This window comes from Lachnoclostridium phytofermentans (genome assembly GCF_000733755.1).
In the GTDB taxonomy this organism is placed as follows: Bacteria; Bacillota; Clostridia; order Lachnospirales; family Lachnospiraceae; genus Lachnoclostridium; species Lachnoclostridium phytofermentans_A.
In genome coordinates this window covers 461,374-519,044 of the sequence record NZ_JPOF01000002.1, presented here as the reverse complement: position 1 = coordinate 519,044, position 57,671 = coordinate 461,374, and the positions used below count along the sequence as shown (strand labels likewise).

General features: G+C 35.9%; 44 protein-coding genes and 1 riboswitch (2 of these 45 only partly in view). Of the genes, 36 read left to right on the top strand and 8 right to left on the bottom strand.

What is annotated here, in order from left to right:
* The 23 genes from rimP to CC92_RS0104795 all read left to right on the top strand — a co-directional run.
* Positions 1-234: the 3' end of a ribosome maturation factor RimP gene (gene rimP, locus CC92_RS0104905; RefSeq protein WP_029504119.1), read on the top strand. 234 nt of this gene lie to the left of the window's left edge; 234 of the gene's 468 nt are visible here — the last part of the coding sequence; its start codon lies beyond the left edge, outside the window; the stop codon is at positions 232-234.
* Between the two features lie 22 nt (positions 235-256).
* Positions 257-1,321 carry a transcription termination factor NusA gene (gene nusA, locus CC92_RS0104900; protein ID WP_029504120.1) on the top strand — a complete coding sequence of 355 codons (1,065 nt, stop codon included), beginning with the start codon at positions 257-259 and terminating at the stop codon, positions 1,319-1,321.
* Positions 1,322-1,347: 26 nt separating this feature from the next.
* On the top strand, positions 1,348-1,623 hold the full coding sequence (gene rnpM, locus CC92_RS0104895) for an RNase P modulator RnpM (RefSeq protein ID WP_029504121.1): 276 nt from the start codon (positions 1,348-1,350) through the stop codon (positions 1,621-1,623).
* Positions 1,616-1,963, top strand: a complete 348-nt coding sequence (locus CC92_RS0104890) for a L7Ae/L30e/S12e/Gadd45 family ribosomal protein (protein ID WP_081841925.1) — start codon at positions 1,616-1,618, stop codon at positions 1,961-1,963. The genes rnpM and CC92_RS0104890 overlap by 8 nt, the downstream gene beginning before the upstream one ends.
* Positions 1,964-2,007: 44 nt before the next feature.
* Positions 2,008-5,337: a translation initiation factor IF-2 gene (gene infB / locus CC92_RS0104885; protein ID WP_029504123.1), complete on the top strand. Its 3,330-nt coding sequence runs from the start codon at positions 2,008-2,010 to the stop codon at positions 5,335-5,337.
* 81 nt (positions 5,338-5,418) lie between these two features.
* Positions 5,419-5,847, top strand: coding sequence for a 30S ribosome-binding factor RbfA (rbfA, locus tag CC92_RS0104880; protein ID WP_029504124.1), 429 nt, complete (start codon positions 5,419-5,421; stop codon positions 5,845-5,847).
* 14 nt (positions 5,848-5,861) lie between these two features.
* Positions 5,862-6,836: a DHH family phosphoesterase gene (locus CC92_RS0104875; protein ID WP_029504125.1), complete on the top strand. Its 975-nt coding sequence runs from the start codon at positions 5,862-5,864 to the stop codon at positions 6,834-6,836.
* Between the two features lie 52 nt (positions 6,837-6,888).
* Positions 6,889-7,815, top strand: coding sequence for a tRNA pseudouridine(55) synthase TruB (gene truB / locus CC92_RS0104870; RefSeq protein ID WP_029504126.1), 927 nt, complete (start codon positions 6,889-6,891; stop codon positions 7,813-7,815).
* Positions 7,816-7,841: 26 nt separating this feature from the next.
* Entirely contained in the window at positions 7,842-8,774 is a 933-nt protein-coding gene (locus CC92_RS0104865; RefSeq protein WP_029504127.1) for a bifunctional riboflavin kinase/FAD synthetase, read from the top strand.
* Positions 8,775-8,869: 95 nt separating this feature from the next.
* Positions 8,870-10,294: a PLP-dependent aminotransferase family protein gene (locus tag CC92_RS0104860; protein WP_081841926.1), complete on the top strand. Its 1,425-nt coding sequence runs from the start codon at positions 8,870-8,872 to the stop codon at positions 10,292-10,294.
* Between the two features lie 229 nt (positions 10,295-10,523).
* Entirely contained in the window at positions 10,524-12,215 is a 1,692-nt protein-coding gene (locus CC92_RS0104855) for a Na/Pi cotransporter family protein (protein WP_029504129.1), read from the top strand.
* Positions 12,216-12,344: 129 nt separating this feature from the next.
* Entirely contained in the window at positions 12,345-12,611 is a 267-nt protein-coding gene (rpsO, locus tag CC92_RS0104850) for a 30S ribosomal protein S15 (RefSeq protein WP_029504130.1), read from the top strand.
* A 146-nt stretch (positions 12,612-12,757) separates the two neighbouring features.
* Positions 12,758-14,119 (top strand): MATE family efflux transporter, encoded by a 1,362-nt coding sequence (locus CC92_RS0104845; protein ID WP_029504132.1) that lies wholly within the window; start codon positions 12,758-12,760, stop codon positions 14,117-14,119.
* Positions 14,120-14,231: 112 nt separating this feature from the next.
* A riboswitch (THF riboswitch) is annotated at positions 14,232-14,329 on the top strand.
* Between the two features lie 169 nt (positions 14,330-14,498).
* On the top strand, positions 14,499-15,062 hold the full coding sequence (locus CC92_RS0104840; protein WP_156037020.1) for a folate family ECF transporter S component: 564 nt from the start codon (positions 14,499-14,501) through the stop codon (positions 15,060-15,062).
* 320 nt (positions 15,063-15,382) lie between these two features.
* The gene (locus CC92_RS0104835) at positions 15,383-16,657 is read left to right on the top strand and encodes a bifunctional folylpolyglutamate synthase/dihydrofolate synthase (RefSeq protein WP_029504135.1); all 1,275 of its coding nucleotides are present in this window, start codon (positions 15,383-15,385) and stop codon (positions 16,655-16,657) included.
* Between the two features lie 398 nt (positions 16,658-17,055).
* The gene (locus tag CC92_RS0104830; protein ID WP_029504136.1) at positions 17,056-19,149 is read left to right on the top strand and encodes a polyribonucleotide nucleotidyltransferase; all 2,094 of its coding nucleotides are present in this window, start codon (positions 17,056-17,058) and stop codon (positions 19,147-19,149) included.
* A 302-nt stretch (positions 19,150-19,451) separates the two neighbouring features.
* A complete protein-coding gene (locus CC92_RS0104825; RefSeq protein WP_197035779.1) occupies positions 19,452-19,637 on the top strand; it encodes a hypothetical protein in 186 nt (61 codons plus the stop codon).
* 249 nt (positions 19,638-19,886) lie between these two features.
* Positions 19,887-20,762 carry a PTS sugar transporter subunit IIA gene (locus CC92_RS0104820; RefSeq protein ID WP_029504138.1) on the top strand — a complete coding sequence of 292 codons (876 nt, stop codon included), beginning with the start codon at positions 19,887-19,889 and terminating at the stop codon, positions 20,760-20,762.
* Positions 20,763-20,935: 173 nt separating this feature from the next.
* Positions 20,936-22,306 carry a M16 family metallopeptidase gene (locus CC92_RS0104815; protein WP_051650834.1) on the top strand — a complete coding sequence of 457 codons (1,371 nt, stop codon included), beginning with the start codon at positions 20,936-20,938 and terminating at the stop codon, positions 22,304-22,306.
* 178 nt (positions 22,307-22,484) lie between these two features.
* Positions 22,485-23,762 (top strand): O-acetylhomoserine aminocarboxypropyltransferase/cysteine synthase family protein, encoded by a 1,278-nt coding sequence (locus CC92_RS0104810; protein ID WP_029504141.1) that lies wholly within the window; start codon positions 22,485-22,487, stop codon positions 23,760-23,762.
* Positions 23,763-24,324: 562 nt separating this feature from the next.
* Entirely contained in the window at positions 24,325-25,032 is a 708-nt protein-coding gene (locus CC92_RS0104805; protein WP_242841395.1) for a ClpP family protease, read from the top strand.
* A gap of 282 nt (positions 25,033-25,314) precedes the next feature.
* Positions 25,315-26,139 carry an undecaprenyl-diphosphate phosphatase gene (locus CC92_RS0104800; protein ID WP_029504143.1) on the top strand — a complete coding sequence of 275 codons (825 nt, stop codon included), beginning with the start codon at positions 25,315-25,317 and terminating at the stop codon, positions 26,137-26,139.
* Positions 26,140-26,321: 182 nt separating this feature from the next.
* Positions 26,322-29,162, top strand: coding sequence for a DNA translocase FtsK (locus CC92_RS0104795; RefSeq protein WP_029504145.1), 2,841 nt, complete (start codon positions 26,322-26,324; stop codon positions 29,160-29,162).
* 430 nt (positions 29,163-29,592) lie between these two features.
* Here CC92_RS0104795 and CC92_RS0104790 read toward each other — a convergent pair whose 3' ends face one another.
* Positions 29,593-30,891, bottom strand: a complete 1,299-nt coding sequence (locus tag CC92_RS0104790) for a hypothetical protein (RefSeq protein ID WP_029504146.1) — start codon at positions 30,889-30,891, stop codon at positions 29,593-29,595.
* Positions 30,892-31,267: 376 nt separating this feature from the next.
* On the opposite strand from CC92_RS0104790, the gene CC92_RS0104785 reads away from it, so the two are divergent.
* The 5 genes from CC92_RS0104785 to CC92_RS0104765 all read left to right on the top strand — a co-directional run bounded on the left by CC92_RS0104785 (position 31,268) and on the right by CC92_RS0104765 (position 38,716).
* On the top strand, positions 31,268-32,164 hold the full coding sequence (locus CC92_RS0104785; RefSeq protein WP_029504147.1) for an ATP-grasp domain-containing protein: 897 nt from the start codon (positions 31,268-31,270) through the stop codon (positions 32,162-32,164).
* Complete coding sequence (locus CC92_RS0104780) at positions 32,161-33,024, top strand: ATP-grasp domain-containing protein (RefSeq protein WP_029504148.1); 864 nt, start codon at positions 32,161-32,163, stop codon at positions 33,022-33,024. The genes CC92_RS0104785 and CC92_RS0104780 overlap by 4 nt, the downstream gene beginning before the upstream one ends.
* Before the next feature lie 273 nt (positions 33,025-33,297).
* Positions 33,298-34,887: a tetratricopeptide repeat-containing diguanylate cyclase gene (locus tag CC92_RS21435; RefSeq protein ID WP_029504149.1), complete on the top strand. Its 1,590-nt coding sequence runs from the start codon at positions 33,298-33,300 to the stop codon at positions 34,885-34,887.
* A 16-nt stretch (positions 34,888-34,903) separates the two neighbouring features.
* Positions 34,904-36,514 carry a tetratricopeptide repeat-containing diguanylate cyclase gene (locus CC92_RS21430; protein WP_029505435.1) on the top strand — a complete coding sequence of 537 codons (1,611 nt, stop codon included), beginning with the start codon at positions 34,904-34,906 and terminating at the stop codon, positions 36,512-36,514.
* 531 nt (positions 36,515-37,045) lie between these two features.
* Complete coding sequence (locus CC92_RS0104765) at positions 37,046-38,716, top strand: formate--tetrahydrofolate ligase (protein WP_029504153.1); 1,671 nt, start codon at positions 37,046-37,048, stop codon at positions 38,714-38,716.
* 165 nt (positions 38,717-38,881) lie between these two features.
* Here the strand turns inward: CC92_RS0104765 and CC92_RS0104760 are convergent, their stop codons facing one another.
* Both CC92_RS0104760 and pyrB read right to left on the bottom strand, forming a co-directional pair.
* Positions 38,882-39,304, bottom strand: coding sequence for an aspartate carbamoyltransferase regulatory subunit (locus CC92_RS0104760; RefSeq protein WP_029504154.1), 423 nt, complete (start codon positions 39,302-39,304; stop codon positions 38,882-38,884).
* A gap of 70 nt (positions 39,305-39,374) precedes the next feature.
* Positions 39,375-40,298: an aspartate carbamoyltransferase gene (gene pyrB / locus CC92_RS0104755; protein ID WP_029504155.1), complete on the bottom strand. Its 924-nt coding sequence runs from the start codon at positions 40,296-40,298 to the stop codon at positions 39,375-39,377.
* Between the two features lie 248 nt (positions 40,299-40,546).
* On the opposite strand from pyrB, the gene CC92_RS0104750 reads away from it, so the two are divergent.
* Complete coding sequence (locus tag CC92_RS0104750; RefSeq protein WP_031420186.1) at positions 40,547-41,341, top strand: hypothetical protein; 795 nt, start codon at positions 40,547-40,549, stop codon at positions 41,339-41,341.
* Positions 41,342-41,475: 134 nt separating this feature from the next.
* Here the strand turns inward: CC92_RS0104750 and uxaC are convergent, their stop codons facing one another.
* From uxaC to CC92_RS23595, 3 genes are all read right to left on the bottom strand, one after another.
* A complete protein-coding gene (gene uxaC / locus CC92_RS0104745) occupies positions 41,476-42,876 on the bottom strand; it encodes a glucuronate isomerase (RefSeq protein ID WP_029504157.1) in 1,401 nt (466 codons plus the stop codon).
* A gap of 69 nt (positions 42,877-42,945) precedes the next feature.
* Positions 42,946-43,947 carry a LacI family DNA-binding transcriptional regulator gene (locus CC92_RS0104740; protein ID WP_029504158.1) on the bottom strand — a complete coding sequence of 334 codons (1,002 nt, stop codon included), beginning with the start codon at positions 43,945-43,947 and terminating at the stop codon, positions 42,946-42,948.
* Positions 43,948-44,405: 458 nt separating this feature from the next.
* Positions 44,406-44,477 (bottom strand): hypothetical protein, encoded by a 72-nt coding sequence (locus tag CC92_RS23595; protein WP_420323181.1) that lies wholly within the window; start codon positions 44,475-44,477, stop codon positions 44,406-44,408.
* Here CC92_RS23595 and CC92_RS0104735 point away from each other — a divergent pair.
* From CC92_RS0104735 to CC92_RS0104710, 6 genes are all read left to right on the top strand, one after another.
* Positions 44,470-45,927 (top strand): tagaturonate reductase, encoded by a 1,458-nt coding sequence (locus tag CC92_RS0104735; RefSeq protein WP_029504159.1) that lies wholly within the window; start codon positions 44,470-44,472, stop codon positions 45,925-45,927. The genes CC92_RS23595 and CC92_RS0104735 overlap by 8 nt on opposite strands.
* Positions 45,928-45,989: 62 nt before the next feature.
* Positions 45,990-47,471 carry a UxaA family hydrolase gene (locus CC92_RS0104730; protein ID WP_029504160.1) on the top strand — a complete coding sequence of 494 codons (1,482 nt, stop codon included), beginning with the start codon at positions 45,990-45,992 and terminating at the stop codon, positions 47,469-47,471.
* Between the two features lie 255 nt (positions 47,472-47,726).
* Entirely contained in the window at positions 47,727-48,758 is a 1,032-nt protein-coding gene (locus CC92_RS0104725; RefSeq protein ID WP_029504162.1) for a sugar kinase, read from the top strand.
* A gap of 344 nt (positions 48,759-49,102) precedes the next feature.
* Entirely contained in the window at positions 49,103-49,933 is an 831-nt protein-coding gene (gene kduI / locus CC92_RS0104720; RefSeq protein ID WP_029504163.1) for a 5-dehydro-4-deoxy-D-glucuronate isomerase, read from the top strand.
* Positions 49,934-50,152: 219 nt separating this feature from the next.
* Positions 50,153-51,040 carry a glycoside hydrolase family 88 protein gene (locus CC92_RS0104715; protein WP_029504165.1) on the top strand — a complete coding sequence of 296 codons (888 nt, stop codon included), beginning with the start codon at positions 50,153-50,155 and terminating at the stop codon, positions 51,038-51,040.
* Positions 51,041-51,171: 131 nt separating this feature from the next.
* Positions 51,172-52,728, top strand: coding sequence for a glycoside hydrolase family 28 protein (locus tag CC92_RS0104710; RefSeq protein ID WP_029504166.1), 1,557 nt, complete (start codon positions 51,172-51,174; stop codon positions 52,726-52,728).
* A gap of 234 nt (positions 52,729-52,962) precedes the next feature.
* Here CC92_RS0104710 and CC92_RS0104705 read toward each other — a convergent pair whose 3' ends face one another.
* Positions 52,963-53,682: a rhamnogalacturonan acetylesterase gene (locus CC92_RS0104705; RefSeq protein WP_029504168.1), complete on the bottom strand. Its 720-nt coding sequence runs from the start codon at positions 53,680-53,682 to the stop codon at positions 52,963-52,965.
* Positions 53,683-53,776: 94 nt separating this feature from the next.
* Complete coding sequence (locus tag CC92_RS0104700; RefSeq protein WP_029504169.1) at positions 53,777-56,068, bottom strand: helix-turn-helix domain-containing protein; 2,292 nt, start codon at positions 56,066-56,068, stop codon at positions 53,777-53,779.
* Between the two features lie 450 nt (positions 56,069-56,518).
* On the opposite strand from CC92_RS0104700, the gene CC92_RS0104695 reads away from it, so the two are divergent.
* On the top strand, positions 56,519-57,671 hold the 5' portion of the coding sequence (locus CC92_RS0104695; protein WP_029504170.1) for an extracellular solute-binding protein. Its footprint extends 452 nt past the window's final position; only the first 1,153 of its 1,605 coding nucleotides appear in the window; the start codon lies at positions 56,519-56,521; its stop codon lies beyond the right edge, outside the window.

Here is a 57,671-nt window from a genome sequence, read left to right as displayed (position 1 = left end):
GAGGTAAGTTCACCAGGACTTGGAAGACAACTTAAAAAAGACAAGGATTTTAAACGCAGCCTTGGTGAAGAAGTTGAAATAAAGCTATATAAGGCAATTAATAAGCAAAAAGATTTTGAGGGTACTTTAACGGATTTTGATCAGGAGAAGCTGATACTAAAGCAGGCAGATGGAACTACTATGGAGTTTGCGCGAGCAGACATCGCTATGGTAAGATTAGCGCTTGACTTTTAATTTAAAGGAGGAATCGTAGAACATGGAAGGGAACAAGGAACTAATTGAAGCTTTGAACCAAATTGAAAAAGAAAAGGACATCAGCAAAGAAGTCTTATTAGAGGCGATGGAGAATTCTTTAGTAGCAGCGTGCAAAAATCATTTTGGAAAAGCTGATAATATTAAGGTTTATATTGACCGTAAGACAGGAGCTGTCAGTGTTTTTGCAGAGCGAGTTGTAGTAGAACAGGTGCAGGATCCAGTAATGGAAATTAGTCTTTCTGAAGCTACAATGAAATTTCCAAAAGGAAAGTATGAATTAGGTGATATCGTTCAAGTGGAAGTTACACCAAAGAACTTTGGACGTATTGCTGCTCAAAAAGCAAAGCAGGTAGTAGTTCAAAAAATCCGTGAGGAAGAGCGTAAAGTTTTATTTAATCAATATTATGGAAGAGAAAAAGATATCGTAACAGGTATCGTACAGCGTTATGTTGGAAATAACGTAAGCATTAACCTTGGTAAAGTGGATGCTGTGCTTATGGAAAATGAACAGATCAAAGGAGAGCGCTTTCGCCCAACAGACCGTGTAAAACTTTATGTGCTTGAAGTAAAAGATACTACCAAAGGACCTAAGATTACAGTTTCTAGAACCCATCCAGAACTTGTGAAAAGACTATTTGAAGCTGAAGTTACAGAGGTAAAAGAAGGAATTGTTGAAATTAAGAGCATTTCTCGTGAAGCCGGAGATAGAACAAAGATGGCAGTATACAGTAACGAACCTAATGTTGATCCAGTTGGAGCATGCGTTGGTCTAAATGGCGCTAGAGTAAATGCCATTGTGAATGAACTTGGTGGTGAAAAAATTGATATTGTTAACTGGAGTAATGATCCAGCGGAATTAATCGAGAATGCATTAAGTCCTGCTAAGGTTGTTTCTGTTGATGTGAATGAAGAGGAAATGAGTGCAAAGGTTATTGTACCAGACTATCAACTATCTTTAGCGATTGGAAGACAGGGACAGAATGCAAGACTTGCTGCAAGATTAACTGGATATAAGATCGATATCAAGAGTGAATCACAGGTATATGGTAGTTACTACGAGGAATAGGGTTTCCGAAAGAGGTAGATGACGATATGAATACAAGAAAAATTCCATTACGTAAATGTACCGGTTGCGGAGAGATGAAGAGTAAAAAAGAAATGGTGCGAGTATTAAAAACACCGGAAGATACGATTGTACTTGATGCAACTGGAAAGAAAAACGGTAGAGGAGCATACATATGCAACTCATTGGAATGTCTTAGAAAAGCCATCAAAAGTAAGGGGCTTGAGAGATCCTTAAAAACTGCGATTCCAAAAGAGGTATATGAACAATTGGAAAGTGAGTTGAATGAGATTGCAGATGAATGACGAAATGTTGCTTAAGGCAGAAACCACGAAGAAACGAGTAATGTCGTTACTGGGATTGGCAACCAAAGCAGGATATGTGGCAAGTGGAGAATTTTCTACCGAAAAGTCGGTAAAAGAGGGAAAGGCGTGCGTGGTCATAGTAGCGGAAGATGCTTCAGAGAATACAAAGAAAATGTTTCGCAATATGTGTACCTTCTACGATGTACCGATCTATAACTTCGGTGAAAAGACCGATCTTGGACACGCGATAGGAAAAGAATTTCGCGCATCCTTAAGTATTAATGACAAAGGAATGGCAAGGAGCATAGAAAAATATTTGAATCAGGAGAGTTCGAAATGATGAAGAGAGATTGTTGAGAACCTACTAAGCGGAGGTAGTAATATATGGCAAAAATGAAAATCCATGAATTAGCCAAAGAGTTAGGAGTAGACAACAATGAGATTGTTAACTATTTACAGTCAAAAGGATCTGAGGTAAAAAGTTATCGCAATAGCATTGAAGAAAAAGAAATTGATTTAGTCCGAGGAAAATTTAAAGGTTCAGTTAGTAAATCAGAGCCAAAATCTATAGATAGTGGAAAGGCATCAAGAGTGGAAAAACCAGAAAAAACAAACAGCGTTACGGCAAAGGCAGAGCAGACTCCTTCAGAGCCAGTGGTGCAAAAACAACGACCAATGACAGGACAGGGAGAGAGAAAAAATATGAGTGAACAACAAACAACAGGAAACACCGAAAGTGGCGATAACAAACAAACCTTTGGTGATAAAAAGTACCAACATACAGATAGAAGACCACAAGGAAACGATGGAGAAGGAACACAGACTTCAATAAATTCTGGTGATAGAAGACCACAGGCTCAGGGAAGTTATGGAGATAAAAGACATCAGGGTCAGAATTCAGCAGATAGAAGACCACAGGGCCAGGGAAACTATGGAGACAGAAGACCAAACAATGGCGACAGACCACAAGGTCAAGGAAACTATGGAGATAGAAGACCACAGGGCCAGGGAAACTATGGAGACAGAAGACCAAGCAATGGTGATAGACCACAGGGTCAAGGAAACTATGGAGATAGAAGACCACAGGGCCAGGGAAACTATGGAGACAGAAGACCAAACAATGGTGACAGACCACAGGGCCAAGGAAACTATGGAGATAGAAGACCACAGGGTCAAGGAAACTACGGAGATAGAAGACCACAGGGTCAAGGAAGCTATGGCGATAGACCACAGGGTCAAAGTAATTATGGAGATAGAAGACCACAGGGCCAAGGAAACTACGGAGATAGAAGACCACAGGGCCAGGGAAGCTACGGAGACAGACCACAGGGTCAAGGTAATTACGGAGATAGAAGACCACAGGGTCAAGGAAGTTACGGAGATAGAAGACCACAGGGTCAAGGAAGTTATGGAGATAGAAGACCACAGGGTCAGGGAAGCTATGGCGATAGACCACAGGGTCAAGGAAGTTATGGAGATAGAAGACCACAGGGCCAGGGAAGCTATGGCGACAGACCACAAGGTCAAGGAAGTTACGGAGATAGAAGACCACAGGGCCAAGGTGGCTATGGAGATAGAAGACCACAGGGTCAAGGTGGCTATGGAGATAGAAGACCTGGTGGCCAAGGCGGATACGCTGGTAGAAATCAGGGGCAGGGATCTTATGGCGGATTTGACAAGGATAAAGATGCTGGCTACACAAGAACCTTTGATAAAAAGCGTACAGATCCAAAAAGCAGTGAGAAGTCTAGTATCAAATCGGATCTTGCAAATGAATTAACAAAAGAACAAAGAGCAGCAGCATTTAACGACAAGAGTCGTGATCGTAATCGTGATCGTGACCGTGGTCGCAACAGTGGTGAAGAGGGCGATATTAAGCTAGTGAAAGGCAAAAAAGATCCTAATCGTAAGGGAGCGTTTATTATGCCTAAGCCACAGCAAGTTCAAGAAAAACAGGACGAAATTAAAACAATCACTCTTCCTGAAATTCTGACAATCAAAGAATTAGCTGATAAGATGAAGATTGTACCTTCTGCAGTAGTGAAGAAGTTATTCCTTGCGGGTAAGATGGTTTCTATTAACTCAGAGATTACCTATGAAGAAGCAGAAGAAATTGCTTTAGAATATGAAATTATCGCAGAAAAAGAAGTTGTTGTTAATAAAGTAGAAGAGTTATTAAAAGAAGAGGACGAAGATGATAGTCTTATGGTAAAACGTCCACCAGTAGTTTGTGTTATGGGGCACGTAGACCATGGTAAAACTTCTCTTCTTGATGCGATTCGTGAATCCAATGTTACTTCACGTGAGGCTGGTGGTATTACGCAGCACATTGGTGCTTACGTAGTTGAGATTAATGGAGAGAAGATTACTTTCCTTGATACTCCAGGACACGAAGCTTTTACTTCTATGAGAATGCGTGGTGCAAAATCCACTGATATCGCTATTTTAGTAGTTGCTGCAGATGATGGTGTTATGCCTCAGACAGTTGAGGCTATCAGCCATGCAAAGGCAGCAGGTGTTCAAATTATTGTAGCTATCAACAAGATTGATAAGCCAAGTGCAAACATCGAAAGAGTAAAACAAGAGCTTACCGAGCATGAGTTAATTGCAGAGGATTGGGGTGGTGACACCATCTTCGTTCCAGTTTCTGCCCATACCAAAGAGGGTATTGATCAGTTATTAGAGATGATTCTCTTAACTGCAGAAATGGGTGAGTTAAAGGCTAATCCAGACCGTATGGCAAGAGGTATAGTAATTGAAGCAGAGCTTGATAAGGGAAGAGGTACTGTTGCAACTATCTTAGTACAAAAAGGTACCCTTCATGTCGGAGACAATATTGTAATTGGTGCTTCTTATGGTAAAGTGCGTGCGATGATGGATGATAAGGGTAGAAGAGTAAAAGAAGCTACACCATCTACTCCAGTTGAGATCCTTGGCTTAAATGCGGTTCCAAATGCAGGTGAAATTTTCATGGCAACAGAAAATGAGAAGGAAGCACGTAATATTGCGGATGCCTTTATTTCTCAGGGTAAAGAACGTCTTCTTGCAGATACTAAAGCAAAATTATCTTTAGATGGCCTATTCTCACAGATTCAGGCGGGTAATATTAAAGAATTAAACTTAATTGTGAAAGCAGATGTTCAAGGTTCTGTAGAAGCTGTGAAACAAAGCTTGGTAAAACTGAGCAATGAAGAAGTTGCTGTACGAATCATTCATGGTGGCGTTGGTGCAATCAATGAGTCTGACGTTATGCTAGCAAGTACTTCAAACGCAATTATCATTGGATTTAATGTTCGTCCAGATAACACAGCTCGTGAAATAGCAGAACGTGAGAAAGTAGACTTAAGATTATATCGCGTTATTTACAGTGCGATTGAAGATGTTGAAGCAGCAATGAAGGGTATGTTAGACCCAACCTTTGAAGAAAAAGTAATTGGTCATGCAGAAGTTCGTCAGGTATTTAAGGCATCTGGCCTTGGTACGATTGCAGGTTCCTATGTATTAGACGGAAAGATTGTTAGGGGTTGTTCTGCACGTATTACAAGAGAAGGAACTCAGATCTTCGAGGGTGCATTGGCTTCCTTAAAGAGATTCAAGGATGACGTGAAGGAAGTAAATACAGGATACGAATGTGGTCTTGTATTTGAAAAGTTCAATGACATTCAAGAATATGACTTAGTTGAATTATATATGATGGTTGAGGTACCAAGATAGGAATAGGTACTTAATGTGTACAGTTGTACAAATTTGCAATCGTTATGAAACGGCATTATAAGTGCCAGAATGGAAGTTAGAATGAGAAAGAACAGTATTAAGAACACTAGAATAAATCAAGAGGTTCAAAAAGAACTTAGTATGCTCATATCAAGAGAACTGAAGGACCCTAGAATTAATCCAATGACAAGTATAGTTGCAGTAGAAGTTGCACCAGACTTAAAAACTGCAAAAGTGTATATTAGTGTCTTAGGTGATGAACAATCACAAAAGGATACTCTTGCCGGACTAAAGAGCGCTGCTCCGTACTTACGCGGACAGCTTGCTCGTGGTATTAATTTAAGAAATACACCAGAACTTCTATTTGTTGTGGATCAATCAATTGAGTATGGCGTTTCCATGTCAAAATTAATTAATGAATTAAATGCAGGTAATCAGAAAGCGTCAGACGAAGAAAATTTAGAGGAATCCTTAGAGTCCGAAGATGAGACAATGAATGAGGATGAGTAGTAAGGAGGCTTTTCATGAAACGTTTTGAAGAAGACATTCGAAAAGCAAATAGAATTGGAATCACAGGACATCTTCGTCCGGATGGGGATTGCACAGGTTCTTGTTTGGCATTATATAACTATTTAGAAGAAAATTATAATGCAGAGGGAACTAAAAAAATTGACCTTCATTTAGAGCCAATAGCAGAGCCCTTCCGCTTCTTAACTTCCTCGAATTGTATCCAATCAGAATACAAAGAAGAGGAGCCTTACGATTTGTTTTTTGCATTGGATTGCGGTAGCTTAGACCGTTTGGGAGCTGCGAAAGATTACGCAATCCAGGCAAAAAAATCAGTGAATATCGATCACCATATAAGTAACACCGGTTTTGCTGGTGTTACTTTGGTGGTTGCAGATTCTAGCTCCACTTGTGAAGTTCTATTTGATTTGTTTGAGTTTGATAAGATTAGCAAAGCGACAGCAGAAGCTTTGTATCTTGGCATTGTACATGATACAGGAGTTTTTAAGCATTCCAATACGACTGAAAAAACGATGTCGATTGCTGGAAAATTGATTACGCTTGGAGCTACTCCAAACAAAATAATAGATGAAACTTTTTATCAAAAGACATATGTTCAAAATCAAATATTAGGACGTTGTTTGATGGAAAGTATCTTATTATTAGATGGCAAAATTATTGTTTCTAGTATTAGCAAGAGAGCACAGAATTTTTATAATGTTGTACCCTCGGATATGGATGGTGTCATTGATCAACTTCGAATTACCAAAGGAGTTGAGGTAGCTATCTTTCTACGTGAGGACGATGTGCAGGAATATAAAGTAAGTATGCGTTCTAATGGAATAGTTGATGTAAGTAAGATTGCTGTTTTCTTTGGAGGCGGTGGTCATAAAATGGCGGCCGGTTGCAGTATGAAGGGATCGTTACACGACGTAATTAATAATCTTACGTTAGGAATTGAACATCAGTTAAAAACCGCAGGGGCAGTGTGAAATATGTAGATTCAATTTTTTATACAATTTACTAAGGTTAGCTAATGGGGGTATTATGAACGGTATCATAAATGTATATAAGGAAAAAGGTTTTACCTCCTTTGATGTCTGTGCTAAACTAAGGGGTATATTAAAGCAGAAGAAAATTGGCCATACAGGTACACTCGATCCAGATGCAGAAGGAGTGCTTCCTGTATGCGTTGGAAATGCCACAAAGCTTTGCGATATGTTAACGGACAAGGATAAAGTTTATGAAGCGGTTTTAACCTTGGGAATTACAACAGACACGGAAGATATGACGGGAGAGGTACTAGAAAGAAGACCAGTAACCGCAACGTATGACAGGGTGTTAGAAGTGATAGAGCAGTTTATTGGAACATACGATCAGATACCACCAATGTATTCTGCATTAAAGGTCAATGGACAGAAATTATATGAGCTTGCTCGTCAAGGTAAAGTGATAGAACGAAAACCAAGAACTGTTACAATACATGCAATTGAGATACTTGAAGTGACTCCATCTTATGATTGTTCGGATGTGGTGCAAGAAGTAAGAATGAGAGTTTCTTGTTCCAAAGGTACTTACATTCGTTCCTTATGCAGAGATATTGGTGAAGCACTTCAATGTGGCGGATGCATGAAATCATTGATTCGAACCAAAGTAAGTATTTTTACACTAGAAAATGCCTTAAGACTTGCGGAAATTGAAGAATGTGTAAAGACACAAACACTTGATCAGGTGATGTTACCAGTTGATCAGTTATTTTTATCAATGCCAAAAGTTGTAGTAAAAAAGGAAGCTTGTAAACTTCTTTATAATGGAAATCAACTAAAGGAAGAAAATATAACCTGGGAAAATGATAGTAATCATAATAATATAGATAAGATTCGGGTTTATGACAGCGAAGATGTCTTTACTGGTATTTATGAATACGATAAAAGGAAGAATTGCTATCAACCGGTGAAAATGTTTTTATAGTTGTTAGAAAGTGGGAGCAAAATAACATGGAATACATCTACGGAAGTACAGAATTTAAATATCATAATACATGTGTCACACTTGGTAAATTTGATGGTTTGCATCGTGGGCATCAATACTTACTTTCTGAACTAGCAAAATTTGAACAACAGGGGTTAACATCCGTGATGTTTACTTTCGATTATCATCCAGGTAATCTGTTCTCCGAAAAAGAGATTGACTTAATCTATACAGAAGAAGAAAAAAAGGAACTGTTATCGAGGTTAGGACCAAAAGTATTGATATCTTATCCATTTACAGAAGAGACTGCTTCTATGGAACCTGAGGACTTTATTAAAGAAGTTCTGATTGGTAAACTAGATGCGAAGGCTATTGTTATTGGTACAGATTATCGTTTTGGTAGGAAACGAAAAGGCGATGCAGCGATGCTTAAAGAGTACTCTGATCTTTATGGGTACAAGCTTGTGATTTGTGAAAAACTAACTTATCATGATAAGGTGATTAGCAGTACCAGAATACGAGAAGAGCTTAAAAATGGACAGATGGAATCTGTGAATGAGATGTTAGGACATCCATATACCATTATGGGAACCGTTGTTACTGGTAATAAAATCGGTAGAACAATTGGAGTTCCAACGGTAAATCTACTTCCAGCAACCCATAAATTGCTCCCGCCAAATGGTGTTTATGCATCTAGCATCAAATTCCAAGGCAATACTTATTTCGGTGTGACAAATATAGGATATAAGCCGACAGTCGGTGCAGGGCAATCGCTTGGCGTCGAAACACATATCTTTGGGTTTACTGGTGACCTCTATGGTAAATCAATAGAAGTTGAGCTCTACCGCTATGAACGTCCGGAGACTAAATTCAACTCAGTAGAAGAACTTAAACAAAAAGTGCAACAAGATATTGAAAATGTAAAAGATTTTTTTGCTAACCAAAAGGGACTTATGTAGGAAATCAGTGAAGATGAAGTGAATTCAAAAGTAATTTATTTCTGTATTTTAATAGCAAGCTTTTGCGCAAACTATGTGCAGGAATCGAGGTAATCATGCTGATAATTCCACTCAATTTAGGTAGTAAAATACCCTTATATGAACAAATTTATGAATATATAAAAAGAGAGATAAAAACAGGCAAGTTACCTGTGGCTACAAAATTGCCGTCTTCGCGTAATTTAGCGCAAAGTCTGCAAATTAGTAGGAGCACAGTGGAGCTTGCCTATCAGCAGTTAATCTCGGAAGGGTATATTGAATCTGTACCAAAGAGCGGGTATTATGTTCAAGGAATTGCTGATTTAATTCGAATTACTGAGAGAAAACAATCTCATAGTAAAGAAAAAGTGGAGAAAGTGGAACGATTAATCTATGATTTTTCGCCATTTGCAGTGGATCTCTCAGAATTTCCGTTTTCTACCTGGAGAAAGCTCAGTAATCAATGTATGAACGATATGAATCAATCCCTGTTCCTACTTGGGGAGAATCAAGGTGATCTTTCCCTGAGAGAAGCAATTGGGGCATATCTTCATAGCTCCCGTGGTGTGAAAGTCGATGCATCCCAAATTATTGTTGGAGCAGGTGCAGATTATCTATTGGTTTTATTATCTCAGATCCTTGGTAATGAGCAAATTATCGCTATGGAAAATCCGGTATATAAACGTGCTTATCGCATCTTTCAAGGAGTACCTTATCCAATTCGACCAATCACTGTGAATTCAGATGGAATAAGTATTGAAGAATTAATGGAAACGGATGCTACGATTGTTTATGTTACTCCATCCCATCAGTATCCATTAGGAGCTGTTATGCCAATTAAGCGTAGGCTTGAGCTATTGAGGTGGGCAGCGAAAGGGAATGATCGATATATTATTGAAGATGATCATGATTCGGAGTTTCGTTATAAAGGAAAACCGATTCCTTCCTTACAAGGAATTGATGAAAATGATCGAGTAATTTATCTTGGAACCTTTTCTCGTGCGATAGCTCCTGCCATTCGTATGGGATATATGGTATTGCCACAGAGGCTATATCAGATTTATAAAGAAAAGTATTCTTTTTATGCTTCTACGGTATCAAGAATTGATCAGGCGATTGTTTGTGAATTCCTAAATGGAGGGTATTTTGAGCGACACGTCAACAAGATGAGAAAACGCTACAAAATGAAGCATGATTTGCTACTTCGTGAGCTAAAACTATATGAAGATAGAATTTCTATTACAGGTGAGAATGCTGGTCTTCATATTGTAGTAAGTTTTCATACTTCATTAACAGAACAAGAAATTATTAACAAAGCACGTAAGCAACAAATAGAATTGTATCCATTAAGTAAGCATTATATTACAGATTATCAACCAGACGAACCAGCTTTTTTGCTTGGATTTGCCAACCTTTCGGAGAAACTTATCGTAGCAGGGGTGAAGTTGCTAATGAAGGAGCTTTTTAAAAGCACAATAGATAAAGTTAGTAGACTGTTGTAATTATATGACAGTCTTTATTCATGAATGGCTAACATGGAGTAATGTGGAAGAGAATAAGTCACTCTAAAATAATAAAATCGTGATTATATGTAAAATATAGATATAAATTGAGTAAAAACAATGTAAATTGACGAACTTTAAAATTATACTTGTAACTTGTTAGAGGTTATATTAAAGTTAAGAAGTGAGAGTTTAAAAGACACATTTATTTCAAAGGAGAAGACGTCACATGAAAATGGAGAGTATACTAGCGCTTATCGCTGGTCTTGGCCTATTTTTATACGGTATGAAACTTATGAGTGATGGCCTAGAAAAGGCTGCAGGAGCTAGACTTCGAAGTATACTAGAGATGTGTACAAAAAACCAGTTTGTTGGAATGGTAGTCGGTATTTTATTTACCGCGGTAGTACAATCCTCTAGTGCCACCACTGTATTGGTTGTCAGTTTTGTAAATGCCGGTTTGTTAAACCTAATGCAAGCAACAGGAGTAATTCTTGGTGCGAATATCGGAACAACGGTCACAGCACAATTAATTGCATTCAATTTATCAGCTGTTGCACCAGTATTCTTAATGCTAGGTGTATGTATGGTAATGTTTATTAAGAAGCCGATGGTAAAAAGAATCGGCGAAGTTGTCTTAGGATTTGGCATGTTATTCTTTGGCATGAGTATTATGTCTGGAAGTATGGATTCCCTTCGTTCTTCCGAGCAAGTTATGCATTTGATTGCTTCTATGGATAATCCATTCCTAGCTGTTTTAGTTGGCTTCGTGATTACAGCAATTATACAGAGTTCTTCAGCAACAGTAGGTATCGTATTAGTTATGGCTTCTCAGGGGTTAATTCCTTTAAATATATGTTTTTATATAATCCTTGGTTGTAATATGGGCTCTTGTGTATCTGCGTTACTTGCAAGTATTGGTAGTAAAAAAACTGCAAAAAGAGCTGCATGGATTCATTTGTTAGTAAATATTTTTGGATCCTTCATAATATTCGTTATTTTACTATTCTTTGAAGGACAGGTGAAAGACTTTATCGTTGCAATATCTGGTGGGAACCCACAGGAAATCGTAGACGGGGTTAGTCATACGATAGCGAGAGAAGTTGCAAATACACACTTGATTTTTAAGGTATTCCAGGTAGTGATTTGTTTCCCATTTACGAAATTTATTGTTAAAATGGCTACTTTGATCGTGCCTGGCGAAGATAAGAAAGTTGATAATATGCATTTAGAATATATTACTGATCATGGTAGTTTTCAAACATCTGCAGCGGTGCCAAATGCAATCAACGAAATTGTTCGTATGGCTCAAATAACCTTTTTAAATATGTCAACAGCACTTTCTGGGCTATTAACTAGAGATGAAAAACAAATCTCTGAGGTATATGAAACAGAGAAAGCTATTAATTATTTAAATCGAGAGATTACAAATTATTTGGTAAGTGCCAATCAACATTCTTTACCAATTGATGACCGTAAGGCATTAGCTAGTCTTTTCCATGTTGTAAATGATATTGAGAGAATCGGTGATCATGCTGAAAATGTTGCTGACTTTGCAAGACAATCAATAGAAGATAATTTGCAATTTAGCAAAGAAGCAGTGGATGAAATTAATCAAATGTCATTGGTGGTACAGAAGTTATTATCCTATTCCATTGAAATGTTTGAAAAAAGGACGAGAGAACATTTGGAAGAAATATTAGAATTAGAGAATACTGTCGATAGTATGGAACGACGTTTCCAACAAAACCACGTCGCTCGTCTTACGAAAAATGCATGTGATGCAGAGACTGGTATGGTATTTTCTGATTTATTATCTAATATGGAACGTGTTGCAGATCATGGAACGAATATTGCATTTTCCATCTTGGATCAAGATCCAGAAGAAGTTGGAGAGGAAAACTTATTGGCAAATTCGTAAGTTGCCCCTTTACAAGTAGGAATTGCTATGGTATTATTTTTGATGTGTAATACAGCCTATACTCAGAATTTGGACACTCCGACCAATCTCTTAGTATATGGCGATTATAATTATAAGGAGGACTAATCCATGATTAGCAGCGAAAAAAAGCAAGAGATTATTAACGCATATGGTAGAAATGCGAATGACACAGGTTCACCTGAGGTTCAGATTGCACTTTTAACTGAGAGAATTGCTGAGTTAACAGAGCATTTAAAGAACAACAAAAAGGATCATCATTCTAGAAGAGGTCTTCTTAAGATGGTAGGCCAGAGAAAAGGTTTACTTGAGTACCTTAAGAAAACTAATGTTGAGGGATATCGTGAGTTAATCGCTCGCTTAGGCTTAAGAAAGTAATAATTAAGCAATCTGGAGACTGTACTTTGGTACAGTCTCTTTTTGAATTTTGATAAGGTAAAGTTTGCGAAGCATCTTTTTGTTGTTGATAGGATATTGTAAATAAGGCCATCAAAACACCAAATATTAATTAAATGGAGAAAAATATGAAATTAATACACGAAATGAAGCAGGATAAAGCTTTTCTTAAAAAGACAGCAATGATAGCAATACCAATAGCATTACAAGGGCTTCTAAACAATGTTCTAAATTTTGTTGACACCCTTATGATTAGCCGTCTTGATACGACGACAGTAGCAGCAGTAGGTATTGCAAATAAGATATTTTTCGTAGTGAGCCTATTATTATTTGGAATTTGCAGTGGGTCTTGCATCTTGACATCTCAGTATTGGGGGATGAGAGATATAAAAAACATCAAGCGAGTGGTTGGGTTATCTATGCTGATTGGTGTTGTGAGTGCTTTCTTATTTAGCCTTGTCTCGTTACTTAAGCCTCATTTTGTAATGAGTATCTTTACGAACAGTGAACCAACAATACTAATTGGTGCAAAATACTTAAAGATAGTATGTATTAGTTATGTGCTAACAGCAATTACCCAGGTTTTTATGTCTGCACTTCGAAGTGTGAATCGGGTAAAACTACCAGTCGTGATTAGCTGTATCGCAATAGTGACTAATGTTATCTTAAACTATGCTCTGATTTTTGGTAAGCTTGGTTTTCCAGAGTTAGGTGTAGAAGGAGCGGCGTTAGCTACCCTGATTGCAAGAATCGTAGAAGTTGTTGCAATGATATTACTTGTTTATATTAAAAAAAGTCCAGTTTCAATTCGATTATCACACCTTTTCTTTTATGAGAAAAATTTATATTCCATCTATTTTAAAAATGTGTCTCCGGTTATTATGAATGAGTTTATGTGGGGGCTTGGAATTACAATGTATTCCCTTGCCTATGGTAGAATGGGCGATAATGCAATGGCTGCCATTACAATCACTCAAAATATTGAACAGATATTACAGGTTGTTTTTTTAGGAATCAGTAATGCGACAGCAGTAATACTTGGGAATGAACTTGGTGCAGGAAAATTAAAGGAAGCAGAGCATCATGCAAAATACATCTTAATACTGCAAGCGATGTTAACGGTAGCAATTATTACACTCGGTTTAGTTTTCATGAATCCTCTGATTGCGGTATTTCAAATGGAAGAAGTTGTTTCTGCATCAATTCGAAGGTGTCTTTTGGTGTTCCTTGCTTATTTATTTTTCAAAGTATTTAATACGGTTAATATCGTTGGTATCTTACGAAGTGGCGGAGATACCAAAGCTGCACTCTTTCTTGATGTCACTGGCGTTTGGTTTATAGGAATTCCGATGGCATTTCTAGGAGGCTTAGTATTTCACCTTCCAATCGAAGCGGTGTATGCAATGGTATTATCGGAAGAGATCTATAAAATGGCACTTGGGGTTCCAAGATATCGCAAGAAGAAATGGTTAAGGAATATCGTTGCTTAGGAATATATTTCATACAAAGTTTTCGTTTTATCTTCGTAAAAATTGTGTAATTTACTAATAGTATTCTAGAAAAGGCTATGATAGAATTACTTTGTCGATGAGCAAATATTGTTGCAGAGTAGGATTTTGTGCGTTAAGTGTCAGGCAGACGGGGAGTTGCTGCGTGAACGAAAAGTATAACTTGCGGTACAAAATTCGCATCCCGCTGCTACAAAAAAAGATCTCCTTTTGTTGTAGCAAAACATGGATTCTTTTTTAGAATGCATGTAATAGGTTGCGAGACAAATATAGCTATTTGATAGTTAGTTATGAAATAGTAATGCTTTAAGCATAGCTATGGAATAGCATGACGAAAGGTGGCTAGGAAAGGAGGTGCTTTATGCTGAATCAAGACAAAAATAGTAAATTAGACAAATTCAAAAATGGAAAAAAGTTATTTACAGTACAAACTATGTTAATACTTGCCTTATTGGTAGCCATTAAGGTTGTTTTTGCTAGATTTTTATCATTACAGCAATGGAACATACGATTTTCCTTTGGATTTATCCCGGTAGTGATTGCAGCAATATTATATGGACCAATCGCCAGTGCAACAGTTGCAGCCTGCGCCGATTTTGTAGGTGCGATAGCATTCCCGATAGGAGCATATTTTCCAGGGTTCACCCTTACTGCATTGATTAGCGGTTTCCTCTATGGATTATTTCTTCATAAGAAGCAAAGTTTACCGAACATTGTTGGTGCGGCGGTTGTTACACAGTTTGTTTGTGGTTTACTGCTTAACTCTTATTGGCTTTCGATTATATCAAGTAAGTCAACCTTCTGGGGATTAATCTCAGTAAGATCCATTCAATCTGTAGTAATGTCAATTGTTATCATTAGTGTGACTTATGTTTTAAGTAAAACACTTGTTCCAATCATTAAGAAAGTAATTGTGATTATGTAATTTTTATTCAAAACAAGGAGTGGACTAGTTTCTTTTTTCCTTGTTAGAACAATAGAACGTCCGGATGATGGACTGATATTGTTGATACGGATGTCATAGGCTGTGGCGCAGTCTTTTGAAAATCAACTGCTAGCAAAGTAGGATATCTCAAAAGACGGCTGCAGCTTTTTTTGTTGCATGATATGTAAAATGCTAAGGAATGATATTCCAATGTTTTCTGCTACAAAAGAAAGTCTTCAGGCATTATAATGACTGAAAGGGTGGTCAACTGGCGATTTCCTTATTAGGGATAAGGATTGCGAAGGAAGCGAGGAACGGATATGAATTATCAAGAAGCAATTAGATATCTGAGAAGTTACAAGAGAAATACTGGAGAACTGTCACTTAAAAACTTAGACAAACTATTAGATTACATGAATCATCCAGAAAAGAAATTAAAATTTATACACGTTGCAGGTACGAATGGTAAGGGATCCACTTGTAAGATGTTATCCTCCATCCTACGCAGTGCTGGGTATAAAGTGGGACTATTTACTTCACCTTTTTTAGAGACAGAAAATGAACAGATTCAAATCAATGGACAGGTAATAAGTAACGAAGACTTTGCTAAAGTTTGTAAGAAGGTGAAAGATTTTTCCTCATACTTAATGCTAGATGAGATACCTACAGAATTTGAGCTTACTACCGCGATGGCATTTCAGTATTTTTACGAAACTAATTGTGACTTGGTAGTATTAGAGGTTGGTTTAGGTGGCGAACTTGATGCTACGAATGTGATAGAAACCCCTTTAGTATCGGTATTCACTAATATTGGTATTGATCATGTCGATTATTTAGGAAAAACAATCAAAGAAATTGCCTGTAAGAAGGCTGGTATTATAAAAGAAAATGGAATTGTTATAAGCTATGAGCAGACCAAAGAAGTAGAAGAAGTAATAAAAATCCGATGCGAAGAAAGACATAGTAGGCTGATCGTTGCAGATTTTTCTAATTTAAAACTTCATCAGGAGAATCTATCTGGACAAAAATTTTCTTATAAACAAAACACAAACCTTTCCTTATCTTTGATTGGAGAGCATCAAAGGAAGAATGCAGCCGTAGTCCTTGAGGTCATATCACAGTTGCAAATGTTAGGATATAAAGTTTCACCAAATGCTATCACGGAAGGCATATCTTATGTTACTTGGCCAGGAAGATTTGAGGTTTTGTGTAAAAAACCTTTAGTTATCTTAGATGGTGGCCATAATGTGCAATGTGTTGAAGCATTCGCTGAAGTATTAAAACAATTCATTCAAGGGAAAAAAGCAACTGTGATTCTTGGTGTTTTGGCTGATAAAGATTATCAAGGGATGATTCCATATCTGGTTCCTCTTACGAAACGATTTATTACTGTGACTCCAAAAAATTCAAGAGCGTTGCCATCAATTCAACTGGCAGAAGAGTTATCGAAGTACCACCCACTTGTTTCTTCCTATACATCACCAGTAGAAGGTATTATGGCAGCGTTAAGAGATGCTAGAGAAGATGACATTATCTGTGCCATTGGGTCGTTATATATGGCAGCTGAGATAAGAGATTGTTTTATTCATGAGTAAGTAGGATCAAAAGGGAGAAAACTATTACTATAGATCTATGATAGCGTGATATTATATGAATAATGTGTACGGATACGGTAGGAGATAGTCATTTTCTTTGTAAAATAATAATAGATAATTGATATATTTCATATAGAAAAATATGAGAATGATATTATTATCGAAAATTTAGTAGCATTTTCATGGGGGGAGTGTTATAATTATGAGAAGTGGGTTATCCTATGGATAAATATGGGCTAATAATGACCCATGAGTAGAGTAACGTGGAGATATTTCCCGAGACTTCTGAAAAAACCATTACTCCTTAAGGATAGGGTGTAGTAGTGAGGTTTTCAGTTGTTTCGGAATCTCCACAAGAGGACAAAAGTTCTCATATATTAATTAAAGGAGATTACAATATGTACAAAAGTTTTTCCATGGAACTTGCTGGCAGAACATTAAGTGTTGATGTTGGCAGGGTAGCAGCGCAGGCAAATGGTGCTGCATTTATGCATTATGGCGATACTGTAGTATTATCTACAGCTACAGCATCTGATAAGCCAAGAGAGGGAATTGATTTCTTCCCATTAAGCGTTGAATATGAAGAAAAGTTATACGCAGTAGGTAAGGTACCAGGAGGCTTTAATAAGAGAGAAGGTAAAGCAAGTGAAAATGCAATTTTAACTTCTCGTGTGATTGACCGTCCGATGAGACCGTTGTTCCCAAAAGATTATCGTAATGACGTTACATTAAACAATCTCGTTATGTCTGTAGACCCAGATTGTAGTCCAGAGTTAACTGCAATGCTTGGTTCTGCTATTTCTGTAGCAATTTCTGATATTCCATTTGATGGACCATGCGCAACGACTCAAGTTGGTCTTGTAGATGGAGAACTCGTATTTAATCCAACTGCTGCACAAAAGGCAGTATCTGATCTTGCGTTAACAGTAGCATCCACGAGAGATAAAGTTATCATGATTGAAGCAGGTGCTAATGAAGTACCAGAAGATAAGATGATTGAAGCTATCTTTGCTGCTCATGAGGTTAATCAAGAAGTAATTCAGTTTATCGATAAGATCGTGGCTGAATGCGGTAAAGAAAAACATGGCTATATTAGCTGTGAAATTCCAGAAGAGATGTTTGAGGCTATGAAAGCAATAGTTACTCCAGAACAGATGGAAGAAGCAGTATTTACCGATGTGAAGCAGGTTAGAGAAGAAAATATTCGTGCAATTAAAGATAAGTTAGCGGAAAGTTTTGAAGAAAGCAATCCAGACTGGCTTCCATTAATTGATGAAGCAGTTTATAAATATCAGAAGAAGACAGTTCGTAAGATGATACTAAAAGATCATAAACGTCCAGATGGTAGAGCAATCCACCAGATTCGTCCGCTTGCAGCAGAGGTAGATCTTCTTCCAAGAGTTCATGGTAGCGGTATGTTTACTCGTGGACAAACTCAGATATTAACGGTAACTACATTAGCTCCTTTATCAGAGGCACAGAAATTAGATGGTCTTGATGAAGCTGAAACAAGTAAGAGATATATGCACCACTACAACTTCCCATCCTATTCGGTTGGTGAGACAAAGCCAAGTAGAGGACCAGGACGTCGTGAGATTGGTCATGGAGCATTAGCAGAGAGAGCTTTAGTACCTGTTCTTCCAAGTGAAGCAGAGTTCCCATATGCAATTCGTACCGTATCTGAGACAATGGAATCGAACGGTTCTACTTCTCAGGCGAGTGTTTGTGCTTCCACCTTATCTTTAATGGCAGCTGGTGTTCCTATTAAGAAACAGGTTGCTGGTATTTCCTGTGGTTTAGTTACTGGTGATACTGATGATGATTATTTAGTATTAACAGATATTCAGGGACTTGAAGATTTCTTCGGTGATATGGACTTTAAGGTTGCTGGTACTCATGATGGTATCACTGCAATTCAGATGGATATTAAGATTCATGGTTTAACAAGAGCAATCATTGAAGAAGCGATTAGGAGAACCAAGGAAGCTAGAGAATATATTATCAATGACATCATGACTCCAGTAATTGCAGAGCCAAGAACTGAAGTTGGTAAATATGCTCCTAAGATTGTACAGATTCAGATTGATCCTCAGAAGATCGGTGATGTTGTAGGTCAGAGAGGTAAAACAATCAATGCAATTATCGATCAGACCGGAGTTAAGATAGACATTAATGATGAAGGTGCTGTATCTGTATGTGGAACAGACAAGGATATGATGGATAAGGCAATCAATATGATTCGTACCATCGTAACTGATTTTGAAGAAGGTCAGGTATTCGAAGGTAAAGTTATCAGCATCAAAGAATTTGGTGCATTCCTAGAGTTTGCTCCTGGCAAAGAAGGTATGGTTCATATCTCTAAGATTAGTAAAGAAAGAATCAACCACGTAGAAGACGTGTTAACCTTAGGAGATATGGTAAAAGTTGTATGCCTTGGTAAGGATAAGATGGGTCGTATCAGCTTTAGCATCAAGGATTACAAAGAGAATTAAATTTTCGCGTTTAGTTACGCGTTTTATAAGCGCATAAAAAAGAATCAGCTTGCTGATTCCTCAGACTGTAGACAAAATGGCATTAGGATTAGCATCCTAGTGCCATTTTCTTCTGAGTTTTGAATAATCGTAAAAATAGATGAATTTTATTTCCATAAATTTATCTTGAAGCATGGCACGAAGGTTGAGATTAAGGAATATTAAAAAAAGCATTAAATTAGAATTTTGTAGAGAGGTAAATGGAATGAAAATATTACTTTTATGTTTAAATGCATTTGAAACAATGGAATTTAGTCCATTTATTGATGTATAAGAGAGATGAACTTGCGAATTTTGGGATTGCGCTTGGAGATGAATGGCTTGTCGTTGATGATAATATTATAACTTCCTCGTGCCCAAAGACAGCGCCAGACGTGGCTTTTCAATTATTACAAATGCTGACTTCCACCGAGAAAGCTTTAGAAGTAAAAGAAGCGATGGGATATTAACAAAGTTCAGTTTAATGTTCTAATAATGGTGGGGTTATCACAGTTGAAATAGAAAATTGAACCTACCCCATACTACCCACAATACATACTTTTGTTTCAATTCCATTATTGCTTTGAATAGAAAATGAATCAATGAATCAATAAGCTATTATTTGTATGAAATACCATAAAAATGGAATACTATTGCCATACGCTCTTAAAACTGTAGTGATATGAAATTGTATATTAATATATTTTCTGGAGGTTATTATGACACAGTATGATTATATAGCGATATGGGTCGGTGGTATTTCTCTTGCAGTATTGGTTTTTATGGTAATTGCTTTTTTAGTTTTTAGAAAACGACATGGTACTCATTATAACAAGAAGGAACGAAAGAGCAAGAAAATGAGGGATCTACCAGCAAACAAAAAGCCGACGAAGGTTGCCCAAGGAGGCGAAAATCAGGCGAAAAAAGTAACATCGGTAGCTGGAGGTACGATAGAAACGGCAGATAAATCAACGGGAAATCAGCGATTAGATGGTGCAAGGGTATCTCATCGACGTAATCATCCAGACCGAGTGGCAGAAGAGACGATGTGGCAAGAAAAAAAACAACAGGAAGCGGACGAAATACTTAAGAAAATGGAAAACGAAAGAAAGAATAAGATGTTTATGATATTTTCCCCATGCAATGGAGAAATGGGTGTAGCAGCAGAAAATGAGATTGATGCCAAAGAGAATGGATTAGATTATCCAGGAGTTATTATAGCACCTGCTGATGACAAGGTATATGCTCCTATGAATGGACGAATTACATGGCAAGCAGAAAATCCTAATATGGTTTTTATCCAATCAGATACTGGAGTAGAAGTTCTTTTATCGGTATTAAAAGAAGATGAAGTCTTACAAACGGAAGTATTCACTATGAAGTCTGCACAAGGAGCTTACATCGGAATTGGTGAGCAACTATGTCAATTTACACAAGGACTAATACGGAAAGGAAACCGTACTTATCATTTAAAGATGGAGTTATCCTCTTATCAGGAAGGACAACTATTATTAGTGAAGCGATTTAGTTATGTATCTCATGGAGATAAACTAATGACACTTAAAACAGATCGAAATGCGGTTATTACTGCGTAAATCATAAGGAATTATCTTGTCATTTTCAAGTGGATTTGTTACACTACATTTATGTGTGCAACAGATTGCAACTATCCTGATAAATTCTTTCACTTAGGAAGTTTATGCTTGGCGCAATCCTTAGCATAAACTTCTAGTGCGTAAAAGATGCGTAGGAATGGGGTTAATTAACTATGGTTAAAGTAAAAGTATTACAAAATGGAATAAAGGTAGTCACCGAGGAGCTTTCCTATCTAAGGACGGTCTCCTTTGGTGTATGGATTCGGGTTGGTTCTGCGAAAGAGAACAAAGAAAACAACGGAATCTCTCATATGATTGAACATATGCTGTTTAAAGGTACAAAATCAAAATCGGCAAAAGAGATAGCAGATATTATTGCTTCAATCGGCGATGATGTGAATGCTTTTACAAGTAAGGAGCAAACCTGTTATTATGGTACAACGATAACAGAAAGCTTACCAACCTTAGTCGAACTAATTGCAGATATGTTATGCAATTCCTTGTTATTAGAAGAGGATTTAAGAAAAGAAAAAAGGATTATCTATGAAGAGATTGATATGTATGAGGATTCTGCAGATGATATGGTACATGAGATACTGCAGCAGAATGTTTTTAAAGATCATCCTCTTGGTTATATCATTTCGGGAACAAAGAAAAATGTTCGCTCTTTTACTAGAATGCAGCTCGTTGATTTTATGGAAAAACACTATATCGCTGAGAACATAGTAATTTCAGTAGCAGGTAATTTTTCAGAAAACGAGCTAATGGAGCAGTTAGAAAAGTGTTTTGGTGGCATACGTGGTACGAATCCGAAAGCATCTAACTCCCTAACTCTACTAAAGAAAAAAAAGCAGGAGCTCTTACTAGCTCCCTATGAAGAAAAATATCAAAAGAATCAAGATGAAATACCAAGTTATCATACTTGTTTTTGTCAAAGGCACAAAGATAATGAGCAATTACATATCAACCTTGCGTTTCCATCGATACCTCTTGGTTCGGAGGAGTCCGTTGTATTTGCAGTTGTAAATTCTATGTTAGGTGGAAGTAATAATTCTAGATTATTTCAACGTATTCGTGAAGAGTTATCTTTAGTATATTCTATCTATTCTTATGGAAGCTCTTTTGAAAAAACAGGTCTGTTTCATTTGGATATCACAGTAAATCCACAGCAGGCTTCACGTGTACTACGTGAAACAAAACTTGTAATGGAAGATTTTTTAACAACACCAATTACGAAAGAAGAACTAGATACTCACAAAGCACAAGTAAAGACCGAATATATTTTAGGCAGTGAAAGCGCAAAAGCCCGCATGAATTCCAATGCAAAAAGTATTTTGGTTCGAGGGTATGTAAAAACTTTGGATGAGGTTATCGAGGAATTAAATCGATTATCCACTGACGATATTAATCGATTTGCGCATAAAGTTTGGGGAGATAGTTCTGCGAGTTTATGTGTGATCGGTTCAGAGAATGGAATCCGTTTCTCTACGTTAAAAAGGGAATATCAGAAATTGTTTCTCATAAAACCTAATACAAAGACTTAGTCCGATGATAATTTTAAGTGTTACTATGAAAATGGTGGAATAAAAATACAAAGAAAGAGAAAGGATCGGGACAGTAAAAAAGCTGTGAGGATAAGCTGATACCTTACAATACGATTCCTTTTAATACAGAAGGAATTACTATTTTAAGGTCCCGTCTTACATATAGGAGGAATAGAATATGGAGTATAATAAGTTATCAACGATATGTGTACAAGCAGGATACACACCAAAGAATGGCGAACCAAGAGTTCTTCCAATCTGTCAAAGCACAACGTTTAAATACGATTCTGCTGATACTGTAGGAAAACTCTTTGATTTACAAGAGAATGGGTTTTTCTATACTAGACTTGCAAATCCAACCGTTGATTGTGTGGAAAAGAAAATCGCAGCGTTAGAAGGCGGCGTTGGAGCAATGTGTACCTCTTCTGGCCAATCTGCTACATTACTAGCAATACTAAATATCTGTAGTTCTGGAGATCACATTGTATCATCCGCTGCTATCTATGGTGGTACTACAAATCTTCTTGCTGTTACCTTAAAGAGATTAGGAATTGATGTAACTTTTGTAAATCCAGACGCTACGAAAGAAGAGTTGCAGGCTGCTTGTAAGGAGAATACAAAACTATACTTTGCAGAGACTTTGGCGAATCCATCCTTAGTTGTAATCGACTTGAAAAGATGGGCAGAGGTAGCACATCAAAATGGGGTGCCACTATTCATTGACAACACGTTTGCAACGCCAATCAATTGTCGCCCATTTGAATTCGGAGCTAATATTGTTCTTCATTCTACTTCGAAATATATGGATGGACATGCGACTGCTTTGGGCGGGGTTATCGTTGATGGTGGTAACTTTGATTGGAATAATGGAAAGTTCTTAGGCTTAACAACTCCAGATGAATCCTATCATGGAGTGATTTATACAGAATTTGCGGGTAAAGCTGCTTTTATTACGAAAGCAAGGACTCAGTTAATGAGAGATATGGGTGCAATGCCTTCTCCAAACAATGCATTTTTATTAAATCTTGGGTTAGAAACCTTACATCTTCGAGTAAAACGTCATTGTGAAAACGCCTTTGCGGTAGCAAAATGGCTTTCTGAGAATGATAAGATAACTTGGGTAAACTATCCTTCCCTAGAGGGAAATAAATATTATTCTCTAGCAAAAGAGTATATGCCAAATGGTACGAGTGGAGTCATATCTTTTGGTGTACGTGGTGGAAGAGAAGCGGCAATGAAGTTTATGGATCAGCTTAAATTAGCTGCTATCGTTGTTCATGTTGCGGATGCAAGAACTTCTGTCCTTCATCCTGCAAGTACTACACACCGCCAATTATCTGATGAACAGTTAATTTCAGCCGGTGTTAGTGCTGATCTGATACGTATGAGTATTGGAATTGAAGATGTGGAAGACATTATTTCAGATATCAAGCAAGCTCTAGATTGTGTGGAATAATAGGCATTAGTATACTTACACTATAATTTTTTATATATTTTAAGCTCTATATCAAGTGTTGATACGGAATTTTTATTTTCGTTCATTCTAGGTATAGAGCTATTTTTATTAAGGATAATTTATATTCATGAAGCTATTTATGTTACTAATGTTATGAGAGTTTTGATAATCGAAAGTTTTCTTATTCTGTTTACGGTGTATAGAAAGGTTCAAATCACCAAACAATATTTAAGAAATGCATTTTTGAAAGAGGTGTACTTAAATGAGTGAAGTGAATTTTATCTTATATGACAGTGAACAACAGATTCAACCAGAGAATAGTGAGTCTGTCAAAGATACGGTTAATATGAATTCTTTAAAAGAGAGTTCGATAGATACGGTACGGCAAGAGAAACAAAAGGATGAGAAAGTAGTAGAGAAAGAGACAGATAAAATAATAGATAAGGCAACAGATAAAATAACAGATAAAGCAACAGATAAAGCAAATGATAAAGAGACGATAAAAGTAGACGATGCAAAGAATACACAAAAAAATTCAAATGTTAAGCAAGAGAAGGGGAATATTAAGAAAGAAAGATTAGACGAAGATAATACGAAGAAGGAAAATGAAAAATTAAAAGATCAAAAAATTCAAGACTATGGTCAGACTACCTTAGAGGATAATGGGAAAAATCATAAGATTCATTTACTTTCTATTATAGGGGAAATCGAGGGACATGAATGTTTATCTCAAAATACAAAAACCACCAAATACGAGCATCTATTACCCCAATTAGCTACCATTGAAGATGATACAGAGACAGACGGATTATTAATCTTAATTAATACGGTTGGTGGAGATGTATCCTGCGGATTAGCACTTGCGGAAATGATAGCTTCTTTAAGTAAGCCAACCGTTTCCCTCGTGATAGGCGATAGTCATTCAATTGGGGTACCACTTGCTGTTGCAACCGAGTACTCTTTTATCGTTCCGACCGGTACGATGATTGTACATCCGGTTAGAATGTCAGGTATGGTAATTGGAGCACCTCAGACCTATGATTACTTTAAGTTGATCCAAGATAGAATTGTAGGTTTTGTTTCCAGTCATTCCAGGATTAAAAAAGAGCGTCTGGAAGAGCTGATGTTAAATACCGGTATGTTATCAAAAGACCTAGGGACAATTCTTGTAGGCGATAAAGCAGTAGCAGAAGGTATAATCAATGAAGTTGGTGGTATTCGGCAGGCGGTAGATAAACTTCATCAAATGATAGAGGAAAGAAAACAATAATGTAAGATTCTGATAATGTAGAAGATGCAGTGCTGCTGAGGTGTGCTAGTTACTAGGGTAACAATAACAACAATGGTGTGGTAAAACAGCAGTAAAAATCATAACTGACAATAGGAAGTATTAACGACTCTTATTGTCAGTTTTTTATGATTTCTTTTCTTTCCTGTCAGATTATAGAAAAGCTAAACAACAGGTTTTTCTTAAAATAGATAATCTTTCTTGTTTTGCATCATCCGATATGTTAGAATATCATAGATTAAGTAATCAGATTGGAGAAGAACGATGGATTTTATTGAATTGTTAAAAGTCATATTTCTTGGCATTGTCGAAGGAATCACGGAATGGCTACCGATTAGTAGTACAGGCCATTTATTATTAGTGGATGAATTTCTTAATGTAAATTTAAGTGAAAAATTTATGTCAATGTTTAATGTTGTAATTCAATTAGGTGCTATCCTTGCTGTAGTAGTATTGTTTTTTAAGAAACTATGGCCATTTTCAAAGCAGGAGAAAAATTATATTAAAAAGGACACTTTTTCTCTATGGTTTAAAATAGTGGTGGCTTGTATTCCGGGAATTGTTATTGGGATACCATTTGAAGAGAAGATTGAAGAATTATTCTTTAACCCTCAGACGATAGCTGCAACATTAATTATATATGGTATCTTATTCATTGTAATTGAAAATCGTAATGCAGGAAGAAAACCTAAGATTGCGAAGTTATCCGATATTACATATCAGATGGCATTATTTATTGGTATCTTCCAACTACTCGCAATGATTCCGGGTACATCAAGATCTGGTGCTACTATTATTGGGGCAATGTTGTTTGGGGCATCCCGTTACGTAGCTGCTGAATTCACCTTTTTCTTAGCAATTCCAGTTATGTTTGGTGCAAGCTTTATTAAATTATTGAAATTTGGATTTACATTCACTAGTGCTGAAATAGTTGCTTTAATAACCGGTATGTTTACTGCATTTATCGTATCCATTATTGCGATTAAGTTTTTAATGGGTTATATCAAAAAGAACAACTTCAAGGTATTTGGCTGGTACAGAATTGTCCTTGGTGCTATCGTAGCAGGGTATTTCTTACTTGCAAGATAAAGTAATTAAAGTTATAATATTTTTAGGAGTGTATTGAACAATCCTAGGAAGAGCAATAGGGCGCTCGTGTTTCGTGCGGTCTATTGTTTTTTATGGAATTAGAATTTTATCTAGTAATGTTCTATAACCAGATAGTAAAAAAATAATATGTAGATTAAAAATAAGAAAAAAGGAGGAGTAACATGGCTTCAAAACAAACAGGGACTCGTTCTAAACAGCCACAAAGAAAAGCATCGTCAAAAACAAAGACGAGTAAATCGAATCGAACGAATCAGATGAAGGGAAAGCAAACAGGGAGCCGATCCTCAAACAACCAAAGAAGTAGACAGGAACAAGAATATCAAAAAGAAAATGAAACGATTCGTGACGAAGTTGTTTTAATCGTCACAGCGTTAACATCACTTTTACTTTTGTTAAGTAATTTTGACTTGTGTGGCCCAGTTGGTAAGAAGATTAAGTACTTTTTCTTTGGAATGCTAGGTCATTTTACATATGTCTTCCCGTTTGCATTATTCTTCTTTATTGCTTTTGCTATCTCGAATCGTGGTAGCGCAATTGCGAAAAGAAAAATAGTTGGCAGTATTGTTTTAATTTTTGCATTAACCTCTTTAATCCAAATGATTGAAGGATATAAAGAAGGAACGAAGTTCTTTGATTATTTTATTCAAAGTGCTAATAATTTTAACGGTGGTGGTCTGATCGGAGGAACACTAGTCTCGATCTTATGTCCACTGTTTGGTACGATAGCATCTGTCATCATTCTTATTGTGATACTTCTTTTATGCTTTATATTTATTACAGGAAAAGCATTATTAACTTTAATGAGGGAAAAGGGAGAGCAAAAGATAAATAATCATCGTGAGATGAGAGACAGCTATGCAAAAGAATATAAACAGCTTGATTTGGAGGATGAAACTTATGGCGAAGAGCGTAGAAAACCAAGAATTGTCACTCTACAGAAGCAGGCTAGTGAGAAAGTAAAATCCTTTTTTGAAGAGGATGACGACGAGGATAATATTGGGGACGATGAGATAGATAATGGTTCTGCTAGCTTTTTAGAAGAACTAAAACGGAGAGGTAAAGATAAAAAGCAAAATCAGAAGAAAGAAAGAGAAGAAGAACCGGTTTCTATGTTTGAGATGACCGAAATCAAGTCAGAACAGAAAGATAGAGTTATTCCAGACGTAAATTTTTCTCCATCGGAAGATATGCTAAAGGAAGTTAATTCAATCTATGAGGAAGAATTAAATCGAAAGTTTGGACAGAATGAAGATATTGAAGGTATTAATCCGATAGAGAATAACATTTCCTATGAAGCGAAAAGTATAAAGCCACGTAACGCACAAACAGAATTTCACAAGGAAGAAGGTAACAAGGAACCAAAAGATCAGAATGATTCGATATCTGGATCAAATCGTTTCGAAACATCCACTGATTCAACTTCCCCTATGGCTGAGGGTAATCCTACGGAAAAGGAAGTAAAGCCTAAGGCAGAAAAGACTGAGGGTGGTTTAGATGAAGTATTATCCGTTGATCAAAAGGTAGAACAAGAAAAGAAGTATGAATTTCCTCCAATTGATTTGTTGGGGAAACCGAAAGTAAATCAGAGGGGAATGACAGATAAAGACTTAAAAGAAACCGCTATGAAGTTACAAAAAACGTTAGAGAGCTTTGGTGTTCGTGTAACCATTACGAATATAAGTTGTGGTCCTGCAGTAACCAGATATGAGTTGCAGCCAGAGCAGGGGGTTAAGGTTAGTAAGATTACTGGTTTAGCCGATGATATTAAACTAAACTTAGCAGCTGCAGATGTACGAATTGAAGCTCCAATTCCAGGGAAAGCAGCCGTTGGTATTGAAGTTCCTAACAAAGAGAATTCCGCGGTTATGTTACGAGAGCTTCTTGAAACAAAAGAATTTAACAGCCACCCTTCGGACATTGCGTTCGCTGTTGGTAAGGATATCGGTGGTCAGGCTGTTGTTACAGATATTGCAAAGATGCCTCATCTTTTGATTGCAGGTGCGACAGGTTCTGGTAAATCGGTTTGTATTAATACACTCATTATGAGTATCTTATATAAAGCGAATCCAGCGGATGTAAGATTAATTATGGTTGATCCAAAGGTCGTAGAGCTTAGTGTATATAACGGTATTCCGCACTTATTAATCCCTGTTGTAACAGATCCTAAGAAAGCCTCCGCAGCACTTAATTGGGCTGTTATGGAGATGACAGACAGATACAAGAAGTTTGCGGAATATGGTGTTAGGGATTTAAAGGGATATAATGAAAAGGTTGCAGAGATTGCACATCTTAATGATCCAGCATTTACGAAGTTACCACAGATAGTTATTATTGTAGACGAGCTTGCAGACCTAATGATGGTTGCTCCTGGAGAAGTAGAGGATGCAATCTGTCGTTTGGCTCAGATGGCAAGAGCAGCAGGACTTCATCTAATCATTGCGACGCAACGACCATCGGTTAACGTTATTACCGGCTTAATCAAGGCAAATGTACCTTCAAGAATCGCCTTCTCAGTTTCCTCTGCAATCGACTCTAGAACAATATTGGATGGATCTGGAGCAGAAAAACTTCTTGGTAAAGGTGACATGCTATTCTTCCCATCCGGTTATCCAAAACCAGTGCGTGTGCAAGGTGCATTTGTATCAGATAAGGAAGTAAGTGCAGTTGTTGAATTCCTAAAGGGTCAGAATCACCAAATCACCTATAATGAGGAAGTCAATGATAAAATTAAGAATGCTCAGGTTTCATCTGCTACGGGCAGCGCAAGTGGTGGTAATGATAGGGATGAGTATTTTGTAGAAGCTGGTAAGTTTATTATTGAAAAAGATAAAGCCTCCATTGGTATGCTTCAACGTGTATACAAGATTGGATTCAATCGTGCAGCAAGAATTATGGAGCAGTTATCCGATGCTGGCGTAGTTGGTCCAGAAGAGGGGACGAAACCAAGAAAGATCTTGATGTCGATGGAAGAATTCGAACAATACGTGGATGAGTATGTGTAAAAGTAAGTTAATACTGAGATTTTAGGATGACTAAAATTATAGGATGGTTAAATTATAGGATGACTAAAATTATAGAATGACTAAAATCTACTATCAAGTGCTAGATGTTTATGAGCAAATCACAAAAAAAGCGTTTTAAAATAACATATCATATTCAACCTTAAATCAAACAAAGGAGCATGATTCCAAGAGTCATACTCCTTTGTTTCTTATTGAAGCTTAATTAAAGGTTGACCAATAATTCATATAGAACTTTTAGATCATTTCTTTTTATATCAAACGTTCATTCCAAGTTTTCAATGGTGTCTGGCGATATTTGATATATGTACTAAACTCCATCCATGTATATTGCAATGTTTTTTTATCATTCTTATCAGATAAATAGATGTTCCTTTTTCTTGAAAGGAAGCATCGAAGTGAATAAATAATACTAATTATTAATCGCATAAATACTAAATTTATACTTTGTTCCGACTAATTGATTGAGCCAAAATTGGCCATTACCGACCATGATACCTTGATAGTTTACAAAGAAGTCTTCTAGCTTTTGATTTAAGAAAATATGTTTCATATCTTCATTCATGATTTCATCAAAGTTTTTCAGGAACACCTCTTTATTTTTTATCTCCGTTTTTTTACCATTGATAATAACATTGATAGGATAAGCAATATGATCTGCAAAGGTATCCTTATCATTATCTGATAAAGCAGCTCTAAGAAGTTCATAGGTTTCATCAAATTCATCCGCATCATCAATACCAGCTACTTGGTATCGATTTGGATCTTTTGATGTTTCATTATCTTCATAAAGGATACTGTTTGTATTTGCTTTTCTAAAACGATCCACTTCCTCAGTTAGCTCATAATCATTTTTTTCAACTAGTGTCATAAATTCATCTAATAATTTCAGGAATTTACTATCCTTACTTTGAGTTAATGAGGTTGCATATGCTTTCTTCGCATCTTCACTCATTTTATTATCAAATAATGGGGGAATATTTAAGCCGTATAATGAGATAAATACGTAATTGTCATATTTCAGTTTCATGTAGTCTGCTTTATCAGATTCCGGATATTGATTTAGAAACTTTTCCATTAAAATAATACGGTTAACTACTTCATCCCAACCAATCATTAAAATCTCAGCTTTCGCAAATGCGTAATCAGATTCTACTTCCATAATGTTGATATAATCTTTTATTTCAGGCGTTGCATAAGAACTAAATTGTTGGTAAAAAGAATAATCGATTATCGGAAAATAATACCCTTCCACTGTCTCTATTTTATAGCCATTTTCTTTTGATTCTATAACTAATTTCTTAATCGCTTCGTCTTTTATAGAATCTACTTGATTGATATCAATTCCTGTTCTATCTATAGCATCGAATCCTTTTTGTACTGCTTCAGCTAAATATTTCTCCTCTTCTTTTTCTCTTCGGTTGGTGTGTAACTCTTCTAATTTGAGAATCATTTCTGAAACTTCTTCCCCAGTCGCAACAGCAATATTCTTATGTATATAAGCAGCAATTTCTTTTATACTAGTTCCATCAGAGATAAGAGCATGAAACTCATCCATAATACTCAATGTATCTGTTTGATCCTCATTGATGTTAGAATCTTGGTCTTTCGGTTGGCTTATAGTTGTATCTTCCTTCTTAGTTGAACATGCTGTGATACATGTTAAAGCTAAACCCAAAATTATACCGTATATATATCTCTTCTTTTTCATACTGCTGTCTCCATTTCATAAATGATCACTATGATTTATCATTATATTCTCACAGTTAAACCTATAGGGTTATTCTTACTTAAGAGTATACCACGATATCAAAATAGTGGTTTAAGATATTATGAAATCTTTATTACAATTCAACTTTTTTCATAATCAATATAAGTTTCTATGGGTTCCCTTATCCACAGTAGGGTTTGATCATAAAATGAAAACTGCAAAGAATAATATTGCTTTCTTAATATAATATGTTATAACTTAAATGAATACCCTTTTTATATTAGTAAATAGTGAATAACATTATAGTAATATAGAAAAGTGTGAGAAAGACTTCTAAAGTACTTAAATGTGGTATTAAGAAGGAATGGAGGATATTATGAAAGCATGGTTAATTGCCAATCAATTTCTTATGAATAATAAATTTAGTGAACTGACTAACTGGTTGTTTCAAGCAGCAAAAGCTGCAAACATAGAGATGGAACTTAGGACAAATGCAGAGTGTCTCGCTATCTTAGGAAGAGGAGGAGTGGATGCATTTAAACAATATCATGAAACACTTCCTGAGTTTGTTCTTTTTTGGGATAAGGATGTAAGGCTAGCTACTTACCTCGAATCCCTTGGAATACCTGTTTACAATTCTTCACAGTCTATTGCACTCTGTGATGATAAATCAATGACACATCTTACCCTAGGGCAGTATGGGATACCGATGCCAAAGACAATATTAGCACCGATGACCTATGAAAATATAGGATATACTGATTATGATTTTTTAAAGGGGGTCGGGAAGGAACTTCACTATCCGTTGGTAATAAAGGAATGTTTTGGTTCTTTTGGTGCTCAAGTTTATCTTGCAAAAGATGAGGAAGATTTGCTAGGAAAAGTGAAACAAATAGGCACAAAGCCAATGCTGTTTCAAGAATTTATCAAAAGTAGTGAAGGTAGAGATATTCGGTTACAAGTAGTTGGAGACCAGGTAGTAGCTGCAATGTATCGTTATTCTGAAGTTGATTTTCGAGCAAATATTTCAAATGGTGGTAAGATGAGAGCTTATCAGCCAACGGATAGGCAAATCAATCTTGCTATTGAATGTACGAAGATATTAGGATTAACCTTTGCAGGAGTTGATTTATTATTTGGTGAAAATGAGGAACCAATCGTTTGCGAAGTAAACTCCAATGCTCATTTTAAAAACATTTTTGACTGTACAGGGGTAGATACTGCAAAGCAGATAATAGACTATATTCTTATGGAGAAGGGGAACAAAAGATGACAATTTGGATGATCTATCAGGAAGCAGATGCTAAGAAAAATGAATGGTATATCAAGGAACATCAAGAGCTAGGGAAGGCGATGGGGCTCGATATCCAGTTAAAACTTGTTGAAAATTTAGAAATTGGTGTGAAAGAAGGAAATCTTATTATTTCTGAACATAAGAAAATACTAGAACCGCCGAAAGCAGCTATTGTGCGCACTATATGGCCATTGTTAAGTGAGCACTTAGAAGCTTTAGGAACAAGAGTTTTTAATCCAGCATCGATTGCATACCTATGTAATGATAAAGCAAGGACCTATCGTGAAATATTAAAACTTAATATAAAAGTGATATCAACAGAGTTTGTAAAGAAAGAAAATTTATTAAAGAAGTTAGCCATAGAAACAAAACCATGTATCGTAAAATCAGTGGATGGCCATGGTGGAAGTGAAGTTTTTCTAATTACAACCGAAGATGATCAAGCTGTGTTAACGCAGATTTTAAGCCTGAAAGCAAATGATTTTGTCATACAGCCATATATCAAGGGGAGAAAACAAGACTTACGTGTCTACGTCCTTGGAAAAAAGATTCTAGGGTGCATTCTTAGAACAGCGAATCAAGGGTTTAAATCTAATTTTTCTTTGGGAGGTACGGTCTGCGAGTACCAGTTAACGCTAAAAGAGCATGAGATGGTCCAAAGAATAGTTAACGCATACCCATTTGATTTGGTAGGAGTTGATTTTCTAGTGACTGAGGAAGGAGAACTAGTCTTTAACGAAATTGAGGATGTGGTTGGAGCTCGTATGTTATATCAATGTACGAATGTAAACTTGGTAAAAGAGTATTTAAGCTATATAAAACATGAATTAAAGTTATAACAGTTCATATTTTGCCACAAAATCAGTGAAAATATAGCATATTCTACCAAAAAATACTTTGAAAATTTATATAACTATGATAAAATATTATCGATGTTTCAATAGAAGCAGTTCTGATACCATATAGCGGCAAAGGAGAAATAATCAAATGACCTATATGGTATTTCTTTTATAATTTAAATGTAAAAATTGTCCTATTACATATTAGCTACAAAGAGTTTGTATCTTATTTTGCAAAAAACTTCTAACAAACATCTGAAATGGAGGTTGAGTATGGGCTATGCAGATATAACAAAGTTAATTGATAAAATAGAACATACTCGACTAAATGAGATTGAGTATAAGAAAAAGCTATGCTATCAATTAATAGAGAACTCGATTCAAAAACATAACAAAAATGGGATTGCTTGTGCGATGTATATCCTTGCAAGGATTAACTATCAGCAGGGAAAGTTTAAGCAGAGTTTAGAATTTTTGTTACGTGGCGAGGCTTACGTAAAACGAGGAGAAAAGTATACCCTTAAAATAGATTACAACACTCTTTTTGGAATTCTATATTCGAGATTAGGAAACGAACAGCAATCATTTAGTTATTTCCTAAAAGGTATTAAGTTAGCGAAGTTAAAGAGAGAAGGAAAAAGATTAAGAATTCTTTATCGTTCTATTGCTCATGCATATCAGATATTTGGTGATTATGAAGATGCGCTTGAATATTATAAGAAAGAAAAGTTAAGTTATCGGCTACGGTCTGTAAAGGAAGAAAAACAAGTGCTTTCTTATGATTTATTTTTGTTGGAATGTCATCTGGGAACTTGCTATTTAAGCCTTGATGAGTTAAAAAAAGCAGAGGACATATTAGAGAATATAAAGAATTATTTATCTATGTATACGAATGAACAAAGATTACCATATTATTATTTTTATTGTAGGTTGTTATTTGCAAAAGGATTTTATGAGGATGCCAAGGAAACACTTGATCTTTTTATCAACACCGTACAAGAGATGGAATTTTATGTAGATTATTTTGATGCCTGCATTGAAATGGTACAGGTATTAATGGATACAAATCTTAAGGAAGAAGCTTATCAGTATGTTGTAGCAATTGGTAAGATGAGTACAAAAGCTATGTCAGAGGAATATCGGCTTAAGTATTTTGATGCAAAGATACGTTTTGGACTTATTTTTCATCCCTCTGAAAACATGGAGGAGGATTTTGAAGAGTTCCTTAAATTAAGTGAAAGGATGGAGGAGGTCTTTCGCCAGGCAAAACATGCGAATCTTAAAAATAGAAAGCGTTTTGATGATACCGTTTATTATAATACTTCTATGATGAGTAACTTGCATTATTTAAAAGAGCGATCTGAGCATGATGCATTAACTAAGCTTGCAAATCGTTATTGTCTGAATGAATATTTGGAGAAAAACTTTAAGAAAGCAAGAGAGAAGGGTTACACCATTGGTATTGACGTTTTGGATGTCGATTACTTTAAACAATATAATGATACATTTGGGCATCTTTTTGGTGATCAGTGCTTAGTGGAGATTGCGGATACTATGAGAGAGGTAGCTCCTGATTATTTTTTGGCTAGATTTGGAGGAGATGAATTCTTTATAGTATTTCTTAATGCAGATACGGCAAGAGTATTGGAAATAGCAAATCGACTTAAGGAAGTTTTAATATCAAAAGCGATAAGTCAAGCCCAGGAAATTCCTTACCAATGCCTTACGATCAGCCAAGGGCTAGTGAATGCAGTACCAAAGATGGGGCAGACAGTATCAGATTTCATTCATTGCGCTGATATGGCCTTATACAAGGGGAAAAAATTAACGAAAAACTCCATCTTTCTTGGTGAGATTACATAATGAAAGGCGAAGGATTATGGAACAGGAACAGTGTTCAAGTAAGTTAGAGCAGCGTTATATCGATTTAAAAAATGTACAGTATACTGACATTACGTTATGGAGATTGACAGCACTAGAGTTACTATCTCTCGCTACCTTAGAAAAAAGTCCCAGAAAGAGAGCATTAGCGCTTCAGTCATTAGCAGAACATTCTTTTTATGTAAGTAACTTAGAAGATAGTCTTGACTATTGTTTGGAGTTAATCAATCTATGCGAGATAAATGGATATAAGAACAGTTTAGCACAAGCGAATAACATCATTGGAGCAATCTTGGTGAAACAAAATAATGAAGTGAAAGCGCTGGAATACTTTTTACTTGCCTTAGAATATCTTGAGGGTAGTCATAACTATCTTTTACGTTCTTCTATTTATGTGAATATAGCAGATTTGCATTCTATTTTAAAAGACTATCAAGAAGCTATAGCTTGCTATGAGATTGCGGAAAAAAATTTATTAGAAGAATTTGCGATGCGTGGACGGAATCAACGAAATATCGAGCAGCAAATCTTCGAAATCCATTATCTATCAAAACGGTGTTTTACTTATTGTGCCATGGGTGAAGTGATGAAAGCAATCCAGTTGCGAGATCAATTGTTAGGTATGGAACAAAATGAGTTACCATTGATAAAAGAATTATTAACTATCATCCAATCAAAACTAGGTTATCAATTAGGAGAGTTTGAACAGTTTAATCGAGATATCGATGATGTGATGCAAGGTGCTAGGAATACTCAGATTTTCGGTTTACTTTATGAAGAGTATCTGGATTTGCTTGAAAAATTAATTACTAGAGCGGACTATGCTCGTGTTGAGAGGATGCTTGAGATAGTGAAACCGACACAAGTCATTGTTAAATCAATCTCGTTAATGCTTCACTATTATCAAGTAATTATACCTTATTATCGTATTACAAAAAAAGAGGAATTAAATGAAGTATATCATAACTTCTATCACCTAATGAAACAGCGTGAACTTAAAATCAACGAATCACGCATCTTGAATATAAAATCGAAAATATCGTTGGAAAAGGAAGTTGAAAAGCAATTAAAAAATGAGAAAGAAATACATAGGCTTAAGTTATTGTCTGAGCATGATGCGCTTACAGGTCTGGCAAATCGGTATCTTTTGAATGAGTATTGCGAGCAGCTGTTTGAAGAGAATAAAAGAAAGAAAACAGAATTCGGTATCATCGTTGTAGATATTGATTTCTTCAAACATTTCAATGATTATTTTGGGCATCTTGAGGGAGACCGTTGTATCAAAGAAATTGCAGAGGTGGTACAAAGAGAAAGTAAAGAACAATTTTGCGCACGATTTGGTGGTGACGAATTTTTCGTTATTACAAGTGGTTTAAAAGAAGAGGAACTTTATCATATGAGCGATGCAATCAGAGAAGGAACTCTAGATTTAAAATTCTCACAAGCAAAAGAGGTTGAAATGCGTTACGTGACTGTAAGTCAAGGAATTTGTTCTTCCATTCCCATGAACGAGCAGACTTATTCTGATTTTATTCATTCTGCTGATATGGCCTTATATCGAGGGAAAAAAACTGAGAGAAACTCTATCTTTATCGGAAGTTTGAGCTAAGTATACCATGGAAGCATTACCAACAATTATGCAATGAAATTAGTTCATAATATGATATAATAGATATGTTCCAATAATGATGGCGAAAATTGCGCGCACACCGGCAAGCTTTCGTCTGATACCAAAGAGAAGAAGAGTAAGATACCAGAGTCAGCACATTATTACTGGCATAATAATCGGGTTGATGCTGTAAAATATTAAGTTACGACAGAAATGAAGGTAAAAAAGTTAATAGCATGCGAAACTTTAAGCTGCAAAGGAAAAAAGAAACTGTGTTAAGCCGGTCTATGGAAACAAAGAAGGGTTAACACAGTTTTTGACATTTAAAAATAAAGAATACATATGAAATAATAAACATAATTACTATAGTTACTTTTGATAGATAAGTAACAGCTTTTGGAATAATAAAAAACGGAATATTAGTCCCTATTATAAGTCAGATACAAATAAATAATAATGAAATCCCTTTTTTTCTGAAAATAATTTGTTATAATGAAAGCTAAGGAATATAGAAGGTAGGAGGAGCTAGACATGAAGTCTGATATAGAAATTGCTCAGGAAGCAAAAATGATACACATTCGTGAGGTTGCCAAGTCACTCGGTATCACTGAAGATGATATGGATTATTATGGTAAGTATAAAGCGAAGTTCACGGATGAGCTCTGGAATGAAATTAAGGACCGAGAGGATGGAAAGCTGATCCTTGTTACGGCAATTAATCCAACACCTGCCGGAGAAGGAAAGACAACAACAACGGTAGGGCTTGGTCAAGCGTTTGGAAGACTGAAAAAGAATGCTGTAATTGCGCTAAGAGAGCCATCCCTAGGTCCATGTTTTGGGATTAAGGGTGGTGCTGCTGGTGGTGGTTATGCTCAAGTTGTACCAATGGAGGATTTAAATCTTCATTTTACTGGAGATTTTCATGCTATCACATCAGCAAATAATCTACTGGCAGCAATGCTTGACAATCATATTCAGCAGGGAAATGCCTTAAGCATTGATACGAATCAAATTGTATGGAAGCGCTGCGTGGATATGAATGACCGCGTACTTCGTAATATTGTTGTTGGACTCGGTAGAAAAGCAGATGGTGTGGTTAGAGAGGACCATTTTATTATAACCGTTGCTTCAGAAATCATGGCAATTCTCTGCCTGGCAAGTGATATGCATGATTTAAAGGAAAGATTAAGTAGGATAATCGTTGCATATACTTATGAGGGTAAGCCGGTGACTGCAAAAGATTTGAATGCAGTAGGTTCTATGGCTGCTTTATTAAAAGATGCTATTAGGCCGAATTTAATACAGACTACTGAGAATACACCTGCCATCATACATGGTGGACCATTTGCTAATATCGCACATGGATGTAACTCGGTTAGAGCAACAAAGACAGCGCTTAAGTTAGCCGATTATGTGATCACTGAAGCAGGTTTTGGAGCAGATTTAGGAGCAGAAAAATTCTTAGATATCAAATGTCGTATTGCTAAATTAAAACCGGCAGCAGTCGTGTTAGTGGCTACTGTTCGAGCACTTAAATATAATGGTGGTGTAGCTAAGACTGATTTATCTGCTGAGAATTTAGAAGCTTTACAAAAAGGTATTGTAAATCTTGAAAAACATATCGAAAACATTCAAAAATATGGTGTGCCAGTCGTAGTTACTTTAAATAAATTCTCTACAGATACCGCAAATGAATTATCGTATGTGAAACAGTTTTGTGAGGAGAGAGGTTGTGAATTTTCTTTATCCGAAGTTTGGGAAAAAGGTGGTGAAGGTGGAATTGACTTAGCAAATAAAGTAATTAAGACCATTGAAACCAAAGAGAGTAACTATCATGCCTTATATCCAGATGAGATGTCTTTAAAGGATAAGATGGCGACTATCGCAAAAGAGATCTATGGAGCAGACGGAGTAACCTTTGATCAAGCTGCCTCAAAAGAAATAGATCGCTTAACTGAATTGGGATTTGGAAATCTACCAGTTTGTATGGCGAAAAATCAATACAGCTTATCTGATGATCCGAACAAACTCGGAAGACCAACCAACTTTACGGTGAATATACGAGAAGTTTATGTTTCTGCAGGGGCTGGTTTTGTTGTTGCAATTACAGGGACTGTCATGACAATGCCAGGATTACCAAAGGTTCCGGCAGCGGAGCGAATTGATGTAAACGAAGAGGGTGTTATTACCGGACTTTTTTAGGCATTATAGTGAGTTCAATGAATCCTTTATGAGTTGAGTAGGAATAGATAGAGAAAGAATTTTAGCGATATAACATAAACATAATCCTCCATTAAGCAAGTGGCTTACAGGAGGATTATGTTGCTTTTATTAATATTAATTAATACTTATCAGTTTAGTCATTTATCAATTTCTAAAAGCTTGTTCACAATAGATGCAGCGATATACACCTTTGTTTGGGTCTGTTAATTTGAAACGATGAGGAAGCTCTTGTTCAATTGAGGTAATGCATCTTGGATTTTTACAACGTATAATTCCGGTTACTATTTCCGGAAGATGTAAATGACGTTTCTCGATAATTACTCCATCTTCTATAATATTTACAGTAAGAGTTGGATCTAAGACACCCAACCTATCAAGATCAACCACAAGAGGACCTTCGATTTTTATAATATCTTTTTTACCCATTTTATTACTTTTTGCATTTTTTATAATAGCAACGCTACAATCTAATTTTTCAAGATGCAGGTATTCATAAATCTTCATGGCGCATCCAGCTTGGATATGATCTATTACAACTCCTTGAGTTAGCCCACCAATGTTTAACATAGGTTCTCCCTTCCGATATGAAATTTAATGATATGTTAACTTATTTAATTTTAATATGGGTAGCACAATGCTATTCTAGTGGTATTACATTAAGTAAGGACATGATTAATGCCATACGTGCATAAACACCAAATTCAGCTTGTTTAAAATATACCGCGCGAGGATCATTATCGACCTCGGTAGCAATTTCATTGACACGTGGAAGTGGATGAAGTACAAGCATGTCATCTTTGGCGCCTGCCATCTTCTTGGCATCTAAGATAAAGCTATCTTTTAAGCGGATGTAATCTTCTTCATTGAAGAAACGTTCTTTTTGCACTCTTGTCATGTAGAGAATATCAAGATCTGGCATAACTGCTTCGAGATTTTTTACTTCTTCATATGGAATATTTCCACGATCTAGAACTTCTTCTCTTAAATAAGTAGGAATCTTCAATTCATCTGGTGAAATCAACACGAATTTAATTCCCTCATATCGAACCATTGCATTAATTAAGGAATGTACTGTACGACCGAATTTTAAGTCACCACAAAAACCAATGGTTAAGTTATTTAAACGGCCTTTTAAATTTTTAATGGTTAATAAATCAGTGAGAGTTTGGGTCGGATGATTATGACCACCGTCACCGGCATTGATTACCGGAATAGAAGAATAGGTAGAAGCGACTAACGGAGCACCCTCTTTTGGATGACGCATCGCACAGATATCAGCATAACTAGAAACAACACGAATTGTATCAGCAACACTTTCACCTTTCGCAGCGGAGGAGGAATCAGCAGAAGAAAATCCTAAGATACTACCTCCAAGATTAAGCATCGCAGCTTCAAAGCTTAGTCTTGTTCTTGTACTTGGTTCGTAGAAGAGAGTAGCAAGTTTTTTTCCACGGCAACATTCGGAATATTGTTTCGGATTGGCGATGATTTTTTCAGCTAAATTAAGAACATCCGATAACTCCGAAAGTGATAAATCTAATGGACTGATAATATGTTTCATAAGCACCTCCAATGTTTTTTCAACTACTCATTGTACTATATTCATATCTTAATTACAAGAAGTTTTTTTAGAATTCAAAGCAGAAGATTTTAGAATTCAAAGCAGAAGTTTTTAAATCAAAGTAGATGTGTACTTTTGAATTCAAGGATACATGAAATGGAGTGTCGAAAGATATCTGATGAAAACTAGACTTGAAGAATTTTACATTGAGTATATAATATAGATATCATTAGTTAAAGGGAGACAATATGCTGAAAATTGAAATAATAAATGGTGAAGTTATTAAACAAAGTGAAGAAAAAGAAAAGGAAAAGGAAGTTCATTTGGTCTATAATAACGAATATGCGGAAGGTGATGCCATTAGGATTACGGTAGACAAGCCTAATGGTTTTTATGTGATTCAATTGGATGATGCTATTAGAGAAAACTTCGTTTATTTAACAGACAATACTTTTACATATGAAGTGCCATTTGGCGAAAAGAAAATCAGTCATTCACCAAAGTGTTTTTATGGTAAATGCCATGTTCTTTTTCTGAGATATGCAACCACAGAGGAAATTGAACAGTACAAAAATTTATGCCTTAATAAGTATGATATTAACTACAAAGAATCCGCTTGTCATCCTCATGCAGATGCCAATGTGGAAACGAGAGGAGAATCTGTATTTGCAGCAAAAAATGCGATTAACGGAAATCGTGTCAACACATCTCACGGAGCATGGCCTTATGAGTCATGGGGAATCAACCGTGATGATAATGCTAAGATAAAAGTGGATTTTGGAAGGGATGTACTTGCAGATAAAATTGTTATGTATACAAGAGCAGATTTTCCACATGACAATTGGTGGAGTCAAGTTACGGTGACATTTTCTGATAATAGCCAAATTGTATGGGATTTAGAAAAAGGTGACAATCCACACGTTTTTTATTTTGATAAAAAGGTAATCAGATGGGTAGAGCTTAGCAATTTAATAAAGTCGGACGATCCATCCCCATTCCCTGCCTTAACTCAATTAGAGGTGTATGGAGTGGAGGCTATGTAATATTTTTAAGACATAGGGCCTTTAGAGATCTCTATGAGGGAGTAAGAAACATAGAAAAGACATCTGATTCCATTCGAAACGGAAAGCAGATGTCTTTTTATATAGGGAATTACTCTAGCTTTCTATTAGATTGATTAGAAACCAAAGTATCTCTTCGTATTATTGTAGGAGATATCCTGAACCATCTGTCCAAGGAACTCGATATCGTTTGGATACTCACCATTCTCTACCCAGGTTCCGATTAAGTCACAGAGGATTCTTCTAAAGTACTCATGACGAGTATAGGATAAGAAGCTTCTGGAGTCAGTTAACATACCAACAAAGTTAGCAAGTAGACCTAAGTTAGCTAAAGAAGTCATTTGCTCAGTCATACCAACCTTGTGATCATTAAACCACCATGCAGAACCTTGTTGAATCTTACCAACTGCAGTAGCGTCTTGGAAACAACCAAGTACAGTACCAATAGCAGCGTTATCGGTAGGATTTAAGGAGTAAATGATTGTCTTTGGTAATTCATCAGAGGAATTTAACGCATTTAAGAAGTTTGCTAATTCCGCAGAGGAACCTTCGGTGTTGATACAGTCAAAACCGGTATCTGCACCCAACTGATTATAACGGAATACGTTATTATCACGCTTTGTGCCATAATGTAACTGCATAACCCAACCAAGACGGTTATATTCCTTGCCTACGAATACCATGAATGCAGTCTTAAACTGTAATTCTTCCATATCGGAGATAGAACCACCAGCTAATCTTTTTGCAAAGATTGCTTCGATTTCTTCTTCTGTTGCTGGTTTGTACATTACATAGTTAAGAGCATGATCAGATACCTTACATCCCATGGAATGAAAGAACTCAAGACGAATCTTTAATGCTTCTTTTAAATCAGCAAAACTTGCAATTTTAACACCACTAACGGATTCTAACTTAGCTAAGTAATCAAGATATTCTGGCTTCTCTAAGTTCATAGCCTTATCTGGTCTCCATGCAGGTAATACTTTAACATCAAAAGAAGAATCTTCTGCAATTGCTTTATGCCATTCAAGAGAATCGATTGGATCGTCTGTAGTACAAATAGTTTCCACGTTGGATTGCTTGATTAATCCGCGAACGCTCATCTCTGGCTGGCTTAACTTTTCGTTACAAAGTTTAAAAACTTCTTCTGCATTCTTAGCACCTAAGGTACCGAAGTAATCAAAGTATCTCTGTAACTCGAGATGACTCCAATGATAAAGTGGGTTACCAATTGCTTTTTGAAGAGTCTCGGCCCATTTTTCGAATTTTTCAATATCACTAGCATCCCCTGTGATATATTTTTCATCGATACCGTTGGATCTCATTTGGCGCCACTTGTAGTGATCGCCACCTAGCCAAACCTGTGTAATGGTATCAAAGCTGCGGTCTTTTGCAATTTCCTCTGGATTAATGTGACAGTGATAATCGATGATTGGCATTTTTGCAGCGTAATCATGATATAAAATTTTGGCGGTTTCTGTTGATAATAAGAAATCCTTGTCCATAAATGGTTTCATAGTAGTCCTCCTTGTGTCTGTTGTTATTATGATAAAAAAACCATTGATCGATGCAAGTAACTAATTATTTTAAAAATTGGTAGTTTTTCGTACGATCAAATCGTTTGATATCGTCGTTTTATTTGGTACATCATTTCCATTCAATACACGCATTAAGGTTGAGATTGTGCTAATGCAAAGAGTTTCAACGTGATTATCAATGGAAGTTAATTCAGGATCACAGCAGGTGGTTAATAGGGAATTGTTATAACCAATAATGCTTACATCCTCAGGTATCATACTGCCGGAATCTTTAATGAACTTTATAGTCCCAATTGCTAGTAAATCTTCAGCGGTTACGGCAGCATCGTAGTGTAAACCTTGTTTTGCTAAAGAACTCAATAAATTCTTAGTGTCAGCTAAATTGTTAGGACACATCTGCATTAAATTCTCATCGAGCGGTAATTCATGAGCAGCTATAGCAGCTTTATAACCACTTAATTTTTGTAAACCGCTATATGATTTTGAATTATACAAATACAGAATTCTTTTTCTTCCCTGAGTAATAAGCTTACTAACTGCATCATAAACGGCTTGATGATCATCACACAAAGTACAAAAAATTCTTGGATGACTTAGATATCCATTAATTAACATAATAGGTACTTCGTCAGCTGCTTCCATGATATAAGCATTGTCCTTCTTATTTGCTTCAAGAAAGCTAGAACCTACCATGACAATTGCGTCTACACGTTTCGAAAGTAGGAGTTTTAAGTATTTCTGCTTTGTATGTAGTTCATAACCGGTACAACATAGGAATGAATCGTAACCATTTTTCCGTAGGTTTTGTTCTAAATGATAAACTGCATTAGCGAGAAACGTATCAGAGGAATCGGAACACATGATACCGATTGTCTTCATCGTATTTAAACCAAGGCCTCGGGCAAAAACATTCGGAGTATAACCAATCTCTTTCATAACATCAAGTACTTTTTGCTTTGTTTTCTCACTTACATTGGGATTTCCATTAATAACACGGGAAACCGTGGCAATGGAGACGCCAGCTTTTTGTGAAACATCATAGATATTCATTTGCGATTTGACTCCTCCTTTAGTTTTTTATCCTTCCCTTATATAATTCCCCATGCTTCAACATGACTACCAATATAATAAGCCAGAATATTTCTTGTCAAGTTCTGGTAGATTATTTCGAGGCAATGTAAGCGCTTTTATTAGAGAAGTTATGTAAGCGCTTTTATAGAATGATTTGTAAGCGCTTACAGTTTGAACATATAACTTGTCAAAATTCAACTCTTATTATACTATACCCCTAAAATACTGACAAGAGCAAATTGTTAAAAGTTTTTCGTTTATTTTTAGTCATTTTATATAGATAAAAAAAAACGATGAAAAAGCATTGACATACGATGTAAATACGGGTAGAATTGGAGATGTAAACGCTTACATTAATGAACGAAAATTTTCATGAATGATAAAAAAAATAAAGAAAATACTATGTAAGAAATGTAAGCCTAAAGAAATATCGCCTTTTATCGGAAGTAGAAAGATAGCTTACGATAAGCATATAAAAATGATAATAAAGGAGAATCAGCAATGAACATTCTTAACAAATCAATTTCAAAAGCAAAAGAAAGACCGGTTAAGGTTCTTCAGTTTGGTGAAGGTAACTTCCTTCGTGGATTTGTGGATTACATGATCGATGTTGCAAATGAGAAGGAGGTATTTGACGGTAGTGTAGTTGTCGTAAAGCCAATCGCTTTCGGTAACCTTGCTATGTTCCACGAACAGGAATGTCAGTATACATTATCTCTTCGTGGTAAGGAAGAAGGTCAGACTAAAGTCTCCAATCGTATTATCACATGTATTTCCGATGCAGTAGATACCATCAATGAATTTGATAAATATGAGGCATTTGCAAAATGCGATACCTTACGTTTCATTGTTTCTAACACAACAGAAGCTGGTATTGTATATGATGAGACAGACGAGTTTAATGCATGCCCACCTAAGACATACCCAGGTAAACTTACTAAGTTTATGTTCGATAGATTTACTTATTATAATGGTGACGAGAGCAAAGGTCTTATCGTAATTCCATGTGAGTTAATTGAAAACAATGGTCCTGAGTTAAAGAAATGCGTACTTCAGTTTGCAAAGCTTTGGAATCTCTCAGATGAGTTCGTAGCTTGGGTTGAAAATGCTTGTATTTTCTGCTCTACCCTTGTTGATCGTATTGTAACTGGTTACCCAAGAGAAGAAGCTGAAGAAATGTGCAATGAGTTTGGTTATAAAGATAACTTAATTTGTACAGGTGAATTATTTGCTCTTTGGGTAATTGAAAGTGATAAAGATATTTCTAAGGAGTTACCACTTGATAAAGCTGGTCTTCCTGTTATCTTTACGGATAACCAGAAGCCATACAGAGAAAGAAAGGTTCGTATCTTAAATGGTGCTCATACTTCTTTCGTACTTGCTTCATTCCTTGCTGGAAATGATTTTGTGAAAGAATCTATGGAAGATGAAACAGTTCGCAAATTTATGATGAGCACAGTGTTTGATGAGATCATTCCAACTCTTTCCTTACCAAAGGCTGAGTGTGAGGAATTCGCAAATGCAGTAATCGAGCGTTTTGAAAATCCTTTCATTAAACATGCATTATTATCTATTTCCTTAAATTCTGTATCCAAATGGAAATCACGTTGTATGCCAAGCTTAAAGGGATACGTAGAGAAGTTTAATACACTTCCTAAGCATTTATGCTTCTCCCTTGCAGCATTAATGAGTTTCTATACAGGATCAGAGATGAAAGACAATGCTTTAATCGGACATAGAGGAGAAGAAGAGTATAAGATTTTAGACGATGCATTCGCGCTAGAATTCTTTGCTGCAAATAGCGGAAAATCTTCTAAGGAATTTACAGAGGCTTACCTTAGCAATGAAAAATTCTTTGGAGAAGACTTAACTAAGATTGAAGGTCTTGTAGATGCTGTAGCTTCTTATGTAGATGATATTCGTGCTAACGGTATGAGAAAGGCGATGGAAAATCTATAATCGAAAAGCATTCATTTGAAACTTAGAGACATTTTTCAAATGACGGCAGAAGGAGGATTTTTATGCAAGAGTTCGTAAAAATAAATAGTAAAGATAATGTAGCAGTTGCCCTTAATGACTTAACTAAGGGCATGACCTTAGAGGTTGATGGGGCAGCAGTTACTTTAACCGAAGACATTCCTCGTGGACATAAATTCACTTTAACTAACTTAAAGGAAGGCGAGAATGTTATTAAATATGGTTTCCCAATAGGACATTTAACAAAAGAAGTAGAAACAGGTTCATGGGTTCATACTCAGAATATTAAGACTAATTTAGGTGAATTATTAACCTATAATTATGAACCTGATGTTACCCAATTAGAACCTCGCGAAAAAGCTACTTTTATGGGATACCGAAGAGACAACGGTAAAGTTGGTATTCGTAATGAGATTTGGATTATACCAACCGTAGGCTGTGTAAACAAAATTGCAGAAGCAATGGAAAAACAGTTTAAAGATAAACTTACTGGTAGCGTAGAAGATATTATTGCATTTCCACATCCATATGGATGCTCTCAGATGGGAGATGATCAGGAAAATACAAGAATTATCTTAGCGGACCTTATCAATCATCCAAATGCAGCAGGAGTATTAGTACTTGGTCTTGGTTGTGAGAACTCGAGTATCGCTGAACTAAAGAAATACATTGGGGAATACGATGAGGACAGAGTTAAATTCCTACAATGTCAAGATGTTGAGGACGAAATGGAAGTTGCAGAAGGGCTTATTAGTCAGTTAATATCTTATGCAGCAAAGTATGAGCGTGAGCCAATTAGTGCAGATGAATTAGTGATTGGTATGAAGTGCGGTGGTTCCGATGGTATGTCTGGTATTACTGCAAATCCAACGGTAGGTGTTTTCTCTGATATTTTAGTAGCTCAAGGCGGAACAACATTATTGACCGAAGTTCCTGAGATGTTTGGTGCAGAAACACTACTTATGGCTCGTTGTGAAAATGAAGAGTTATTTGAGAAAACTGTGGAAATGGTAAATGACTTCAAAAACTACTTCAAGAGTCATAATCAAACAATTTATGAAAATCCTAGTCCTGGAAACAAAAAAGGTGGTATCTCTACTTTAGAAGATAAGTCATTAGGATGTACTCAAAAGTCTGGTTCTGCTCCAATTAAGGATGTCTTAAAATATGGTGAAATTGTTAAGACAAAAGGATTAAATTTATTAAGTGCTCCTGGTAATGATTTAGTTGCAGCTACTGCTCTAGCAGCATCTGGTGCACATATGGTACTTTTTACAACTGGTAGAGGAACACCATTTGCTTGTCCGGTACCAACGATGAAGATATCTACCAATACACCGTTAGCGATGAAGAAAAATAACTGGATTGATTTTAACTGCGGCACCTTAGTGGAAGGTAAAACACTTGACGTCTTAGGTGAAGAGCTATTCCAGTATGTTCTTGCAATTGCTTCTGGTAACAAAGTGAAGTCTGAAGAAGCAGGATTTCATGATATGGCTATTTTCAAAACAGGTGTAACACTTTAGAAAATAGCAGATTTTTACACATGGTTTTATTGCCAAAGATGTGGTAAAATTATATAGTCTTTAACGCTCAATTTACAATTACCAATGTGGTTAATTGTTTGAGAAATCTAGGATAGATGTAAAAAATGCGAACAAACTATTCTAGAAGGGTTGCACTTACTTTAAGTACAGGTTACAATATAAAAGGTAAGTTAGCAATGCGCAAAGCCTGCGCAAAATAGAGAAAACTATGGAAGATAAAGGAGATATAAGACAATGGCAAAAGTAGTAACAATGGGCGAAATTATGTTAAGATTATCCACACCAGGATTTGAAAAATTTATTCAGGCAGACAGCTTTGATGTTTGCTACGGTGGTGGAGAAGCAAACGTAGCAGTATCTTTAGCAAATTACGGACATGATGCTTCTTTCGTGACTAGAGTTCCAAAGAACGAAATCGGTGATTGTGCAGTAGCAGCTTTAAATAAGATGGGTGTTGATACAAAGAATGTAGCACACGGTGGTGATAGACTTGGTATCTACTTCCTTGAGACTGGTGCTGCTATGAGACCATCTAAGGTAGTTTATGACCGTGCTCACTCTGCAATTGCAGAAGCTTCAGTTTCTGATTTCGATTTTGATAAAATCTTTGAAGGTGCTGATTGGTTCCACTTTACTGGTATTACACCAGCAGTTTCTGATAAGGCAGCTGAGGTAACTGAGGCAGCTCTTAAGGCAGCAAAAGCTAAGGGAATCACTGTTTCTGTTGACTTAAATTTCCGTAAAAAGTTATGGTCCTCTGAGAAAGCTCAGAAGGTTATGACAAACTTAATGCAGTACGTTGATGTATGTATTGGTAACGAAGAAGATGCAGAAAAGGTTCTTGGCTTTAAGCCAGGTAACACAGATGTAACAAGTGGTGACTTAGAGTTAGCTGGTTACGAAGATATCTTCAAGCAAATGGTTGCTAAATTCAACTTCAAATATGTAGTTTCTTCCTTAAGAGAAAGCTACTCTGCATCTGATAATGGTTGGTCTGCTTGTATCTACAATGGTGAGACTGGTGAGTTCTATCATTCTAGAAAGTATAGAGTAACACCTATTGTTGACCGTGTTGGTGGTGGTGACTCTTTCGCAGCTGGTGTAATCTGTGGATTTGTTGATGGTAAGGACTTTAAGTCTGCTCTTGAATATGGTGTAGCAGCTTCTGCATTAAAGCATACAATTCCTGGAGATTTCAACCTTGTAACTCGTTCCGAAGTTGATGCTTTAGTAGGCGGAGACGGTTCAGGTCGTGTACAAAGATAATAGAAATGCAAAAATAATGTAATAGCTATGGGTATTGTGTCAATAAGAACAATACCCATATGTGATATTCGGAAACAGGTGAAATAATTACTTTTTTTACTTTTAAATATATAAAAGAAGTAGTTATATTCCAAAGATACTATAGAAACATATGACCAATCACTCTGTGGCAAATCTATTACATACTGGTTTGTTTTTAAAATGGAGAGTGAACTGCAAGTTGAAGCGAGCGCTGTAGCTTAACATGCGTGTGGTAGCGATTTTTCATGACAAGGAAAAGTTCTAAAAGCGTGCTTTTTCTTGTTTATCGAATTTTAGAAAAGCAGCGCAGAAAGAAGGTAAACATGGAACTTAGAACAGCAGCATCCCCAAAGGATGTGAAACATTATACAACAGATCGTCTTCGTGAAGAGTTTTTAATTGATGATTTATTCAAGGTAAATGAAATTAAACTTGTTTACAGTCATATTGACCGTATTATTACAGGCTCCGCTGTACCAGTGAACCAGGTATTAAAATTAACTGCTGGGGATGAATTACGTGCAGAATATTTCCTTCAAAGAAGAGAAATGGGAATTATTAATATCGGTGGAAAAGGAACTATTACAATTGATGGTACCGTTTATGAGTTAGAGTATAAAGATGGTATGTACATTGGTATGGGAGCAAAAGATATTTCTTTTGCAAGTGTGGATGCTACAAATCCTGCCAAATTCTATATCAACAGTGCGCCAGCTCATACCTCTTATCCAACCGTATTAATTAAACCAGAAAATTGTGTTAATGTGGAACTTGGATCCTTAGAAGGCTCCAATCACCGTGTAATCTGTAAGTACATTCTTCCAGGTCAGGTAGAGAGTTGTCAGCTTGTCATGGGTATGACACAGTTAAAGCCAGGTAGTGTATGGAATACAATGCCTTGCCACACTCATGATCGTAGAATGGAAGTTTATTTGTATTTTGACATGCAAGAAAATGATATGGTATTCCATTACATGGGTGAGCCAACAGAAACAAGACATATCATTATGAGAAACGAACAAGCAGTTATTTCTCCAAGCTGGTCCATCCATTCAGGATGTGGAACAAAAGCCTATACGTTTATCTGGGGTATGGTTGGTGAAAATCAAGACTTTGATGATATGGATGCATGTGAGTTAAAAGAATTAAGATAAGACGAATGTAATATAGTTTGTAACGCCTGCGGTTTTAGGCAGTTGTCTATGATCGCAGGCGTTTTTTAGAAAAGTTTACAGGATCAAATCGAAAGTATTAGAATGAGACACATGTCCGAATGGAAAGTATAAAATAAGATACATGATTAATCTTCATAGTAACTAGGGATTAGAAGGTCCCATTCTTAGTTACAAAAGGGAAAGGCACCGGTAACATATATGAATTTGGATCAATTCTTTCAGGATTATTTAGCAGAGTTTCAAAGTGATAAGGGAAGTCTTAAGGGCTACGAAGTAAGTCTATTCTTACAAGGATGTATGGGCTTGTATCAAAAGACAAAGGAAGAGTGCTATCTCGAGCTTTTGAAAACTTATGCAAAACAACGTATTACAGAAGAGGGAACTCTAATAGAAGAATTTAAAAATGATGAGATGCTAGAGAATTACCATCTTGGAATACTTCTATACTTCCTATGGAACCAAACAAAAGAAACTTTTTATGAGAAAGCATTAAAGGAGCTAGGTAGTACATTTTCCTCAAAATATCAGGGGAAAAATCCAATGTTTGCAAAGGAAGTTAAAAACATAAAAGATATTTACATGGTTCAACCTTTTTACACACTTTATGATACTATATATAATAAGAAGGAACACTACCTCGAGATTATGGAGCAATTTCATACCATTAATCAGTTCCCGAATGATTGTAAAAAAGCTGTCCTTTACGTAGATTGTTTTTCTGGTATGTCAGAAGAGATTTATGAACATTATCTTACCTTATTAAATCTAACGAAAGCTACAATCAAAGATATTTTAGGACATGCAAGGGAGAATAAGTTATTCCTTAATGATGGTGTAGCTGACGGCAGTGAATCGGTAGAGAATACAATATTCACCTCCTATGCAGTATTAAAATCATGCCATTATAAGATTTTGCTTGCAGAAAAGTATGAATCTACAGGAGCTTACCTTTTTCATGCAGCAATGGAGCAGTATGTTTCTCATCAAAAACAGATGGAAGCAAAATCAGGACAAGCATATTTAGATAAGATAAAAATGATGGGCATCTTTATGATGGCATATTCCTATCTTCCAAGCAATTTCTAGATTAGAGGATATATTTTTATTCCCCATTACAAGTTAAGATAAGCAGGAAATAAGATGAGTTAGAAGATTGACTCACTTTTTATAGGTTGAGGTTGAAACATAAGAGCAACCAAGCCAGAATTGAGGTTAATATGAAGTTTAACGTGATATTAAAAACTGCGAGAAAAGCAGTGATAGAATTAATAGGACAAGGATTTTATTATACCGATAAAGAGTATGAAATCTATATCAATAATACATTATATACAAAGAGCACGAAAGTTGTTCAGTCAATTCATAATCTAAAACCAAATACAGAGTATAGCATTTACGTAAAAAATGATACTGAAACTTCCGAAGTAGTAGTTATAAAAACAGAATATGAGTTTGTTACGCTCAATGTAAAAGAGTTTGGTGCTAAAGGCGATGGTGTTCATGATGACACCACAATGATACAATGTGCTATTAATTCTTGTCCGAAGGATGGACGGGTGTTAATCCCAGAAGGGTGTTATAAGATTTCTACGCTCTTTTTAAAAAGTGACTTACGCCTTGAATTAGCAAAGGGTGCAGTGTTATCAGCGTTTACAGATCGTTCCAAATTCCCAATTCTTCCAGGTAGAATTGAAAGTTTCGATGAGACAGATGAGTATAATTTAGGAAGCTGGGAGGGGAATCCACTCGACTCCTTTGCTGGTATTATTACTGGTATCAATGTCTCTAACGTTGAAATTACTGGTGAAGGTACTATAGATGGTTGTGCCGATGCTACCAATTGGTGGAATAATCCAAAAGTAAGAAATATTGCTTGGAGACCAAGATTAATCTTCTTAAATCATTGTAATAACGTAACAGTACAAGGGATAACGGTAAAGAATAGTCCATGCTGGAATATCCATCCATACTTTTCAGATGATCTTTCGTTTGTTGACCTTACCATACTTAATCCAAAGGATTCTCCAAATACCGATGGACTTGATCCAGAGTCTTGTAAGAATGTCTTAATTGTCGGAGTATACTTCTCTTTAGGGGATGATTGTATTGCGATTAAATCGGGTAAGATTTATATGGGAGCGAAGCATAAGCGTCCTTCTGAAAATTTAGAAATCCGTCAGTGCTGTATGCGAGATGGACATGGTTCCATCACAATAGGAAGTGAGATGGCTGGAGGGGTTAAGAATCTGACAGTTCGTGAATGTCTCTTTATCGATACCGATAGAGGACTTCGTATCAAAACAAGACGTGGTCGTGGTAAAGATGCAATTATAGATGGTGTTTTATTTGAAAACATTCGCATGGATCATGTAATGACTCCAGTTGTTATTAATTGTTTTTATTTTTGTGATCCAGATGGTCATTCTGAATATGTACAAAGTAAAAATCCTTATGCAGTAGATGACAGAACGCCTTTCATCGGTGAACTAACCTTCCGTAATTTAGATTGTACAAACTGTCATGCAGCAGCATCCTATATGTATGGCTTACCTGAGCAAAAAATAGAGAAAGTAACCTTTGAAAATGTTTCGATATCCTTTGCCGAAAATGCTATAAAAGCAGTTCCAGCGATGATGGATGGTGCAGATGAAACTAGTTTACTCGGCTTATACGCAAACAATTTAAAAACATTAGAACTAAAGAATGTAAGAGTAGAGGGTTGTGAAGGTGAGAAATTCTTGTTAAGTAACATTGATAACTTGATACAAGAATAATCACGAGAAATAAAATGAGTATGAAGTTCTTAAAGTTTTAAAGTTTAAGCGATTGGTACAAGTAAAAAAGCTTTTTGTCATTCACTTATCAGATATTATATCTAGTAAGAAGGAATGGCAAAAAGCTTCTTTAAATTGATAAGAAATTATTGAGATTCAATTGTATTAATATCTTATAATTTCTTATCAATTTATATAATGGCATAAGATTCTCGTGTATTGATAGGATATGAGTTAGTCAACCAATAACGAAGCATCTTCTTTCTCTCCATCCGTTGGGAGTAAAAGATCAGCATATCTACCTCCAAGTTTTCTTAATTCCTCTGCGATGATACCGGCAAAAGTTACGGCACCATCGTATCTAAGATGAGTATTATCCATTTTTCCTTCTGGATAATTTGGATACTCCATAGGTTCTAAGTGCATAAACCACTTTTTCGATTTCTCATCGCCCGTTTTTTGAATTAATTCCTTGCTTATTGCGCACAAGTCGATGACAGGTATCGTTAGCTCTTTTCCAAGTTCTATCATTGCATCGGGGTAATTAAGATGTGTATCTTCAACCAAACTTCCATCCTCCTTAAAGAGTCGTCGGTAGAGTGGAGTAATAAGGACTGGATGAGCCTTATGATCGATTGCCACTTTGATATATTGTTTTAGGTTCTCTTTAAAAGTAGTGAATGGCTCGGTATGACGTTCTTCATCAGGCTTCTCATCATTATGTCCAAATTGTATCAATAAAAAATCATCTTCTTTAATTAATTTCTCGATTGCTTGCAGACGACCTTCTGTAATAAAGCTTTTGGTGCTTCTACCATTTTGAGCAAAGTTTCTAATTTGAACCTCTCTTTTTAGGTAGAGAGGAAGTCCTTGACCAATTCCTGTCTGAGGGAAACTCGTAAAGTCATTTTGCTTTACTGTGGAGTCACCAGCCCAAAATATTGTGTGTATCATATGAATTCTCCTTTGTTATAAATTTGTGAAAGAGAATGAAATCAAATATTGGCTTAATTCTCTTAATTAAAAATACAATAATAATATAATTCTACTAGATATTATGGTTTGTCATTGTGTCACGAATGGTCTTTGGAGCAACTCCATGAACCTTTTTAAATGCTCTACGGAAGGAGTTGGCATTGTTATAACCAGTTTCTAAATATAAATCGCTGACATTGATATCTGTTGTCTTTAATAAGTGCATCGCTTGTGTCATACGAATTAATTCCAAATATTCTGAAAAGTTTTGTTTGGTTTCTGCCTTAAATAAATAAGAGAAGTAGCTTTCAGATATATCAAATTCATCGGAAATCTTCTTTAGACTTAAGGAAGAATCCTTATAATTTTCCTTAATATATGCTTTGATTGTATTAATTAGCTTATTTCCATCTGCTTTTGGTTCAAATAAGCTACATAAGCGTAATGCAATATCTTCTAAAATAGATATCGTTTTATTTTCCTGAAAAGCTATGTCGATGGATTCTATAACTTCGTGGTTCGTTTCTGTAATACTAATCTGAAATCGAACCTTTAACAAGGTATTTCTTATATCAGAAAACAGCCACTTCACAACAGATATTGGTAGCGATCTGCATTCGAAGTTTTCCCACCGAATCAAATTAAAGAGCTCCTGAACTTGTTTTGTGTTACCAGAGACAATAAAGTTTGATAGTTGTTGAGCCATCTCAAAAGGATAATAATAAGATGCTTTATCCGGCTTAATCTGATAATAACTTTGAAATACATTTCCTTCACGAACAAAAGAGGCAGCTTGAATTGCTTGTTGGTAAGACTTCCAAAAATAAGGAATGTAAGAATAACACTTACCAAGTCCACCATAGATCCAAATGGAGTGTTCTTCCATCAAATTATCATGAAGCTCTAAAAAAGAACTCTCGATATTGGCTATGCTTTCCGCGATTGGTTCGTCCATTGGGGATGGAATCATGATAGCAAATGAATTAACCTCAGCTTCATAGATTAAAACATCATCACCAAAGTACTCATAGAAAAACTTTCGAATTAACTCTTTATAATTTTTTTGTTTCAGTTCAGCATCAGAATTACTTGATGGTTCCTCCAGATAAAACTCTAGTTGATCCTGGTAGATACAGGCATAAAGCACACAATATTGATTTTCGTTAACATTTAAACCTAAGAATTTAGAAATCCTATTATACTCTTCTTGATTTGAGATAAGGCCTTTTATTATTCTAGCCATATAAGAGTTGTAAATGATTGGTTTTTGTTCTTCTAATTCCTGCTTTAGGTTTCCTTTTTCCTTTAGTGAATCTTGTAATTCGGTATCTATTTCAATAATAGGTTTAATATTTCTTTTCGATAAGATGAAAATCATAATTAAACAGAATAGTAATGTTAATATAATAATGAAGACATACGTATTCTGGTAGGATCCTAAATCATGGAAGACAAGATCAGCAGGTTGAATTAAATAATATCTCCATTGATTAAAGTTGGAGACAGAAGTTGTGATGACAATAGATTCTTTACCTAAATTAATTTCCCTATACTCCTGTTCTTGATCTTCTACCATGGAAGTGACTATGGTGTTAAGTAAATCATCTGTTAGTTCTGGACTTTGATCTGCTGTGATACGAAATACTTCCTTATTATTAGTATCAGTTACATATAAAAAACCGCTTTTGAAAAAATCTAAATTTGAAAAGATATTATTTAAACGATTTCGATTAATCTCAAAACATACGATACCTAAGGGCTTATTTGTTAATAAAGCTGTTTGTACCGGTGCTTTATAGAGATAGGAAGAGTAACCATTTTTACCATAGACTGAATTCGGCAAAAATTGATAAGAATTATTATAAGAAGACAACGTTTCCTTCCATGAGTCATAGTAGGATATGTCGTATGCTTTATAATGCTGGTAATAATACCTGGTATCCGTTAACATACTAGACGACATTAAATAGTCGGTTTTGGGAAGATAAATGTAAAATTCGTCTAAAGGTAGTGTGATTTCTAGTGGTATAAAGTCGGTTAAGAAACTCATAGCATCTTTTGCATCAAGATAGAACTCCATGGATCTAGAATCATAACGAAGTACTTTCCTTATATTGGAATCATTCGCTATCTGAGTAGATAGAGTAGATAATAGCAATAAGGAAGTATCCATATCTGATACAGAATTATCTAAAACAGCTTTGTTCTGTTTATGAAGGTTATTAGTTGCATCCGCTATTCCGTATTGATACAAAAACATGCCCATAATAAGAACAAATATCAGCAATATGCTGTAAGAGGTTACAAATCGTATCAAGAATCTTCTATTTTTATTTGTATTATTTTTCTTAAAGTTAATTTTCATTTAATATTCCTTCTAACAATTAGTAAAAGCAAACAAAACTTTGTTTAAAAATTATAACAAAGTGGTGCATTATTTGCAAGCGATATGAGCAAATTTTTAGTTTGGGAAAAAATGAAAGCGCATACAAGTAATAAAAAATTACGAATGATTCTTTAGAAATATAGCAAAATCAAGGGTTTGAGAGTCATCGTAAAAATTGCACATCAATAATAAATATTGCTTCTTGTTAAAAAAGTACAAAGCATGTTAGTATGTACTTGTCAAATCGAATAAAACTAAACAACTGATTACGAAAAGTAAAATGATGTTTTTCAAAATCTAACATTAGTTTTTGCAGATTGACATGAAGTACAATTATTTGTAGTAAAGTTACATATAAATTATGGAGACTACAAATTTTGAGTACTTTCTACAATATTATAATTGATCCAATAAAAGGAGGGTATTTCGATGAGAAAATCTACACAGAAATTCTTATCACTTGGCTTAAGTCTTGCTCTTGTATTCAGCTTAACAGCTTGTGGAAGCAAAGATGAGCCTAAGGCAGATCCAACACCAGCACCAACACAGGGCGCTACAGATAACAATGGTGGCGATGCAACAGCTACTCCAGAAGCTCCAGTTTCTGAAGTTGAGAAACCTTCTGTTATTACAGTAATGATTGATGGTACTGTATTTACAGAGCCTAACGGACGTGCTCAGTTTGAAACAGCTCTTGAAGCTGAACTTGGACTTGATGTTCAGTTTACACAGCCTGACCACTCTGGTTACTATGATGCTGTTGGTCTTACATTTGCAGGTAGCAACTGGCCAGATGTTGTTATTTTAGGTGGTTCTTACTATACTAACTATGCAAGTGCAGGTCTTTTAGCTGATATTACAGAGTACTGGGATAATTCTGAATTAAAAGCATCTGGAAGAATCACTAACGTAGATGCAATGGAAGCTATCAAAGTTGATGGAAAGCTTTACGGCTTTACTCCAGCAAGAGGTAACGGATGTGTTACTTATGTTAAAAAAGCTTGGTTAGATAAAGCAGGTTTATCTGTTCCTACAAATTATGATGAGTACCTTAACATGTTAAAGGTATTTACAGAATCTGATATGAACGATAGTGGTGATCCATCTAACACATACGGAGTTTCTGCAGCAGGTCTTGTCGGAACTGAAGCTCCTTATATCAACTATTTACCAGAATTCTATCAGGATGCATATCCAGATTTCACTCAGGATGAGAGTGGTAAGTGGATCGATGGTTTCTCTACAGATGCTATGAAAGCAGCTCTTCAGAGATTAAAGGATGCTTACTCTGCAGGTTATATTGATAAAGAGACTATTACAAATGGTACAAAAGACTGTCGTACAAAGTTCTTTGATGATAAGTTCGGTGTATTCACATACTGGGCTGGAACATGGGCATTTAACTTAAAGAACAACCTTGAAAGCAATGGTAAGGATGGCGAGTTAGTTGTTCTTCCTCCAATCGCTGAAATGGGCTCTTATGTTGAGAGACAGGCACCAGCTTGGTGTATTACAGCTAAGGCAGAAAATCCAGAAGGTATCTTCAAATACTTCCTTGAGCCAATGTTAGATGGTGGCGCAG

Bases quoted from the DNA above. Each gene is read 5' to 3' on its own strand.
- nusA (WP_029504120.1), top strand. From the start codon at position 257: ATGGAAGGGAACAAGGAACTAATTGAAGCTTTGAACCAAATTGAAAAA.
- rnpM (WP_029504121.1), top strand. From the start codon at position 1,348: ATGAATACAAGAAAAATTCCATTACGTAAATGTACCGGTTGCGGAGAG.
- CC92_RS0104890 (WP_081841925.1), top strand. From the start codon at position 1,616: ATGAATGACGAAATGTTGCTTAAGGCAGAAACCACGAAGAAACGAGTA.
- infB (WP_029504123.1), top strand. From the start codon at position 2,008: ATGGCAAAAATGAAAATCCATGAATTAGCCAAAGAGTTAGGAGTAGAC.
- rbfA (WP_029504124.1), top strand. From the start codon at position 5,419: ATGAGAAAGAACAGTATTAAGAACACTAGAATAAATCAAGAGGTTCAA.
- CC92_RS0104875 (WP_029504125.1), top strand. From the start codon at position 5,862: ATGAAACGTTTTGAAGAAGACATTCGAAAAGCAAATAGAATTGGAATC.
- CC92_RS0104865 (WP_029504127.1), top strand. From the start codon at position 7,842: ATGGAATACATCTACGGAAGTACAGAATTTAAATATCATAATACATGT.
- CC92_RS0104860 (WP_081841926.1), top strand. From the start codon at position 8,870: ATGCTGATAATTCCACTCAATTTAGGTAGTAAAATACCCTTATATGAA.
- CC92_RS0104855 (WP_029504129.1), top strand. From the start codon at position 10,524: ATGAAAATGGAGAGTATACTAGCGCTTATCGCTGGTCTTGGCCTATTT.
- rpsO (WP_029504130.1), top strand. From the start codon at position 12,345: ATGATTAGCAGCGAAAAAAAGCAAGAGATTATTAACGCATATGGTAGA.
- CC92_RS0104845 (WP_029504132.1), top strand. From the start codon at position 12,758: ATGAAATTAATACACGAAATGAAGCAGGATAAAGCTTTTCTTAAAAAG.
- CC92_RS0104840 (WP_156037020.1), top strand. From the start codon at position 14,499: ATGCTGAATCAAGACAAAAATAGTAAATTAGACAAATTCAAAAATGGA.
- CC92_RS0104835 (WP_029504135.1), top strand. From the start codon at position 15,383: ATGAATTATCAAGAAGCAATTAGATATCTGAGAAGTTACAAGAGAAAT.
- CC92_RS0104830 (WP_029504136.1), top strand. From the start codon at position 17,056: ATGTACAAAAGTTTTTCCATGGAACTTGCTGGCAGAACATTAAGTGTT.
- CC92_RS0104820 (WP_029504138.1), top strand. From the start codon at position 19,887: ATGACACAGTATGATTATATAGCGATATGGGTCGGTGGTATTTCTCTT.
- CC92_RS0104815 (WP_051650834.1), top strand. From the start codon at position 20,936: ATGGTTAAAGTAAAAGTATTACAAAATGGAATAAAGGTAGTCACCGAG.
- CC92_RS0104810 (WP_029504141.1), top strand. From the start codon at position 22,485: ATGGAGTATAATAAGTTATCAACGATATGTGTACAAGCAGGATACACA.
- CC92_RS0104800 (WP_029504143.1), top strand. From the start codon at position 25,315: ATGGATTTTATTGAATTGTTAAAAGTCATATTTCTTGGCATTGTCGAA.
- CC92_RS0104795 (WP_029504145.1), top strand. From the start codon at position 26,322: ATGGCTTCAAAACAAACAGGGACTCGTTCTAAACAGCCACAAAGAAAA.
- CC92_RS0104790 (WP_029504146.1), bottom strand. From the start codon at position 30,891: ATGAAAAAGAAGAGATATATATACGGTATAATTTTGGGTTTAGCTTTA.
- CC92_RS0104785 (WP_029504147.1), top strand. From the start codon at position 31,268: ATGAAAGCATGGTTAATTGCCAATCAATTTCTTATGAATAATAAATTT.
- CC92_RS0104780 (WP_029504148.1), top strand. From the start codon at position 32,161: ATGACAATTTGGATGATCTATCAGGAAGCAGATGCTAAGAAAAATGAA.
- CC92_RS21435 (WP_029504149.1), top strand. From the start codon at position 33,298: ATGGGCTATGCAGATATAACAAAGTTAATTGATAAAATAGAACATACT.
- CC92_RS21430 (WP_029505435.1), top strand. From the start codon at position 34,904: ATGGAACAGGAACAGTGTTCAAGTAAGTTAGAGCAGCGTTATATCGAT.
- CC92_RS0104765 (WP_029504153.1), top strand. From the start codon at position 37,046: ATGAAGTCTGATATAGAAATTGCTCAGGAAGCAAAAATGATACACATT.
- CC92_RS0104760 (WP_029504154.1), bottom strand. From the start codon at position 39,304: ATGTTAAACATTGGTGGGCTAACTCAAGGAGTTGTAATAGATCATATC.
- pyrB (WP_029504155.1), bottom strand. From the start codon at position 40,298: ATGAAACATATTATCAGTCCATTAGATTTATCACTTTCGGAGTTATCG.
- CC92_RS0104750 (WP_031420186.1), top strand. From the start codon at position 40,547: ATGCTGAAAATTGAAATAATAAATGGTGAAGTTATTAAACAAAGTGAA.
- uxaC (WP_029504157.1), bottom strand. From the start codon at position 42,876: ATGAAACCATTTATGGACAAGGATTTCTTATTATCAACAGAAACCGCC.
- CC92_RS0104740 (WP_029504158.1), bottom strand. From the start codon at position 43,947: ATGAATATCTATGATGTTTCACAAAAAGCTGGCGTCTCCATTGCCACG.
- CC92_RS0104735 (WP_029504159.1), top strand. From the start codon at position 44,470: ATGAACATTCTTAACAAATCAATTTCAAAAGCAAAAGAAAGACCGGTT.
- CC92_RS0104730 (WP_029504160.1), top strand. From the start codon at position 45,990: ATGCAAGAGTTCGTAAAAATAAATAGTAAAGATAATGTAGCAGTTGCC.
- CC92_RS0104725 (WP_029504162.1), top strand. From the start codon at position 47,727: ATGGCAAAAGTAGTAACAATGGGCGAAATTATGTTAAGATTATCCACA.
- kduI (WP_029504163.1), top strand. From the start codon at position 49,103: ATGGAACTTAGAACAGCAGCATCCCCAAAGGATGTGAAACATTATACA.
- CC92_RS0104715 (WP_029504165.1), top strand. From the start codon at position 50,153: ATGAATTTGGATCAATTCTTTCAGGATTATTTAGCAGAGTTTCAAAGT.
- CC92_RS0104710 (WP_029504166.1), top strand. From the start codon at position 51,172: ATGAAGTTTAACGTGATATTAAAAACTGCGAGAAAAGCAGTGATAGAA.
- CC92_RS0104705 (WP_029504168.1), bottom strand. From the start codon at position 53,682: ATGATACACACAATATTTTGGGCTGGTGACTCCACAGTAAAGCAAAAT.
- CC92_RS0104700 (WP_029504169.1), bottom strand. From the start codon at position 56,068: ATGAAAATTAACTTTAAGAAAAATAATACAAATAAAAATAGAAGATTC.